Source organism: Phycisphaerales bacterium (genome assembly GCA_020852515.1).
Taxonomy (GTDB): domain Bacteria; phylum Planctomycetota; class Phycisphaerae; order Phycisphaerales; family UBA5793; genus UBA5793.
This window is the reverse complement of sequence record JADZAS010000019.1, coordinates 1-55,736: the sequence shown is the minus strand read 5'-3', so window position 1 is coordinate 55,736 and position 55,736 is coordinate 1. Positions and strand designations below refer to the sequence as shown.

Below are 55,736 nucleotides of genomic sequence, written 5' to 3'. Positions count from 1 at the left end.
GTGGTGGCGGCTACCATTCGTCGTTGGTCAAGCGGACGGCGGCGCTGGCTCTTGGAACACACGTTTCGGCGGCGCGGCCGGCCGCGGAAGGCGGCAACGGCATGAGCAGACCTGATAAACGTACCTGTCCCGTTTTCTTGCCACAGGGGACAATGGTTGCGCAGTGACTTCATATTCTCAGCCGACAGCGCGAGAGTGGCCATTTGCTGCCTGCTGCTTGGAACAGTTATTAGTGTACTTATTGCGATGTCTTGCGCAATGTATGCTCCACCCAATTGGCAGAAAGGCCGATTCTTGCCTGTAGGACGACACGAGAAAGTTTGGTGGACATCACATGTCCCGTCAGGATATGCAAGGTATCCAACAGCCGCCGCCCACTACGAGACTAGAGTTGGACTTCGCGCTATTTCTCTCACGTGGCAGCCCGAAGAGCACGGCATGGCAACGCAGACTGCGATCCGGGTCGAATCTGGATTCCCATTAAAATGCTTATCCGCACAGGTGTGGCGACGTAGCTTGCGGGATCCATTGGGTTATGACAGGACACTGCGGGGTGCTTGGCTCATTGAAAGAAGACATAATACTGGATATCACGAACAAATACTCTTGCCCATTGAGCCAATGTGGCTGGGGCTGGGTATCAACACGATTGTCTTTGGGTCAGGTATGCTACTTCTGGCGTCTATCTATCGTTGCGTGCATACAAGGCGCCGTCGTCATATGGGCCGGTGTGAGACTTGCGGGTATCCAGTGGGAAGTTGTTCCAATTGTACAGAATGCGGATCGCCATTGCGGCCCAAAACTCTAGGGACGCAGCCTTAGCCTTTCGGCCTGCTTGAATCATACTGGTCACGGCAAACGATGCTCGCAACAACGCCCTCACTAAGTGTGCCTTCGGTACCGGCTTCAGCAAGCCCTATGAGTACGAATCTCTAACACACACGTGGATTGCCGATGGCCGTGCGGTGCAAGGTCCTGGCCAAGCCACTTCTCGACGATTAACTGTGAAATTGGCCGCTCATGCCCGTCAAGCCACGGTGAAACTGGCATCCGGGGAAGAAACCGGGACAGGTACGTTTATTTTCGCTAGAGCGCTGTTCTTCGCGGGCGGCGCGGCTGGAACTTCTCTTGCCTCGCATCGCTCGACCGACCTTTGGCGGCCACGCCTGCCACGTGCTCCATCGCGGCGTCGATCGCATGGGCACCTTCGCCGGTGACGGCGGCTACCATTTCTTGTTGGTCAAGCGGATGGTGGCGGCGCTGGGTCTGAAGCACACGTTTCGGCCGCACGGCCGGCCGCGGAAGGCGGCAGCGGCATGAGCGGACTTGATAAACGTACCTGTGCCGTTTTCTTGCCCAGGCGAATGCAAGCAACTGACACAAAACGACTGCATCGCGATATTCCGACGTGGCGGATAGCAGGTCACCTACTGCGCTTCACGGCGGCCGGACTCATCATGACCATCATTAGCACGGTTGTGTGTGCCTTGTTTGTGTACATAAACCACGAAGAGAGCGCATATTGGAATGAAACGAGCACTATCGCATTTCAGTCAGGCGCATTTCGGCAAGTTGATGATGAATACGAGTTTCCAGATTATGTTCAACAGCCACCTGTTGATTCCGCCCTCCCGCCGTTCGAGGATCGCTATGCAATCCGGCGAGTTCGAGATCGACGCGGCTGGCCATGGCAGTGCATGCAGATGGAGATATGGGAGTCGAGGTGGAATAGCGTATCGGATCCTCTGGCGTATACGACGGGCGAGCAGGTAATCGATTTCGGCAGGGGCTGCTTGCTAATTGGATTGTCAGCACAAACCATTATTGACGACGCGTTCTGGACGCGACGAGCAAACGAAAGGCCATATATATTGCTTCCGAGCAAACCAGTGTGGCCTGGAGCGATCGGCGATGTTATATTTTATGCGATGCTGGCATACGTCGTGACAACTATTCGGAGAGAGTGCATTACATCGCTGCGCCGGCATCGCGGGCAGTGCCTTTCTTGTGGGTACGTATTGATCGCAACAGCTTCGGGAGCATGCAGCGAGTGCGGATCGCGATATGCCCAGCCATCTCGGGCGGATTCGTAAGAAGTGGTAGGCCAGGTGGAACCTGACATTTTGGCATGTGTCGGAGCAGTGGCGTGGCGCTTCGGTTGTGCCGGGCGCTTCTCTCGCCCCTTTGGGGCTCTGATCGTGTTTTGATGCTTTCCACGGGTTGCGCTCCGCCGCGGCGCGGCGGCGCTTCACGCGTGGCTACATTCTCTGACCCCGCCGGGGTCGAAAGTTCCGGGGGCAGCATCGAGAAGAAAGCGGGACAGGTACGTTTGTTGCAACAAACAACGGGGCAGGTACGTTTGTTGGGCAAGATATCAAGGGCATGGACGCAGTCGAACCACTCGTCGCGGCCCCGGTGAGGGTCGCGTCGATCAGGGGCTTGCGGCCCGCGCGATCGCTCGAAGGGAGCGCAGCGCTTCGGCCTGTTCCTTGATCTGCTTCTCCATGCTCACGCGGTCAGTGATGTTGCGGGCGATCTTGGACGCTCCAGTGACGCGGCCCTTCGCGTCGCGGAGGGGCGACACCGTGAGCGAGATGTTCACTTGCGTGCCATCCTTGCGCCGGCGGACCGTTTCATAGTGATCGATCGACTCTCCGCGACGGATGCGGCCGAGAATGTTGGGCTCCTCGCAGAGGCGATCTTCGGGAATCAGCATCGTGATCGGTTTCCCGACCGCCTCTTCCACGGTGAACCCGAACAGGCGCTCGGCGCCCTTGTTCCACGTCGTGATGTTGCCGTTCAGATCCTCGCTGATGATGGCGTCGTCGGAGCATTCAACGATCGCGGCCAGTTCATTCTGGCGCGCTGATGCCAGGAGCATCTGCTCATCGTGCCGCTGCACGAGCGCCATGACGCCCTGCTGGATGATGATGTCGAAGATGGCGTGGAAGGTGGCGGACTCGTCGACATTGAGCGGCCGCTTCATCTCCTGAGCGAGTTCGAGGATGACGACGCCTCTGAGAATGCGCACTTCCTCAAAGAGGTCCAGCAGGCCGTACTCCTGCACGAACCGGGCGACTCCGTGCCAGGGCGACACCTGCATGACGCCGAGCAGTTTCCGCGGCTCCGCGGACGCGAACGCATCGGCGGCGGCGGAGAGAATGGCGCCGATACTGTTCTCGAACTCCTTGAGCGTCAGTGCATCAAGGTGAGGCATCGCCGTAAGACTGACCTCGCGCCAGTGCTTAAGGATCGGGTCAATCCGCCCGCGGATCGCGCCCGCCAGCTCGGGGAACGGGTCATGGGCAAGATCGATCGCCACGCGGTTGAAGGTCGAGGCGGCGGTGCGTTCTGGGGTAGGCATGGGGCTCTCGTGGGAAGGCGAAGAGCGGTGGGCCCGAACGCTTTCACGCAATGGTATTCGCCCCACGGGAAAGTTGGTAGGTCAGGTGCAACCTGACATTTAGGCGTGTGTTGGAGACGTGGGGTCGATCGTGGATCGCGAAGTTGCTTTTTCATAACTTGGCTTCGGGCGGCAGCGGATGCCGTGGTCCAGAGGTGGGCTTGCTGGCCTGAGTCTGATCGAACTCAGGCCAGGGAGCCTCGCTTGACTACGGCACCACCGTTTATGTTCCGCGGGTTGCGCTTTGCTGTGGCTCGGCGGCGCTTCCTGCGCCGGGCTTGGTGTGCGCGAGTGGGGCGGGGGGAGTTGGCGCATCGCGTGATATGATCGGGCGATGCGCAAGCGGCTGCGGAGCATCCTGAAGTGGGGCTGCACGGCGGCGACTGTGCTGCTGCTGGTTGTGTGGGTGGGGAGTGCGTGGTGGGTTGTTACGATCGTGAGCAACCCGAATGGCATTATCTCATTGCGGTTTGGGACTTTCACCGTCGTCTGGCGCGATCCCGCCGTTCCGACGACGGCGTGGTCGATCCACGGCAGTCCGCCGCAGCGGCCCGAAATGCAATGGTCGTTTGTGTTTGATGCGACCACGACGTATAGCGGAACGCGATTTCGCGGAATTGAGATTCCTCTCTGGACGGCAGTGGCAACGGCGGGTGCGGCGGCCGGCTGGTTCTGGTACCGCGACCGTCATCGCGCTCCGGGGCTGTGCATCAAGTGCGGCTATGACCTGCGCGGAGCGGACCACGCGGTGTGCCCTGAGTGCGGCGCGGCGGCGCCACGAGAATTGAACAGGAGAACATGAAGCGGCGCGGGCGCAGCATCCTGAAGTGGGCGTGCACGGCGGCGACTGTGCTGCTGCTGGTTGTGTGGATCGGGAGTGCGTGGTGGAGGGCGAGCTTCGTGCGCTTGCCTATGGGGCTCTTTCAGGTACACGCAGGCGTGGTCTGCATCGGCTGGAATGAGCCTTGGTCAATGATCCCCGTGGACGTTTGGTCACGGCGTCCGCAGCGACATGCGATTCCTTTCTCGTGGTGGTTCGATGGGTTCAGAGACACACGGGGCGGGCTCACGCACACCTTCGTCGTTATTCCGATCTGGGCGCTGGTCGTACTAGCTGCAACGCCGACGATCTGGCTCTGGCGCGGCGATCGCTCGAAGCAAGTGGGGCTCTGTTCCAAGTGCGGCTACGACTTACGAGGAGCGAACCACGCCGTGTGCCCTGAGTGCGGCGCGGCGGCGTCGGGAGAGGCGAGCCTTCGACGGGGCTCAGGTCAGGCAGCAGAGAGTTGAGCGGAAGAAAGCGGGGCGGGCGCCCTGGGTTGACCGAGGTTCTGGGAGGGAAGGCCACGCGATAGCGCGAGGTTCAGACCACGTTGAGCGTCGTTCGCGCGAACGGCGTGGCCTTCCGGTCGCCGAGCCTCCCTGCAGACCACGGCACCCAATGCGCTCCGTGATTGCCCTCGCTCAGAGCGCCGGGTCGTCTTCGAGCATGCGGATGTCGATGCGCCAGCCGTCATCGAGCGACGGCGACTCGGTGCTGAACTCAGCGGGATCCACCTCGGCGTCGTTGATCGTCGTGTTCGCCAGGTCCACCTGCACGGTATCGCCGCCGCGCTCGGTGATCAGGGCCCGGCCGGGCAGGAGGGTCTGCGGGTCGTACCAGAGATCGACCATCTCCAGATCATCGTCGGCGTTGCGAGCGGTCAGGCGCAGGCGGTAATAGCCCTTGAGGCGGTCGGCCTCATCGGTTTCGGGTTCGAGCAGTTCGGCGGTGAATCGTTTGAGGATGGATTCGCGGCCCTGACCGATGGGAAGCGGCAGCGGGCCGTCGATGGCCATGGGGTCCATCTCCTGGCCGGGGCGGACGACCTCGCGCTTGATGAACTGCTTTTCGTCGTTGAGGCGTTCGACGAGGTAGCGGCCGTCGAAGATGTAGTCGCGGCTCTGCTCTTCGAGGCCGCGGCTGCTGATGAACTGCGTGAACGAGACGCGGAACTGCTTGAGTTTGCGGTCCGGGGAGATGTGCAGCACGGCGGTGCCCTTGCGGACCTGCTTGTCATCGAGGAGGTCCTGCACGGTCTCGTAGCGGATGGTGGTGTGCAGCGTGTCGATCTTCGCGTCGGAGGCGGCGACGGCGTCGAGCAGTTGCTCGGCGGTGGCGAAGGATGGCGTCGCGGCGGGGGGCTCGCCTGCGGTGCTGGATGCGGGCGGCTGCGCGCCGACCAGCGCGATGGCGAAGAGAATGGATGCAAACCACGCCACGATGCGGCTCCTTTGCTATCGCGATCCTGCCGGGGCGGCCGGCGCGGTGTGCGTGCGGTCGCCCAGGGCGTCGAGGATCTCTTCGGATAAGACGCTGCTGGCGCCGATGTATTTCCATTCGATTTTGGCGGCGTAGAGGCTGACGAGCAGGGCGAGCCAGGCGCTGATGGCGGCCCAGCCGCGCCAGATGGCGCCCTCGCCGGCCGAGGCGCCGGACCAGAAGTGGAGCATCATGGCAACGGAGGTGAAGACGATGGCGATAAAGCCGTAGCGGAAGGCCTTGAGTTTGTACGAGCGGGCCCGCTGGCGTGCGGTGGCGTCGCGGTAGCCGTGCTCTTCGATGGCGCTTTGCACGAACTTGCCGCTGACGATGAAGTAGGTGTAGATGATGGAGTGGACGGTGAGGGAAAAGAGCCCGGCCATGCCGACGAGCAGGTCGAACTGCCGGCTCCAGGACGAATCGCGGGCGATGAAGTGGCCCCAGACGATGACGACGGCGAGCAGGAGGAGATTGGAGACGGTGAGCTGGAGCAGGAGGCGCTTCATGTCGGCCCAAGGGTAGGGGGGGCGTCGCGATCCGTCCGCGAGGCGGCGGCGCCGCGGGATTCGAAAAAGCCGCGAAGGATGGCGGCGGCGGCGAGGGCATCGCGCCGCTGCTTTTTCTGCTTGTGCGTCAGGCCGGTGCGGGCCATGGCTTCGTCGGCGGCGAAGGAACTGAGGCGCTCGTCCTGGAGATGGATGGGCAGGAGCACCGCTTCGGCGAGGCGCTCGACCAGGGCGGCGATCTTTTTCGCCTGCGGGCCGCGCGTGCCATCCATGTTGAGCGGCAGGCCGACGACGAGTTCATCGGGCTCGTGCTCTTCAATGAGCAGCGCGAGGCGATCGAGCAGGGCGCTCTCGGCGGCGACTTCGATTATGCCCAGCGGGCTGACGATCCAGGTCTCGTCGTCGCCGAGGGCCGCGCCGGTTCGCTTGTCGCCGATGTCGAGGCAGAGGTAGCGCATGATGAGTCTCAGAGTAGGGCCGCGGACCGGCGGCCGGACATGCGGCGGGCGGCGCACAGGCCGATGGCGATCGCGTCGGCCACGTCGGGCGGGTGGGGCATCTCGCGCAGCCGACACTGCGCCTGCACGGCGATCTGCATCTGTCGTTTGCTGGCGTGCCCGTTGCCGGTGATGGACTTTTTGATCTCGGTGGCGCCGAGTTCGTCGATGTCGATGTTGCGCTGCCGGGCGGCGAGGAGGATGACGCCGCGCGCGTGGCCCATCTTGATGGCCGTCGTGGGGTGCGCGTAGTGGGCGTAGAGTTTTTCCACGGCCATGCAGTCGGGGCTGAGTTGATCGAGGATTGAGCCGAGGTCGGTGAGCAGTTCGAGCAGCCGGCTGGAGACGGGCTCCGAGGCGGTGAGGCGGATGACGCCGGCTTCGATGAGCGTGGGTTCGGCGCGGCCGGGCGTGATCTCCACGCAGCCGTAGCCCGTGAGCCTCAACCCGGGATCGATGCCGATGATCCGCATGCGCCTTTACGATACGGCCGTGGGCTCGTTGCTGCGCGTGGCCGGCTGCTGATCGCGAAGGATTCCGCTCCGGCGCAGCACTTCGTCGGACTCGAGCCGGCCATCGCGCAGGCGCACGATGCGCTCGCAGCGGCTGACTACCTTGTCGTCGTGGGTGACGAGGAAGATGGTCAGGCCGCGTTCGTGGAGATTTTGCAGGACGTCGAGAATGGTCTCGCCGGTTTTGGAATCGAGGTTGCCGGTGGGTTCGTCGGCCATGATGATGGCGGGCTCGTTGACGAGAGCGCGGGCGATGGCAGCGCGCTGCTGCTGCCCGCCGGAGAGTTCGCTGGGCCGGTGGTGGAGGCGGTCGGCCAGGCCGACGAGTTCGAGCTTGTCTTTCGATCTCCGATGGCGCTCCGCTGGAGGAATGCCCTGGTAGAAGAGCGGCACCTCGACGTTCTCGAGGATGGTCAGCGCGGGAATGAGATTGAACGCCTGGAACACGAAGCCGATCTTGCGGCCGCGGATCGTGGACAAGCCGATGTCATCAAGTTTGGCGACGTCTTCACCATCGAGGACGTAGCGGCCGGAGGTGGGGCGATCGAGGGCGCCCAGGAGGTTCATGAGCGTGGATTTGCCCGAGCCGGATGAACCCATGATGGCGACGTATTCGCCGCGCTGCACTTCGAGATCGAGGCCCTTGAGCGCTTCGACGAGTACGGAGCCGTCGGGCTTGTAGTAGGTCTTGGTCAGGCCCGAGAGGTTCGCGATGATCTCGCGGCCGTCTGGTTCGGCCCGGCCGTTTCCGTTTGATGAATGAAGCGACATTCTGCCAAGTGTACCGGCGAAGCGGGGCCGGGGTTCGGCGCGGCCTGAGAATCGGACGCTCACCTCACGACTCAGCGTCGGCCGCCAGCTGGAGGGCGGCGAGCGCGCTGGCGGTGTCTTCTTCCTGGTGGAAGAGGCGGTCGAGGTGGGTGACCTCAAGCACGGAGGCGATGCTGGAATTGATCGAGCACAGGCACAGCCGGCCGCCACGGCGGCGCGCCGCTTCGCGCACGCGAAGCAACTGGCTGATGTTTGAACTGTTCAGGAACCCCACCGCGAGAAAATTGAGCACGACGTCGCGCTGCTGAACGTGCGCTTCGAGACGCTCGGCGAGCACGAGAAGATCATCGCTCAGGAGCGGTTCGTTCTGGAGATCGACCACCAGAACCTGCTCCGACCACTCAAGAATCGCCATGCCAAACCTTGTCTGGAGTTTCGCTCGGGCGGCAAGTCAGCGTGGACTGTCAGCCTTCGTCGTCCTCACTGTCTGATTCCACAACCTTCGCCACGGCGATCAGGCGATCGCCTTCCTTGAGGTTCGTGACGCGAACGCCCTGGGTGTTGCGCCCGATGCGGCTGATCGACCTGGCCGCGATCCGCACCACCATCGCCCATTCGGTCACCAGCAGCACGCTGTCTTCTTCGCGCACGGCCAGGATAGCCACGCTCCTGCCGTTGCGCTGCGAGACCCGAATGTCGCGGCGTCCCTTGCCGCCCCGCGACTGCACACGCGTGGTGCCGTCGTCGGACTGAACCAGATATTCGGCCATCGCGGTCCGTTTTCCGTAACCAAACTCGGTCACCGTCAGCAGATCGCACGAATCGTCGGCGATAATGAGGCCGATGACGTGATCGCCCTCCTCAAGGTTGATGCCGCGCACGCCGGCGGCGGTTCGGCCCATGACGCGCACGTCCTGCTCGCTGAAGCGGATGGCCATGCCATTGGCCGTGGCCAGCAGCAGGTCATTCTCGCCCGAGGTGAGCACCATGCTCATGAGTTCATCGCCTTCGCGCAGGCCGATGGCGATGATGCCGCTTCGGTTGACGTTGCGATAGTCCTTGAGCGCGGTGCGCTTCACCGTGCCGTTGGCCGTGGCGAAGACGAGGTAGTCCTCGCGCTGCTCGAAGTCTTTGACGGGAATGAACGCGCGGACGCGCTCGCCTTCGCGCAGGTCGATGTAGTTGACGATCGGGCGGCCCTTGCTCGTGCGGCCCATCTCCGGCGCTTCGTACACCTTGATCTTGAACATGCGCCCGGTGTCGGTCAGGCAGAGCAGGTCGTCATGCGTGGAGGCGACGAAGAGATGCTCGATGAAGTCGCTGTCCTTCTTTTCGGATCCCTTGATGCCGCGCCCGCCGCGGCCCTGCTCGCGGTACGTGTCGGCCGGCAGGCGCTTGATGTAGCCTTCATGGCTGATGGTGAGGACGACGTCTTCGACGGCGATGAGATCGGCGTCGTTGATGTCCTCGGCGGACTCGACGATCTTGCTCCGACGCGCGTCGCCGTACTTTTCGCGCATCTCGATCACGTCTTCGCGGATGATGTCGAGCACGAGCCGGTGGTCGGCGAGGATCGCTTCGTAGCCTTCGATCTCGCTGACGATGGCCGTGTAATCGCCGGTGAGCTTTTCGATCTCGAGTCCGACCAGCTGGATCAGTTGCAGGCGGCCGATTGCTTCGGCCTGGACGCGGGTGAGCGCCACACCGTCGGCGGCGCGGGCCAGCAGTCGCTGCGGGATGCGCGGCGCGTACTTGTGATCGGGCGCGATGCGGAAGCTCCGATCCATGAGCCCCTCGATGGCTTCGTCTCGCGTGGCGCTGCTGCGAATGAGCCGGATCACCTCGTCGATGTCGCACACGGCGTAGATCAGGCCCTCGAGAATGTGAGCCTTCTTGCGCGCTTCCTTGAGCAGGTGCGACGTGCGGCGACGGATCACCTCTACCCGGTGATCCACGTAACAGTCAATCATCTGTCGCAGCGTGAGGGTGCGCGGCTGGTGGTTGACCAGCGCGATGTTGATGATCGAGAACGTCGATTGCAGCGGCGTGAACTGGTAGAGCTGATTTTCGACGATCGCGGGGTCGGCGCCCTTCTTGAGTTCGAGCACGACGCGCGTGCGGCTCTTGCGCCCCGACTCGTTGCGGATCGACGAGATGTCCTTGATCCGGTCGTTCTTGACCGCGTCGGTGATCTTCTCGATGAGCGAGTTCTGCACGAGGTGGTAGGGGATCTCGTCAATGACGAGCTGCTGCCGGCCGCCGGGCCGATCCTCCACGTGCACCACGCCGCGCACCACGGCCCGGCCGCGCCCGGTGGCATAGGCGGCGCGGATGCCGCTGCGGCCGCAGATCAACCCGCCGGTAGGGAAGTCCGGGCCGGGCACGATCTCCATCAACTCGTTGAGCGAGATCTCAGGATTGTTGATGACCGCCTCGATGGCGCGGCAGATCTCGCCGAGGTTGTGCGGCGGGATCGAGCACGACATGCCCACCGCGATGCCCGTCGAGCCGTTCACCAGCAGATTGGGAAACTTGCTCGGCAGGACGACCGGCTCCTGGCGCGTGTCGTCGTAGTTGGCCTTGAAAGCGACGGTGTCGAGTTTGAGGTCCTCGAGCATGTCGCCCGAGGCTTCGGTCATGCGGGCTTCGGTGTATCGCATGGCGGCCGGCGGATCGCCGTCGATCGACCCGAAGTTGCCCTGCTTGTCCACGAGCAGGTAGCGCATCACCCAGTCCTGGGCGAAGCGAACCAGCGTGGGGTAGATGACCGCCTCGCCGTGCGGGTGGTAGTTGCCGCTCACGTCGCCGCAGATCTTGGCGCACTTGCGGTGTTTGGCGCGAGCGCCAAGATTGAGGTCGTTCATTGCGACGAGGATGCGCCGCTGCGAAGGCTTGAGACCGTCACGGGCGTCGGGCAGGGCCCGGTCCATGATCGTGCTCATCGCGTAGGTGAGATACGAGTCCTGCAGTTCCCGTTCAATGTTCAGATCGACGATCTGATCCGGATTCGGCTGGTCGGGAAGCAGGGGAGCGGTGGGGGTTTCAGCCATGAATGGGGGGCCTCGATCGGTCGCTTCTGGACCTGAAAACCAGTGCCCGCGACGGGAGGCGCAGGCTCATGAATGATAGGCCCGGCGGCTCAGTTTTTCGCTGTACGTGGCTTGCGCCTTTGCCCCGGCGAACGGCTCACTCAGACGGCGCCGCGACCGGCGAGGAACGCTAGAAACTCGAGGTTGCCGCACCGGCCTTTCGACGCACCGCCACGTATGGGAGAGACGACAAGTCCGAGCACCGGCGCGACGGACGCGGCCAGGTCATCCGCCACGCGCCGGGCGATGCGCTCGGCTGCATCATCTTCGAGCACGCCGCGATCCAAGGGTTTGGCGCCGCGCTGCTGGCCGCTTGCGGACTGCTCGTAGTGGGGTTTAATGAGCGTGATGATCCGCCCCTCACTTCGTCCACCCAGCCATCGCAGCGCCGCGGGCACGATGAGCCGCTGCGGCGTCCAGCCCGCGTCGATTACCACGAGGTCAACGGCTTCGTCCGGCGGCGCGGCGTGCAGCGCGTTGGTGCGCTCCATGACCACGACTCGATCATCCCGCCGCAGGTTGTAGTCGAGCATGCCGTAGCCGGTGTCCACGGCGTAGACGCGGCGGGCGCCGTGTCGCAGGAGGCAGTCGGTGAATCCGCCGACGTTGCAGCCGAAATCCGCCGCAATCAGACCGGTGCAATCCAACTTGAACTCGCGCAGCGCGTGTTCGAGTTTGAGTCCGCCGCGCCCGACGTAAGGCCTGTCAGACACGACGCCTCACTCGATTCCCATGATGGACACGCCGAGCCGCTCGGCGGCGGCGATGACCTGCGGCTTGTCGATCAGGATCACGCGCCGCACGCCCAGCGCGATGGCCCGCCCGCCTGCGGCGTGGAAGCGCTCAATCGTCTCCACGCCGATGGTGGCTACGTCGGCCCTCATGTCGTGATCGCGGGCAGACGCCTTGAGCAGCACCCACGGCCGGCGGTCACAGATGGCGCCGGCTCGCTCAATCATCCCGTTGGTTCCTTCCGCGGCTTCCACGGCGACGACGTCGCGGCCGCGCACCGCGATCGCCTGCCCCACGCCCAGCGCCAGCACCTGTTCGAGAAGCGGCCAGCCGAAGTCGATGTCGCGCTGCAGTTCTGCAGTGGGGGAGGTGCGCGCCATCAGGCCCGCCGACGCGAGATGATCCGAAATGTAGGTCCGACTGTCGATGAGCGTGACTCCATTGCGGCCCAGTTCATCCGCCAACGCCGTGAGCACGGCCGGCGTGCGCCGGTCGTGGCGAAGGTAACGATACCACAGCATGATGGCCCGCCAATCCGGCGGGTGGCGCAGGAATTGAAGACGAGCGAACTTCCGCTTCTGCGAGACGCGGCCGACCATCACCGCTTCGCGCACCTGCCACCTGTGAAACGTCGCAATCCACCGGCCCAGGCTCGTCAGACCGACTTCGCGGAACGAATCGCAACGCTCGGGCAGAGCCGCGTCGAACTGACCGGCCAGCCCGATGGCCGCGACGCGCCCACCTGCAGCGCGAATGCCGTCGGCCACGAGCAGGGGAAGCCTGCCCTGGCCGGCGATCAGGCCGATGCTCTCGAGCGGCTCTTGCTCACTCATGTGCAATGTTAGCGACCGGCGGAGCATCAATGAAAGGGGGCCGGCGCTGGGCCGGCCCCCCGGATGATCGATAGTCGCGGCGCGAGGATTACGGAGCGTAATTGCGCGACAGGTGCAGGTAGCGGAAGCCGCTGCCCGTCATGATCGTGCGGATCAGCGTGCCGTCCAGACCGTATTCATACAGGCCCGAATTGCTCGAAACGAGCAGGTTGCCGTTGCCGGCCTGGATGATGCCGCGTCCCGATCCGGTGATGGGGAACGTCGATTCCACGGTGCCGCTGGGGGTGATGATGGTCACGCTCTGCGCGGTGAACCCGGCAACGGCCACGCGGGGGCCATTGGTCGTGTTGATCAGCGTGGCCTGCTCGGGGAAGTCGATCGTGCCGTTGGGCAGGCCGCCGATGAGTTGGCCGCTCAGGTTGTAGACGTCCACCGTGTCATCGCCGAGGTCGCTGGCGACGAGCCGGTTCTGCACGTAGAAGACGTCGAAGAAATCGCCGGGGATGTTCTGCGAAAGCACGTCGCCGTTGCGGTCCCAGGCGAAGATGCCTGAGGCGGCAGCGCCGACGACGTAGCCGTTGGGCAGCAGGTTGATGCCGCGCAGGTTGTCGATGGGGGCGCTGATGTACTGGCCGATAAGCGAGCCGTTGGCGTTCATATGCCAGATGGTGTCTCCGGACTGGTCGCTCATCAGCAGCGTGCCCCCGGGGCCGTCGATGACGGCGATTCCCAGCGAAGAAAAGCTCACGTCAAACGTGCCGAGCGGGTCGCCGGTCGTGCGGTCGAGCACCTGCACGGTGTCGGCCGTTGCGTCGTTCATGAGGATTACCTGGCCCGAGGCGACCGAGCCGGCCGCGAACGTGAACGCGGCCGCGACCAGTCCTCGTGTGATGCGGTTGAACATATCTTCCACAACTCCTTCTGTGTCTCCCCAAGTCGCGCGTGCTGCGCCTGCTCGTGCTGCCCTTCAGCACGGCCAGGCAGGCGCTTGATTGACAGGCGCTCGGCTCGGGGACTACAGAGCCAGTATACAGGAAGCGAGGGCCGCCGGCGGGCCAATTCGCCGGAACCGGGCAGAAAAGTGCATCAGCCGAGGCGCTCCACGGCCTGCTCGGGCTCGCTGACGACGTCGAGCAGGGCAACGACATCGGCTGTCATAAAGCCTTCATCCACGCCGCGCTGGAGCATCGCAATCAGAGGATCGAAGTACCCGTTGACGTTGACGACGATAAGCGGCTTGTCGTGATCGCGCAGTTTGCGAGCAACGAGCATCTCGAAGAGTTCCTCGTAGGTGCCCACGCCGCCGGGCAGCGCGATGAACGCGTCGGCGAGTTCCTCCATCCGCTGCTTGCGAATGCGCATGGTGGGCACGATCTCGAGTTCATCGCAGGTCTCGCGGGCGTATTCGAGCGCTGCCAGTTTTTCGGTGATGATGCCGTGTACGCGCCCGCCATGGCGGTGCACGCTGTCGGCGACGCATCCCATCAGGCCGAAACTTCCGCCGCCGTACACGAGCATCAGGCCCGCGTGCGCAATGGCCCGGCCGAGCCGTTCGGCCGCGTCGAAATAGACGCGATCGAGGTCCTGGCTCGAGGCGCAGTAGACGGTTACCTGGCGGATTGGCTGGGGCATCGCAGTCTGAACAGCAGGGGCGATCGTAGGCCCGCCACTGGGCGGGCTGAATCAGGGCTCGGGCTGCTCCCGCCGCGCCAGCAGCGCCCGGACCATCTCGTCGGTCGCTTCAGGCGCCGCTGCGGCGCCCTCCAGATGGTGGCGCCAGGCCGGCCGAACACACGCGGCCGCTTCGGGAGCCTTGTCGTAGTAGCCCGCGACCTCGCCATAGTCTCGGTGACTCTCGTCGAGCAGACGCCGCACCGTTTCGCCCGCCTGCACGAACATCAGCGTGTGCGGCAGGTCGCGCCATGCTGCATCCGTGCGCGGCACGCCGTTTTCGACGAGTTTGCGGCGCAGCACCTGCAGAACCGTGTCCTGCGATTGCGTGGCGAGATCAAGCACGTGAATCGACTCGTGCAGCACGACTTCATCGAGCAGCGAGCCGCTCGCATGCTCGACGCCGATGAAACACACACCGCCTCCGCCGCGCTGGCGGTGGGTGAATCCCCCGGGGGCGGGCGACTCGGCCACGAGGTAGACCGGAACGGTCAGATCACTCACATTCATCGCCAGAGAGGTGGTGATGAACTCAAAGCACTGGTCCTGCTTCTTGAGAAGATCGCGGGTGAGGCCCAGCCGTGCGCGCTCGATCTGCTCGCGATGGCGCGGCCAGACGGTTTCCAGGAATGCGGGTTCGATCGCGCTGTAGGCAGTGGCGAGCGCCACGGCGCCATCGCGCAAGCGCACCTCGCCGCCGGATGCGGGCTTGAAAGACTCGGGCAGATTGCCGCACGCCGCCACGGCATCCGCAGCTGATGTGCATTGAGCCAAAAGCGGCTCGATGAGGCCCCAGCCGCGCTCGCCGCCGAGATCTGATTGGAGTCGCTCGGCCGCGTCGACTGCGGCGTTCAGCGCGGCCAGGGCGTGGGCATCTGCGAACGCCTCGCCGCGCGAGTACGCCGGCTCGTCACCCTGGGCCCGGATGTAAAAGTGCAGGTCGATGAACGAGCTTTCGCGCAGATCGAACCGCGCCGGATCGCTGGACGGCGCCGAAGGGCCGCTGGGCTGCGCGTGCAGCGGCGACACGAACGAGGCGAGCAGCACGACGCACGCGACCCTGGAGGTGAATTTCATCGACGAACCTCAACGGGCAGACCGGACGTGCGGCGAGTATACGGCAGGGTCGAGCCTACCGGCTTTGCAGTCCGGCCCGAAAGGCAAAGCCAGCCGACGCTATGCGTCGGTCCCAGAGCCGCCTGTGTTTAACATAACATGCATTATAGGACGATATGGATGGGGGCGGAAACGGCGGGGGTGGCGGCCGCAATGCACCAGTAACATGCTGATGTTACAGTGCTTACGCTGACCCACCCCTTGGCTTCCCGCTGATCGGCCCGCCTGATTCTACTCGATCTGCGTTTCCACGACGTTGCTCACCGCGGCCCGCTGGGCTGCCTGGAACCAGACCGTCCTTGGGTTGATGTTCGGGATCGGGAGGTTCCACGTCACGCTGCCGTTGGCATCAGTCGTCTTCGGGCTGCCCGCCTGGGTCGGGTTTCGCAGGCCAATGGTCACGTTGAGTTGAGGCACATACGTGCTTCCCAGGCCCTGCAGGCTATAGCCCAGATGGGTCTGCTCGTTGGGCCAGGCGCAGGTGACCGTAAACCGGCCGCTCTGGCCGCCGACGAGGCGGCTGACGGCGAGTTGCGGCTGGCCGAGGTTGCACTCCTCGTAGATCAGCGTGACGGTTGCCGTGTTCGAGTCGCCATTCGGATGCGTCCAGCGGAACGTGAGCGAATCCGTACCCGTCGCGTTCGGGCTCGCCTCGCAGACGCGGTACGGCCCGGGCGTGGTCGAGATGATCGTGGACTGGCTCGGCGGCGTGAGGACTTCGAACCCCAGACTCGGCGAGAACTGATTGAACGTGCCGGGCAGTTCGAGCAGGAACGGCTCGCCGGCAAGAACATATTTCGTGTAGCTGTGCGCGACGGGTGCGATGACCGTGGGCGCGCCCGGATCGTCCCAGACAAATTCGTGCAGCGGCTCGGTGCGCACCTTGCGGCCGTCGGTGTAGAGCACCTCGCCCTGCACGTACACGTCGCCGGCGCCGAGCGTGGCGCCGTAGATGAGAATCGGTTCGAGAGGCTGAGTCGTGGCGCCGAGCACGCGGCCGTTGAGAATGACGCGGAACTCGGCAATCGGCGTGCCAAACCCTTCGACGGTGAAGTTGAACCGGCTGTCGTAGTTGCCCGCGGAGCGGTTGCAACTGATCGATGCATTGCGGATGTTGTTGTTGATCATGATGCTGCCCACCCACCGGCCCGTCGCGCGCACGTCTGAGTCGTCGTAGGCGAGCACGCGCAGATCGTGGTAGCCGTCCGCGTACCGGCGCGTGTCCAGTGAGAACGTCCGATTGCGCCCGACGGATTGAACGAGCACGCCGTCGAGCAGCAGGTCGAAATGATCAATGCGAGCCGTCGGATGATTTGTCGTGGCGCTGGGCGTGAGTGTGATCACGCCGGAGACCGGATCGACGGGCGCATCGACGACATCGACCTGCGGAATGTAGGTGAACGGCTGCGTGATCGGGTCGCCCAGCAGGAGCAACTGGTACGGGATGTACGCCACGCTGCGCAGCACGGACTCGCCCAGCGTGAGCCCCTGGTAGTAGTACAGTTGCATCCGCGCCTGGGGGAATTTGCCCGGATAATTGCACGGCTCTTCGACGGTGCCGGTCGTGCCGCTGGCGCCGTTGGCGATCCAGCGCGACATCTTGGTCTGCGAGCCGTTGTCGAACGTGCCGGCGTAACTCGTCAGGTGATCGCAGTAAGCGCCGGGCAGGATCGTCATGTTGGCGCCTTCGATGTCGAGTGTGGCGGCGCCGGTCAGCAGGCCCAGTACATCCTGCTCGCCCGTGGGCAGCGGATCGCAGCATCGGTTCTCCGCCTGGCCGCCGCGCGCGAGGATCTCGCTGACAATGATCGGATACAGCCCATCGCGCGGCCCGCTGCGCGCGACGTCGTTGGTCTTCATGAAATAAAACGTGCCCAGCGGATGCGTGCCGTCGGCGGCGACGCTGCGATCGATCATGTCGAGCACTTCGCTCACCGTGTTGCCGCGCGTGCCGGTGTAACCGAGCATCGCGCCGATGAAGTAGCGTTCCGCGTCTGAGCGGTCGCTGGGCTCGCCGCTGAACCAGGCGATGTTGCTGTCGAACCCGAGCGGGATGTTGGTGGCGCTGAAGTAGCGATTGGTGCGCGTGGAGAAGTTGCCCCCTGCCCGGACCGAATCGGTGATGTGGGCCATGGTGAACGCCGAACTCGTCGCAAAGCGCGTCACCGGCGAGCACGAATCGCTCACCAGTCCCGGCGCAGTGACGAAGAAGTTGCTCCCGGGCGCGACGACGATGTAGTCGATGTGGTCTTCGAGTTGGCGATTGGCCAGCGAGCCGAGCAACGCGCGCACGTTCTCATCGGCGAACTGCTGGTAGTCGGCCGTCGCCGCCGTCAGGTAGAGGACGTTGCTCGCGGGGATGTCGCGGCGGAGGCGGTAGTAATTGCCCACCAGCAGCGAGTCTTTGTCCATGGGATTGATGATGAGCAGGACATTTTCCGCGCCGCCCGACGCCAGGCAAGGCGAAAGCCCTGCCATGGCGAGCCCGGCCCCCACTGCCATCACGCTTACGACATATCGGACCCGCGTGCGACTGAACCAGCCCATGACTCCCCTCCCCTGCAGATCGTTTGGCCGTCGCCCGTGCGCCCCAGCTTCGGCGGCGGCAAGAACAAGATACACGCATTTGCCCTGTGCTGCATCAGCAAATGCCTGTTTTTCGACACGATTGTGCACTTGTGCCCGCGCTGAACCCCACCCCGCGGCGGCCAACGCGCCAGTCGTCCGAGTTCCGCCTCGGATGGTTTTTCACACAATGGTCCTCGTCAGGATTCAAAATCCGTTATGATGAGCCTTCCTGCGTCCGGCCGCGGCAATGCGGTCGCCCAGGAGGAGGATTTTCCCATGCTCCATCGTCGCCGCGTCGGTCTGAGTGCCATTCTCGTTTCGGTCCTGGCTGTGTGGACCGGCTGCGCCAGCTGGGAGGGGTCGGTCGGGTCCGCCGAACGGGAAGGAGGCCTCAAACACGACGAGCCGCTCGCGGCCGCTCGCTTCCGCTACCAGCAGCGGCTCAGCGAAGACGGCACCGTGCCGGCCAACGCACTGATGCGGGCCAAAGGCCAGCGCGATCACCTGCTCGAGAATCCCATGGATGGCGCCGGCATCTCTCCCGACGCATGGACCTGGCTTGGGCCGGGCAACATCGGCGGCCGGCTGCGCGCCATCATCATTCATCCGGTTGATCCGAACACGATGTGGGTTGGCTCCGCCAGCGGCGGGATCTGGAAGACCACCGACGGCGGCGCCGCGTGGTTCCCCCTTGATGACTTCATGCCGTCGCTCTCCATCGGCTGCATGGCCATCGATCCGACCGATCCGAGCGTGCTTTATGCCGGCACCGGCGAAGGGTTTTTTGACGCGCTCGACGGCACGTCGAACACCGCCGCCATTCGCGGGGCCGGCGTCTTCAAGACCACTGACGGCGGAACCACGTGGAACCAACTGCCCGCCACCGCCGACGAGGACTGGTCGTTCGTCAACCGCATAGCTGTCGACCCTCGAGACCGGGACACGGTGTTCGCGGCGACGGCCAGCGGGATCTACCGCAGCTCCGACGGCGGCGGAGCGTGGACGCGGACGGCCACTTTCGCAGCTCTCGACATCCGCATTGACCCGAACGATTCATCGCGGCTGGTGGCGGGTGGCGATCATCACGCTCCGGGGCCGTACTACTCAACCGATGGCGGCTCGACGTGGCAGACTGCTACGGGCATTCCCGCGCCCGATCGCGTCGAACTCTCCTACGCGCCGGCCACGCCGAACATGGTCTACGCCTCGGTCAGCGACGGCGGCACGATCCGCATCTACCGCTCGACCGATGGCGGCGCGAGCTACGCGCTGCGCGGCAGCAGCATCGGCACCTATTCCGGATACAACAACACGATCTGGGTTGATCCGTTCAATTCTGACACGCTCGTGGTCGGCGGTATCTACATCTATCGCTCGACGAACGGCGGGACGTCCTCATCGCGGGTCTGGAGCGGCATGCATCCGGACTTCCACGTCGTCGTGAACCACCCCGGCTACGACGGATCTTCGAACCGCACGCTCTTCATCGGCCACGACGGCGGCATCAGCCGCGTGCCCGACGCGTATGGCTCGTCCTACACGGATCTGAACAACAACCTGGGCGTGACGCAGTTCTACGGAGTTGCCGTCAGCGCCAACGGCAGCGTCGTCGTGGGCGGCACGCAGGACAACGGGACGCTGCGCTACGCCGGCAATCCGCAGGCCTGGCAGATGACGTTCGGCGGCGATGGCGGATTCTGTGCAGCCGACCCGGTTGACCCGAATTACCTCTACGGCGAGATCTACTACTCACAGATCTTCCGCTCGACCAACGGCGGACAGAACTGGTCCTACATCCACAGCGGGATCAGCGACACGAACCGCGCCAACAGCAACTTCATCCCCCACTTTATCCTCGATCCGAACAACTCGAACCGGATGCTCACGGGCTGCCGGCGGCTGTGGCGCACGAACAACGTCAAGTCCGGCTCGCCGTCGTGGACGGTGATCAAACAGGCGATCGGCTTCGGCCCTGAGCCCGATCCGTTCGCTACCCCCCTGCCGCAGGATCACTTTGCCGAAAACGATCCGCGCAACATCAGCACCATCACGGTCGCGCCCGGCGATTCGAATCGCATCTACGTCGGGCACAACAATGGCCAGATCTACCTGACCAGCAACGGTCAGGACGCCGTGCCCGACTGGACGCGCATCGACACGCTGGGCAACACGAATCCGCCGGCGCGATGGGTGTCGCATATCGTGGTCGATCCGACCAATCCCAATGTGGTCTACGTCTCGTTCATGGGATGGGAGGCGGACAACATCTGGCAATTCAACGTGGACCAGAGCCGGTGGACGGCGATCAGCGGCACGGGCGGCGACTGGCCGCTGCCCAGCGCTCCCGTCAGTGCGCTCGAGGCGCACCCGACGATGCCCGGCTGGATTTACGCCGGCACCGACATCGGCATCTTCACCTCGACTGATGGCGGCGCGACGTGGTCGGCTTCGACCCAGGGGCCGGGCACGGTTCCCATTGACGAACTGCTGTGGAAAGATGCGTCAACGCTCGTGGCGGCCACGCACGGCCGCGGCGCGTTTCTCGCCGACGTCAGCCTTGAAATCACCCTGCTCGACCCGGTGCCGGGAATCGCAGGCCAGATGAACCGGCTCATGACGACCAACGGCACTTCGGGCCGGCGCGTGTACTTCATCTACAGCATGCGAGGCGGCACGACCAACGTGCCCGGCTGCAACGGCGTGGTCGTGAATATGAGCCAGCCGACCATCGCCGGCGATGCGATTGTCGATGGCAACGGCGAGGCCGCGCTTGATCTCAACGTGCCTCAGGCGGCGTCCGGGCGCACCGTGCGCATCCAGTCGGTGGAGCGGGCCACGTGCCGAGTGAGCAATCTTGTGCAGTTCACGTTCCAGTAGGCGTCAGTCGAGAAAGGCCGCGGGCGTTTCCCAGCCGCCGTCGAAAACGAATTCGCGCAGCGCCTTGCGCGGCCGCTCGGCCGTGTCGCGCTCGCGGTAGTCGCCGGTGATCTGCTCGTCGGGCTTTCGATAGCCGACGGCGATGCCCGTCGCCACTTCGAATCCTTCGGGCACGTTAAAGGTCTGGCGCGCCTTGTCGAGATCGACGCCGGCCATCTGATGCACGTACAGCCCGCGTGCCGTGGCTTCGAAGGTCAGGCTTGCCGCGGCAAGGCCGAGGTCGTGCAGCGCCACGCGGTTGGGCTTGCCGTTGCGGCTGAAGGTGGTGCGGATGCATCCCAGCGCGAGCAGCCCCACGTGCCGGGCCCACTGCTGGTTTGCTTCGACGAGGCACGAGAGGATCCGATCGAACCCCGCTTCGTCGGTGCGCAAGGCAGCGATGAATCGCCAAGGCTGTTCGTTGTAAGACGACGCCGACCATCGGGCCGCCTCGAACAGCGCCAAGGCGTCTTCCTTCGAGACGGGCCGGTCGTCGAAGGCGTATGGGCTCCAGCGGCGCGTGAGCAGGTCGTGAATGGGATGGTCCGGCCGGGCGACCTTGGTCATTGGTCCGTCTCCTTCATGTTGTGCCGGCAAATAGTAGTGCCTGCCGCGGGCGAGGAGTTGACTGCAACTGGTGCTATGCGGTTCCGAATGAGAAGTGAAGGCGACAGCGCAGCCTGATACGATCTCGAGCATCTCACTTCGACGCACTCGATCACTTTCGAGAGGAGCGGCCCATGCCGTGGAGCCTGTTTCCATCGCCCGACGAAGGACGATCGATGTGGCTCGACTTTCGCCGCGGGCGATTGTCGTTCTTCGGCCGCCTCGTGCTCAGCAGTGGCGGCTTTGGCGCATCGCTCTCGCTGTGCCTGGTGGCCATCGCGATATCGGCGCCGAACCATCGCGTGCAGGAAGAGGTGGCGATGTCGATCCTCGCGTTCGGCGCGCTGCTCTGGGTGCTGCTGCTGGCGTGGCTGTGGGTCGGCCACGCGGTCATTGGGCCGCTGCTGCGCGGCCTGTTCGTGGTCGCCGCGGTGTGGTTCGTTGTCATTCTGATGGCGGTGTTCATCGCCAGCCGCTTGCCCAACGATGAACTGTGGATCAGCGCGCTGGTCGTCGCGGGCATCACCGCAACGGTCGTGTACGTTGCCGGCCTCGTCTACGCCGGGCTGCGCGGGCGGGCGATTCACACGCTGGCCGGTCAGGTCAACGTGCAGTGCGCCGACTGCGGCTACTCGCTCGTGGGCAAGACGGACTGCACCTGCCCGGAATGCGGCAGGCAGTACACCGTGGATGAACTCATCGCCCTGCAGGACTATGACGCTCTTCGACGGCGGTCTGAAGCCGATCGAGCGATGGAACCCGCCGCGAGAGCCGCCGCGGAGGCGCTGCAGCGACCCGCCCTGCCCGGCGAGCCGTCGCACTGATTGGGGTCGAAAGTCAAGAGCGGGCGAAGGGACTCGAACCCTCAACATTCAGCTTGGAAGGCTGACACTCTACCATTGAGTTACGCCCGCAGGCGGCGGAGTATAGGGCTGTTCGAAGCGCTGGATGCGGCCGAGAGGCCAAAGGAGCGACGTTGTTGCGGCACGCGCTTGACGGTTGCATCGGAGTCGCATGGCGCTCAGACGGGCGCCAACCTTTTTTGGTGGGTTTTCCGCGATAAACTGCGAGGGCATCGGGTATCATACCGGCGTGGCGTAGAAATCAGCCTGAACGAGTGTTGCTTTGCGAAAGGGAGAGACCATGATGCGATTCAGTCACCTACTGTGCCTTGCCAGCGCTGCAATGGTGGGAGCCGGCGCCGCCGCGGATCCCCTGTTTCACAGTGGGAGCATCGAGCGCGGCGAAGTCGCCGCTGCCATCAGCGCACCGGGCCCGATCGACCGAATCGCAGAACCTGCTGCGTCCGACGTGGCTCTGTGGAAAGACGATGAACAGACCCCGGCGGGCCTGATCCTCTCCGTGAGAGGCGACTGCCGCTGGAGCCTGGGCATCAACTGGCAAAACGCTACTCCGTATCGGCGCATGGGGATTGCGGTGGCTGACGGCGTAGGCAACTTCACTCTGCCAGGCGGCGTGTGTGGCGGAACCAGGCTTGGCCTGAGCAGCCGCGGACTGCAACTCCTTTACCAGGGCCGCACGGGTTCAACTGGCTCGGGCGGAATAAACCGGAACTACCATGGGGCCCTTTGCGGCACGGCCATCCAGATGATTGTGGAGGACGGCAACCCATGCTCAACCAGCAACGTCGTCGAGATCGTCAGACAGTGAGCTTGGCCGTCGTTTCTCTCTCTCCATAGCGCCCAGGCAGTGGCCAAAGCCGCTGCGGAGATGCTGCAACGAGCAAAAATGCCCGGGAAGGCAATCGCCTTCCCGGGCATTCAGCCTGGAAGGCTGACGTTCAGCCATATTGAGCCGCATCAGGGATCGAAGTTGTAGCACTTGCTCAGGTACTGGTACCCGCCCCCGGCCAGTACCGTTCGCACGAACGTTCCGTTGACCTGGTATTCGTGAATCCCCGTGGTCGTGCTCACCAGCAGGTTCCCAGAGGGCAACTGGATCACGCCGCGCGGCGAGCCGTTGACGGCGAATGATCCCTGCAGTTGACCCGTGGTGACGCGGATCTTCTGAATGCGCCCGGCGTTGAATGCAGCGACGGCATACTGATTGTTGTTGTTGATGGTCGTGATCTGCTGCGGGAAGTCGATGCCTCCCGGGGTCGTGCGGCCGAAGAAGCGCAGGTTGAGCCGATAGCCCTCGATGGCGTCGTCGTTGATCTCGCTCATGACGTAATACTTGTGGTTGCCGCCGAGCGCGAGCAGGAAGACGTCGTAGAAGTTGCCGCTGACCGTATCAGTTTGAAGCGTGCCGAAACGGTTCCAGGCGCGAAAGCCGGTCGAAGTGGCGCCGACGATGTAGTCGCCAAAGGACGTGGCGATCCCGCGCAACTGTCCAGAGGGAATCGTGCCGAACGTGCCGAACAGATCGCCGTTTTCCTGGATCTTGAAGATGGAGCCCGAGGCCCGATCCGCGAGCAGCAGCAGTCCGCCCTGCAGCGGGCTCAGATCATCGTCGATGATCTCGACGCCGTCGTCGGCAAAGCCGGTATCGAACGTGCGCAGGAAGTCGCCGGTATCCGGGTTGAGCACGTACATGCGGTCTTCGTCGGAGTTGTTGCACATGATCGTGCCGCGCGTGTAGTTGGGGATGAGCACGAAGCCCTGCGTGCGGCCGTTCTTCTGCCCGTAGCCGCAGATTTCGCCGAGGTTGTTCACGCCGGTGGCCACCTGCAGCGTCCAGCCGGAGTTGAGCGGAATGAGGTCGTTCAGATCGGTCATCTGTCCGCGGTACCACATGATGGCCCGGCTGCCTGAGCCGTTGAAGTAGCAGTCGCCGACGATGACGGCGTCGTCGTTGATGTCGTTGGCCCTGACGGAGGCGCCGCCGGGCAGAACGCCGAGATTGGTGCGCACGCCGCTGTCCCAGAGAAACGCGCGCTCGTCCGCGAAGCCGTTGAAGTTGAACGCATCGCAGGCGACCTGATTGTGTTCGTTCACCGCGTTGGCGACGGAATCGGTGAACGGCGAGAGCGTGCCGAGATCGGTGATGCCCCCGCCGCTGCTCCAGATAAACGCGTGCAGGGTGCTGCTGTTGAGGATGCGTGCGCCGCCGCATACGACATCGCTGTTGTTCACGTCGTAGCCGAAGCCCTGGTTGCCGCCGAGCGTCGGGAGATCGACAAATCCGCCGGAGGACGACCACAGGTAGGCGCGCGGCCCGTTAGCGGTGTCGCGATAGCCGGTGATGCGATCGAGGCGGTTAATTCCTTCGGCCGAACGGGTCGAGCCGCCCATGGCCGTGGCGCTCGAGTTCGAGCCGATCCATCGCGCGGGCTCGATATCGGAGACGCCCACGACGGTGCCGACGTAACTGATGTCGAAGCCTTCGGTCTCGAAGTCGCCGGGGAGCGGATCGAGCAGCGTGGACTGGCCGGTGTGCGCGCGATAGCGAAACGCGGCGCGCACGTCGAACGCCGTGGCGTGGTAGCCCGTGACTACGCCGAAGTCGTTGATCGCCAGCGCGCGGTTCGCGTCGTGGTTGCTGATGATTGGAATCTCCTGCACGCGGTAGCGCGAGGTGATCTGCGCATGGACCACGCCGGTGAGGGCCAGATTCAGCGAGGCGGCGGTTACAGCCAGCGCCGCCAGTCGGCGCTTTTGCGGGATGCACTGCATCATGTTCTCTCTCCTCTTGGGAGCAGCGCCGCCGCATCCACGCAACGCGCCGGAGCGCCCCTTGCCACGTTCCCTCCCACTGGCATTGTCCCGGCCGGAACGGACCGGGCAACCAGCGCGGCATCGACTCTGATTTTGCGGCCGCACTTGGACCGCCTCAGACAACGGTGAGGGTGGGATTCGAACCCACGGTAAGAACAAGTCCTACACCGGTTTTCAAGACCGGTCCCTTCAGCCGCTCGGGCACCTCACCAGGCTGGGCAACTCTACGCGGCGGCCGCGCCATCGTCACTTCGGCTCGGGGCGCGGCGCCCGCGCGAAGTTCGGCCGCGAGAGGCTGCCGAGGTAGAGCATGCCGTCATGCTCCTCAACGCTGGTGATCAGCGAGAAGTGCTCGCCAGACGGATCGCGCAGCATTTCGACCGGAGCGCCATCGAGATCAAGTCCGAGCACCAGGCCGCTGTGCTGCGGCTTGGGCAGCATCGAGCGCGGCAGGCGGCACATGGCCCGCTTGAGCCACGGCCGCGGATGCACAAAATCCAGCACCGGCGAGCGCGGCGAGACGATCGCCACCCAGAATCGATCCGTGCCGTTGCACGAAACGCCATCCGGAAAGCCGGGGAGATTGTCGATGAAGATCTCCGACTCGCCGGCGCGCGCTCCCGTCAGCCACACGCGATGGATGCAATAACGCGCCGTCTCGTTGACGAGGACGAATGACTCATCGGGAGACACCGCGACGCCGTTGGCGAAGTTAAGTTCGCCCAGCAGCAGTTCGGTCTGCTTCGTCGCGGGGTCGTAGCGCATGAGCCGGCCCGAGCCGCGCTGCTCGATGAAGTCGATGTCGTAGTCATTGAGCCCGCGCCGGCTCGAGGCGTCGGTGAAGTAGATCATCCCGCTGGGCGCCACATCTACGTCGTCAGTAAACATGAAGGGCACGCCGTCGTGCTCGACAGCCAGGACGGTGATGGCGCCGCTGGGGTCAATACAAAGCAGCCCCTTGTATGCGTCGGCGACGATCAGATGACCCTCGGGGTCGAAATCGAGGCCGAGCGGTCGGCCGCCCGTGTCGCCGAGAATCTCTGCGTTCTGGCCGTCGCGATCGAAGCGCACGATGCGGCCGTCGAGCATGCCGGCGTAGAGCCGCCCCAGTTCGTCGATGGCCACGTCCTCGGGCCCGTCGCTGGCGTCCTGCCCGAGCAGTTCGACGGCGGAGAGATCGAATTCACTCGACTGCGCACCGGCAAGCGGCGGGCCGGTCGGCGGCTGCCACGCGAGCGGGTCCACGTCGATGGGCCAGAGCAGCAGATAGCCGAGCGCCACCCCGAGCGCCGCAAGCACGATCGCGATCCATCTCCGGCGGCGCGGGCGAGTCCTGGAGGGCTCACTCATGCGGCGATGGTAGTCGACTGTGGGAGATTCGGGCAGCGATGGGAGCGCCTGCTCAATCGCGCCGGCCGCTGGCCAGCGAGACGAAGTAGAGCAGTTGCAGCACGGCGGTGAGCGTGGCCGCAACGTAGGTCATGGCCGCGGCGTTGAGCACCTTGCCCACCTGTGCGTCTTCGGCGTGCGAAACGATGCCGGTTCGAAGCAGTTCCACGCGGGCCCGCTTACTCGCGTCGAACTCCACGGGCAGGTTGACGAGTTGGAAGACCACGACCGAAGAGAAGAGCGCGATGCCCGCCCAGATGAGGCCGGTGACGGCCATGAACATGCCGGCGATGATGAGAATCCACGACAGGCCGCTGCCGATGCTGGCGACGGGAACGATGGCGTTGCGGATGGCCATTGGCCCGTAGTTGGCCGCGTGCTGCAGCGCGTGGCCGGCCTCATGGCACGCCACCCCCACCGACGCGATCGACCGGCCGGAGTACACCTGCGGACTGAGGCGCAGCACCTTGTGCCGGGGATCGTAATGGTCGCTGAGCATGCCCTGGGTCATCTCGATGCCGACGTCAAAGCAGCCGGCGTCGCGCAGCACGCGCTGGGCCGCCTGGGCGCCCGTCAGCCCGCTGCTCACCGGCACGCGGCTCATTTTCGCGTAGGCGCTGCTCACCTTGGCCTGCGCCCACAGTGCGAGAATCATGGCCGGCGCCAGAAACACGAAGTACATGGGATCGAAGATCATGGATGAGTGAACCTCTGGAAAGCACCATCGGCCCTTGAGGCGCTGGTCCCTCCATTATTGGGAAGCGCCGCGGGCGGCTGCATGAGTGATACTCTGGAGCCGCCGAGATTGTTCGCTCAACCCGTACGGCTTACCCAGTCTTGCTGCTGCCCCGAAGCGCGGCCGCTTAGCGTAGAAACTCCAGCCGCACCGCGTTGGTGATTGCCTTGCCTTGCGGTTGAGAGGGGTCGTTGCAGATGGCCTGGAGGTAGAACGAATACGGCCCACGGCCGCCGGTGATTTCCGGACGGAAGTAGCGGCCGTTCTCATCCGTCGTCACGCGCTTGACGATGCTTGGCGGGGTCGGCACGACCATCCCGCCCGCGTAGTTCCGTGGGTGGAAGTGTCGCGAGCCCAGCACGACCACTTCGGCGTTCGCCGGCGCGTCATAGATCATCAGGTCCGCCAGCCCGCCGGGCCCGAGCGCATCGCCCGCGACGGTGAGCCTGGCGCTGCCCGGCCCGCCGTAGCCGATGTCTTCCTGCACGACCGTCGTGGCCACGACATCATCGACGCGGCGGATCACTTCACGCAGCGTGACCTCCGCGGCCAGCCGCGCCGTCTCCCAGGAGATCAAGCCGCCCACGTGCACATGACCGGCGGCGATGCACCAATCCGGGTCGGCGGGCGAGTTGTGAATCGCCTGGTACCACACGCCGTGATACGCCTCGAACTCGGAGAGAAAACCGCCGCCATCGTGCGCATAACAAACGAACGCGTTCAGGCCGAGGTTGGCGTTGCGCACGGCCGTGGCAATCTCTTCGACGGGCAGTTTCGATGTCCGCAAGTGATTCGCCGGGACCGAGCCATCCGGAGGTGCGGGCGTCGGCTGATACGGCGGCGTGTAGTCGTTGATCCACACGAGGCGGTTGTACTGGTTGAACTCGACCTCCCAACTCAGGTCGATCTGCCCGCGGCTGAAGGTGATGATCGCGATGGGCTTGAGCGAATCGGCGATGCGCCAGAAGTCTTCGGAGGTGTCCTGGTAATCGACTTCGAGATCGCCCATGCCCCGACCGCAGTTGTTGCAGTTCGGCGGGACAAACTCGGGAAAGTAGGACATCACGTCGTAGCCGCTGTTCTCCCAGTTCGATCCGACCCAGCCGTCGGGATTCTGATCCGGATTGGTGCTGAAGCGGCGCAGCGCCTCGTTCGACGGCGGCCAGTAGCCCGTGAGCATGATGATCGGACGCTGCCCCTGCGGCGCGAAGCGAGGCGGCAGCGGGCTGCCCGCCGGCACGCGCGGCCGGCTGAGTTCCGGCCAGACAGGCGCCACGCCGTCGCTCCGGTGAGGTGTGTGCGATCCAGGTTGAGCCAGAGCGGGAGAAACGGAACTCGTGAATCCGAGCAGAAGGGTGATCGTACGAAGACAGCGATTGTTCATGACGGCTCCGTGCGATGAGGTTGCGGAGATCGGGCCTTGCGGCCGCCTCAGTATACACGCTCTTACTGCGGTGCCAGCCCCAAATCCTGCGCTTCGGCGCTGCACAGGCACGTCCGATCACTCGTTCTCGCCTACGGCCGCGAGTCTATCGGCAGCGAGGAGAGATCCCAGATGACGAGGTCATGAGCGTATTGCAGTCCCGGCGCCGTTTCGGCGGCATTCGGGTCACGCTGAGCTGTCGCTCCCAACCAGCGGCCATCGGGTGAAACGCACAGTCTGATCCCGTACAGATTCGACGGAATGTTCAGCCGGGCGACCCAGCGACCGGTGCTCGTATCGCGCACCCAGACGGAGTCGTTCGCGACGAAGAGATACCGCCCGCCGGGCGAGAGAATCACGCACCATGTGTGCGAAGGGGCCCAGCCCGGCAGTCGCAACACGCCGAGCGACTCGCCGGTCGTCAGGTCGACGCCGCGCACGCCGTTACCGAATGTGGTAGGAAAGAAGGCGCGAGTTCCATCGGCGGTTACGGCCGGATAAGCGCCGTAATCGATTGATTCGCCAAGATCGATCGAGCGCACCTCCTTCCCGTCCTCGTCAAGCAGGTAGAGAATGGCCTGTTTGCGGTTGTACGATTCCATGAACGTCGGGGCCGAGAGCCATGCAGCCGGACCGCCAGGCGCGAGGCGCTGCAGGGTGCGCTCAACTGGTTCACCGGGCCGGTATTCGTAGGCTGTATGCCCGAAGACGCGCGTGATTCGCCCCGTGGACGTGTTCCAGCGCAACAGTACGTTCTCATTGCCAGTGAGGCCGAAGCAGTACACCGCTCCGGTCTCCGGCTCCTGATGCACGACGAGAGGAGCACCGAGGTCGCTGCTGACGGCAAGGGAGGAATCGGGGCAGTCGACGACGCGCCCGTCGCGTGTGGAGATGCTTACAGGCCCATCCCATCCGGCGAGATACACGACGGAGAAATCTGAACTGGCAATGAGTGGGCCGTATGTGGCGGCATCTGAGCCGTAGAGCATTTGCGTCTGCGTTCCGGTGGCAAGGTCGAATCGCATCAGCACATCACCCTGCCGCTTGAACTGCGTGAGCCATGCCCATTTTGGCTTTTGTGAACGCTCGGTCAGCGCGGCGGACGGCCAGCTGAACCAGTCAGCGGCTGCAGCTCGCAATGGCTGCCGCAGTGCATAGAACGTCCCTGATCCTGCTGCAAGCAGCAGCAGAAACCCCACCGGAACCAGCAGGCGTCTTGCAAGAGTCTGCCCGAGTCGGATCCCCCGCCTGTCGCATAATGAACCGCACTCTGGACACCGCGCGGGTGAACTCGACAAAGATGGACCATGGGACTCAAACTGCTCGGAGACATCGTAATTGCACTTGCGGCAGTACCTGCGACCGACCTGTTGCGGATGTCGGTATCGACGCCAGATCACGATGAGCACGAGCAGCGAGCCAAGGCCGCCCACGATACCCGCGGCGTGTCCATTGAAGTGCAGCAGCACGTCCCACAGGTCAATCGACGGACCGTGGAGATGCAGGATGGCGCTGCCGCCACCTGGGTCGAACGCAAATCCCTGAATCTCCGGCGGTTCGCCGAAGCTCACCTGATGCAGCGGATCGATGATCGTGATTCCATCGCGGGTCTGGGACTGCTGCATGAGCGTCATTACCACTTGAATTCCAGCATCACTCGTTCGTTCGTGTCGATGAACAGGCCGTGCAGCGGGCTGGCCTGGGGGGTTTCGTGATTCGGGCTGCCGGTGGCTTCGGTTTGACCGTTGGACCGCTCGGCAGAGTAGAAATCTTCCGTGCCGCCGGCGTCGAGGAACACTGACCAGCTGTAGCAGCCGGTCTCGGCGAAGTGATAGTCGTTGCCGCCCGACTGGCCGCGCGTGGCGCCGGCGGGCGCGACATAGCGATCAACCCCATCGAGATCGACCAGCCACGCGATGGCCTGCTGCGATGCTCCGCCCTGGGCCAGTCCGTCGGCCTGGTAGGAATCGTTGCCGGCCCGGTCGATCAGCAGCGTGGCGCTGATGTCCCACGAACCGCTCTGGCTCGCGGCCGTCATTGACCAGTAGGTGTCGTCGCCCGCATCATCGGCGAGGATGCCCAGCGCCTGGTGGGCCGCCCACGCCTGACCGTATCGATTGCCGTAGTAAAGGTCGTTGCCGCCGGCGTCGTGGAGGATGCCCAGGGCCCAGTAGTAGCCGCCTCCCTGACAGAACTCGCCGCCTTCGTAGCGGTCATCGCCGCCGAGATCGGAGATCACGCCGATGCCGCCCGAGTCGTAGAGCCGAACGCCGACGCCCACACCCTGGCTGAAACCGACAAACACGGCGGGCGTGCCGTACGCCGATGGCGCCGGCCCGTTCACGCGATAGAGGTCGCGGCCGTTCTGATCGATGATGGCGCCAAAGCCGCGCGGCCCGCCGACACCCTGGCTCATCAACTCGGCGATGTAGGTGTCGCTCTCGTTGCCGCCGTCGATGATGGCGCCGAGGCCGTAGAAGGCGGCGCCGATCGACCAGCGCGTGCCGCGATACGTATCCGCGCCGGCCTTATCGACAATCAGGCCGACGCCCATGACGCCTACGCCGCATGAGCGCTCAGCGCCTTCGTAAAGGTCGTTGCCCACCTGGTCCACGATGAGACTCACGCCAAGCAGCGCGCTGGCCGGGCCGCGAGCCGGGCTCGCGTATGAATCATCGCCGGCGAAGTCCACGATCAGTTGTGCATCGGGCCGCGCTTCCTGCGGCCATCGATACGAGTCGTTGCCGCCCAGGTCGATCACGGCGGCGATGCGCGTCATGTCGTACGAATTGGCGTTCGGGCCGCCGTAAATGATCCATTCTTCGCCTACCTGTCGCGCGCCGAGAATCTCTCCCTGCACGGCGCCGGCGAGGGCATCAGGCACGGGCACTCTCGCCGCATCCGCAGGTGCGGTGTTGCCGGGCTGCATGAAGCCGGCCAAGTTCGACGCCGCCGCCAGCAACGCGTGGTAATCGATGCTGAGACTGGCGCGCAGGCCGCCGATGAGCCGCTTGGCCTCGGGATGGCCGTGGATGTAGAGGTCGTGCGCGACCGTGTCGGTGATGTCGATCATCGTCACTGGCAGCGATTCGCGCAGGGTGTAATCAATGCCGCCGAAGGCGGTTTCGAGGTGGAGGTTCGCCTGTTCGATGGCCCCTGCGGCGAGATCGAGCGTCTGCTGCACATCGCCGCAATCAACCGGCAGCGGCGGGCGCGGCGGCGGACAATCGAGATTCGCAGCCGCCTGATCGAGAATCAGCGCGGGATCATTGGGCAGCGCGCTGAGCGGGGCGGTGATGGTCCGCTGCAGTTCGGCGAGCCGGCCCGGCCGGTGAAAGCCGTAACGCACGCGCGAGAGCATGTTGGCCCCGGCGTTCTTCTCAACGGTCGTGCGGAAATAATCGAGCAGTTGGTCGATCGGCTCGGTCAGGTCGTGCTCCAGTACCCGCGCGCGAATGTAGTTCTCGAGAATGCCGCTCTGCGCCGTCTCCGGCACGACCTTGTCGGGTTCGAAAGGCGGCGCTTCAGGCTGCACGTGCGCAACCGGCCCCGACCATTCCGCGCGCGATGCGAGCGTGATCTCGTAGTCCGCCTCTTCGCCACCCGCGCCGGCGGCAGGCACGGCTGTTTCTGGATTGCCCGCCGTGCGCCGCACGTGCAGCTCCACGCGATCGCCCGGCCTCGCGTCGAGCATGAACTGCTCGAATGCACCGCGATCCATCTTCTGACCGTTGACGGCCAGGATGAGATCGCCGCGGTTGACGACGTCGGAAGTGAAACCATGACCATTGAGCGGGCCGGGCAGGATCCAGCCGACGAGCAGCCCCGCCGGATCATCGCGCACGAGCAGGCCGTGAAAAGGCTGCTCCGCGAGGGGCCGCAAGTCTGTTTGTGCCATCAGGCAGGGCGCGGCGACGACCAGCCAGAGCGCGAATGCGAGGCGCCGGACATTTTGACGCGAATTCACTTCGATTCTCCTTCCGCGGCGAGCGAGTTGGCGCCAGCCGCACTGACCTGCACCGTGGGCGCTGGCGCATCGAGACAGGCAGCGAACCTGCGGCGCATGATCTCGATGGCTGCGGGGTTGGAGTCGACCAGCGTGCAGCGCCGGCCGTGGCGCCGCGCCGCCTCGCCCAGCGTTCCGCTGCCGGCAAAGAAGTCCAGCAACCGATCGCCTGGGCGCGAGTGCACGCGCACGACGCGTTCGAGCAGGCCCACGGGCTTTTGCGTTGGATAGCCGGTGCGCTCGCGGCTGTTGGTGGGGACGATGGTGTGCCACCAGACGTCGGTGGGCGTCTTGCCGCGCGCGGCCTTCTCGGGGCCCACGAGATCGGGCGCCATGTACGGGACGCGATCGATCGCATCGTATTCAAACGTGTAGTTCGCCTCGTCGCGGGCGTACCACAGGATCGAATCGTGCTTGGCCGGCCAGCGCCGCTTCGACCGGCCGCCGTAGTCGTAGGCCCAGATGATTTCGTTCATGAACGATTCGCGGCCAAAGATGCCGTCGAGCAGCACCTTGACGTAGTGCACCTCGCGCGCGTCGAGATGCACAAAGAGCGACCCGTCCGCGGCCAGCACCCGCCGCGCCTCGATCAATCGCGGCTCGAGGAACCCGAGGTAATCGTCGAACGCGTCTTCATACGACGTCCGCGCGCTGGTCTGCGTGCGGTATCGGCGTCCGCCAAAGCCGATCCGGTCGCCGGACTGCTCATCGCGCACGGTTCGAATCCGCGCGTGCGAGCGGCTGGCGCCGGTGTTGAACGGCGGGTCGATGTAGATGAGATTGAACGATCCGTCGGCGCAGCCCTGGAGGAAGCGGAGGTTGTCGTCGTGGACGATGTCGATCATCTTCGCAGGACAGTATCGCGGCCAGCGCGGCCGGGCACAGCGCCGCAAGCCAAGGGAACTGTTCAAATCACCGCCAGGACGCTATGCTGCCCTGCCATGGCGCTGCAGCCCTATATCCGTCCTGAACTGACCTTCATCTTTGACGACGTTGAGTCGCGCGACGACCTGTTTCGGCGCCTGGCCGGGGCGGTCGATTCGATGATTCCGGCGTTGCGCGGCGAAGCGCTGGTGCAGCGGCTCATCGCGCGGGAGAAGCAGATGCCGACTTCGACTCCCGAAGGCGTCGCCTTTCCGCACGCGCTGGCGGCCGAGATCGACAAGACCATGGTGACCGTGGCGCTGCTCAAGCCGGGCGTGAGTTTCGGCGTGGCGCATCACCCGGTCTCGGATCTCATCTTCTGCATGTTCGGCCCGACGAGCGACCCCTGGGACCACGTGCGCCTGCTTGCGCGGCTGGCGCGGATCGTCCGTGCCGAGCCCGCCCGCAACCGCCTTCGATCGTCGGAAGATGCAAACCAACTCTACGAGAGCCTGCTCGCAGAGGATCGCTCGCATGGATGAAGACGGCAAGTCCAAAGTGCGACTGCTCATCCTCATTGCGCGCACCGAGGCGGCGCTCGACGAACTCGTCACCGGCATGCTCGACGTGGGCATCACCGGCGCAACGGTGGTCGAGTCCAAGGGGCTGGGCGCGATTCTGCGGCAGGACATGCCGATGTTCGCCGGCCTCGCCGCCCTGCTACCGCAGCACACGGGCAGCCGCGTGGTCATTTCGCTGACCAATCTCGACGAAATTGCGGAACTGCGCCGCTACGTGGATGACATGGAGCCGGACCAGCAGCCGATCGCGATCTCGCTGCCGGTGGATGAGTCGTGGGGTCCGATTCGAACCTGAGCAGGTGATCTGGACATGCACGCATCCATGCCCATCGACCAACAGCAGTGGTGTGCGGCGCTCTGCCTCGCCGCGGAAGCAGGCGCGGACAGCGGCGCGCTGCGCATCTTCGCGGCCATGCTCGTGCTGTCGATGCTCGCCCTGGCGGCGACGAGCAAGTCCTTCTACCGCTTTCAGCGCCACCGCCTCACCGCGCGCTACCTCAGCGGGGGCTGGCTCGCCGTGCTCATCGGCTTTCTGCTCGGCCGGTGGGGCGCCAACGTGGTCACCGAAGACATGCTCCTCGAAGTGCGGCCGGCGCTGACTTTCGGCCTGGGCTGGATCGGCGCGATCATCGGCCTGCAGGCGCGCGGAGCGCTCATGCGAGCCGTCCCTGCCAACGTGCGCCGCTGGGTGCTGTTCGATTCGCTCGTCGCGATCATCCTCATCGGCGGCCTGAGCGCACTCGTGCTGGCCTTCTTCCTCGTCCACACGGCGCCGGCATGGTGGGTGGCGCCCATCGGCCTGCTCATCACCGCCGGCATCGGCTGGGCCGCGGAGACGCGCTCGCTGGGCGAAGAGCGCAAGGCTTCGGGCATGCATCTGGCGGTGCTCGTGCAGGCGGGCGCGGGTCTGGCGGCCATGACCGCTGTGGCGCTGCACGGCCTGCTCATTCTCATTCCCACGCGAAACAACATCGGCGAACTGGGATTCTCTCTGTCCACCAGCGCGCTGCGGCTGCTGGCGACGGTCCTGCTTGCCAGCACGATGGGCATCATCGGCCGCTTCCTGCTCCAGCAGGCGGGGCGCGAGCGGCGCGAGATGTTCGTCGTCTACATCGCGATGATCGCTCTGATGAGCGGCATCGCGTCGGAACTGGGCGTGTCCCCCCTGTTTGCAGCGATGATCTGCGGCGTCGTGATCACCAATCTTGGCGGACCCAAACTGCGCGAGTTCGACCGCTTCGTGCTCCGCGCCGAGCAGACGGTGGCGATTCTCTTTGCGCTGCTGGCGGGCGTGTTCGTCGATCCGCGCATCGGCGTGTGGGGCTGGCTGCTTGTGGCGGCGCTGGTGCTCAGCCGACTGGCCGTCAAGTCGCCGCTCATGCGCTGGAGCCTGCGCGGGCAGCGGACGGCGCTGCCCGCGGCCAGTCCGCTGTATCTGGCGCCGATGCGTCAGTCGCTGGTGGCGGTGGCGCTGGGCGTAGCCGTGGTGGTGGATGAACCTTCGCCATTCAACCAGGAACTGCTCACCGTCGTGCTGCTCGTTGGCGCGCTGAGCGAGCTGCTGCCTTTCGCCTTTTCATGGTGGCGCGGAGAGTCCTCGACGGCGCCGTCGCCGCGCCCCGAGGCTGCAGGAGCGCCGTCTTGAAGACCCTCGCACGCCTGCTCGCGGTTCTGCTCATGCTGCTGCTGGCCATCGGCGTGCTGCGCCACTTCACGCCCGGCTACGCGTCGGCGCGCTACCTCGACGCGATGAACCGGCCCTTTTCCGCGCCCGAGTACGACCTCGTGGCCACGACGACCACGCTTGCGTTCATCCTCATCGGCGCGTGGCTGACGGGCAAGGTCTTCAAACTCCTCCACTTGCCGCGCATCACCGGCTATCTCGCGTTCGGCCTGCTCATTGGCCCGTCGTTCATTACGCTCTTCACCGCCGACATCCGGCCGATCCTCCCCAAACCGCAGATGGAACACCTGCGCGTCTTCAGTTCGCTGGCGATCGTCCTGATCGGCCTGACTGCGGGCGGCGAGATCAAGATCGAACTGCTCCGCCGCGGTCTGGGCAGGGTGCTGGGGATGCTCACCATCGTCATCGTCGCCGTGCTTTCCATGGTTTTCATCGGGCTGTTTCTGGGCCGGGGCCTGCTGGGCTTTCTGGGCGAACTGCCGCGTGCTGAACTCATCGTCGTCTGCCTCATGGCTGCGGTGCTCGCGACGTCCAACTCGCCTGCGGTGCTGGTCGCCATGCTCAGCGAACTGAGCAGCAGCGGCCCGATGTCTGAAACAAGCCTCGCCGTCACGGTTGTCAAAGACCTCGTCGTGGTCGTGCTCTTCACCATCGCCAGCGGCATCGGCGTGAGCATCCTGCTCGGCGGCGAGGCGGCGTCGCAAGGCACGATCATCAAAGATCTCGCGTGGCACCTGCTGGGCTCGATCGGCGGCGGAGCGCTGCTGGGCGCGCTCATGTCCACCGTCCTGCATCGCCTCAGCCGGCACATGCTCCTGTTCGTGCTCGCCATGTCGCTGGGCATCGTGCTCGTGAGCGAGTCGGCTCACTTCGAGCCGCTGCTCGTCGCCCTCTCGGCCGGGTTCATCCTTTCGAACCTCTGGCCCGAGCAGAGCGAAGAACTCTTCCACTCCGTCGATGAAGTCTCCCTGCCGGTGTACTGCATCTTCTTCGCCATGGCCGGGGCGAAAATCGATCTTGCGGCCCTGGGCGAACTCTGGCCGCTCGCGCTGGCGCTGGTCGCGCTGCGGTCGGCGGCCGTGTGGGGCGGGATCACCCTGGGCAGCCGCGTGTTTCGCATGCCCAGCCCCGCGCGGAATTGGATCTGGACTGCGTTCATCCCGCAGGCCGGCGTCTCGCTGGCTCTGGCGACCACGATCGAGAGCCTCTTTCGCGACTTCACCTGGAGCGCCAGCCTGTCGAGCCTGCTGCTGGCAACGATCGCCATCTTCGAATGCTTCGGCCCCATTCTCCTGCGCCTGGGCCTGATCAAGGCCGGCGAAACCAGCGGCTGAGAGGCCGTGCTCAGGCTGCGACCGGCAACCGGAGGTCGTTGCCCTCCGGGCCCATCCACGCGCCCACGCCATCGCTCCAACACACGCCCAACAGTCAGGTTGCACCTGACGTACTCACTGACCTACTCACTTAAGTCCCGGACGCGAGTTCCTCGGCCAGGGCGACGATGATGCCCGCGGGGCCGCGCATGTAGCAGAGCCGGTAGAGGTTCTGGTACTGGACGACTTCGCCGATGAGTTCGCCGCCTTTGGCGCGGAGTCGGGCGACGGCGTCATCCACGTTCTCGACCGCGAACATAATGCTTCGCAGACCCGCTGCGTTGGGCGGGGCGGCGGCCGGCTCGATCGCGACGAGCGGCGGATGGTGGAACCTGGTAAGCTCCAGCCGGCCGTGGCCGTCGGGGGTTCGCATCATCACGATGTGCACTTTGATGCCTTTGATCCCATTGATGCGGTCCACCCAGGGGCCTTCGATCGGCGCCTCGCCTTCGATCTCCATGCCCAGCGCGGTGAAGAAGTCGATCGCGGCCGGGAGGTCTTCCACAACGACGCTGATGTGATCGAGTCGTTTGATGGTCATGTTCCGAGTCTAGTCGCGGCGTTGCGTGATGGGTGAGGCCGGGGCCTGAGGGGGTGAAGGGGTGAGTGGTTGTCACGCGCGGATGCTCTCCTGCTCGGCTGTTTGACGTGGCTCACGAATGGCGGCCAGCGCGGCTGGCGCCAAGTGAATCAGGCGCGAACACGGCTTCACGGGTCACCCCTTCACCCCTTCATCACGGCGACACCCCCTCACGGCTCGCGGTCCCTGCCGCGGGGTCTACGATCTCGGCGCATCCAACATCGCGCGGAAACAAGGAGATCGCATGCGCGCCGTGCTCGTCGAGCGTCAGGGAACACCGGTCCATCGCAATGTCCGTTTCGCGGACGACTGGCCCGAGCCGCGCGCTGCGGCCGGGGAGGCGGTCATCGCCACCGAGGCGTCGGCGCTGAACCATCTCGATCTCTGGGTCGGCCGCGGCCTGCCTGGCGTCGAGACATTTCCACGCATCGGCGGCTCAGACGGCTGCGGCATGGTCGAATCCATCGGGCCGGGAGTGGATGAGGCGTGGCTCGGGCGGCGGGTCATCATGAACGCCGCCACCCCCCTGCCCGCGGCGGCTCACCCCGATGCGCGGCCGGCGCTGGCCGATATCAGCATGATCGGCGAGCACACCAACGGCGCCAACGCTGAGCGCTTCGTCGCACCGGTCAATCAACTGCTCGACGTCGGGAACGACGGTGATCCAACCGAAGCGGCGGCATTTGGCCTGACGTTTCTCACGGCCTGGCGCTGCCTCATCACTCGGGCCGAGCTTCAGGCCGGGCAGACCGTGCTCATCACCGGCATCGGCGGTGGCGTGGCCCTGGCGGGCCTTGCGATCGCTCGGCACTTTGGCTGTCCGGTCATCGTCACGAGCCGGCACCAGTGGAAACTGGACAAGGCAACCGAACTCGGTGCGGCTCACGGCGTTCTCGACACCGGTGAGGACTGGTCGCGCGCCGTGCGCGGCCTGACGGGCAAGCGCGGCGTGGATGTCGTGCTCGACTCCGTCGGCAAGGCCGTGCACCTGTCATGCATCAAGTCGATGGCGCGCGGCGGCGCACTCGTCACGCCCGGCTGCACCTCCGGCCCCGCCGCGACCACGGACCTGACGCGCATCTTCTGGAACCAGTTGCGCCTCCTCGGTTCGACCATGGGTGACATGGACGAGTTCGCCCAGGTGACCGCGCTCTTCAGAGCGGGAGCCTTGCGGCCGGTCATCGATCAGGTCTTCGACGCCGCCGACGCCCCGGCAGCCTACGAACGGCTCGAGGCGGGCGAGCAGTTCGGTAAGATCGTGCTGCGCTGGTCCTGACCCCACCTGCGACGGGTGAAGTCCCGATTCGGCGCTGCGGAACGCAGGCGGTCGGTGGTGCACGCCCCCGGCTGCTATCATCCTCGTCTTCCCCCAAAACGCACTTCCATCGAGCCACGCGGCTCAAGGAGAGAGACATGGCCGAAGTCAATCCCAATCCCCAGCAGCAGCAGGCCGGCCCCGGGCAGGTGATGGTTCACGTCGACGAAACGCACGCGCACACGACCTACGCCAACGCGTGGCAGATGAACGCCGGGCAGGATGAAATCATCTGCGATCTTGGCGTGCAGGTGCCGCGCATGATGGGCAACCAGCAGGCGATCAGTTTCCAGGTCGGGGCGCGGATCGTGTTCTCGCCCAACAGCGCCATGCGCTTTGCCGCCGCACTGCAGCAGGTCATCGCCCAGCGCGAGCAGCGCCTCGCCGAAGCGTCAAAGCGCTGAGTCGAGCCGGCCATGGCACACGCACCCGCACGCTCTGCACCTGCGCCCACCGACCGCCTCGCGGCCGAGGGTGGCGTTCCCGTCTGCCGCGACCTGATCCCGGTGGTCTCGGCGCGGCTTGGCGAGGATGAGATCAACGCCGCCGTGGAAGTCCTGCGGTCGGGGCAGTTGCGGCAGGGAAAAAAGTGCATCGAATTCGAAGCGGCGTTCGCTGCTGCCACCGGCGCTCGCTTTGCACTGACCACCTGCAACGGAACGACGGCGCTACAACTGGCGTACGAGCCGATCATCGGCCCGGGCGACGACGTGCTCTGCCCGGCGTACGGCTTCATCGCCACGGCTTCGATGATCATCGCGCGCGGCGCGCGCCCGGTATTCTGCGATGTCGATCCGCGCACGTTCAACCTCGACGCCGCCGACGCCGAGCAGCGACTCACGCCGCGCACGACCGCCATCGTCGCCACGCACCTGTATGGCAACCCGGCTGACATCGACGCGGTCGAAGACCTCGCCGACCGCCATGGCCTGAGCGTGATCTACGACGCGGCGCAGTCGCACCTGGCCACGTGGCGCGGCGAGGGCATCGGCGCTTTCGGCCACGCCACGACTTATTCGTTCTACCCGACGAAGAACATGACGACCGGCGAAGGCGGGATGATCACGACCAACGATGAGGAGTTGGCCCGGCGCATCGCCCTGCTGCGCGACCACGGCATGGAGCCGGGCAAGCGCTATCACCACGTCGCGCTGGGCTACAACTATCGCCTCACCGACGTCGCCGCGGCGATTGGACTAGCTCAACTGGCCAGACTCTCAGAGCGCACGGCGCGGCGGCAGGCCAATGGCGCGCGGCTGACGAACCTGCTCAAGGATGTGCCCGCGGTGCTCACGCCTGTCGCCACCGAAGGCGCCGGCCACGTGTACCACCAGTACACGATCCGCGTTCAGGTGGATCAGTTGCGCTGCGACCGCGATGAATTCGCCCGGCTGCTCACAGCTGAAGGCGTCGGATCAGCCACGCACTACCCGCGCGCGATCTCGGATCAGCCGATCATCGCCGAACTCGTGCCCGAGCGCGAGCCGATGCCCATCAGCGAGATGCTGGCCCGCGAGGCGCTTTGCCTGCCGGTGCATCACGATCTGACTTTGACGCAACTGGATCAGATCGCCCAGGCGGTGACGAAAGTCGCGAGCGCGATGTCCCGCTGATTGTTCACGCCGGCAGCGCCGTCAACTCCGATTCGACCTCGTGCATCAGGCCGGACATGCGGTCAGGGCCGAAGTCGAACGCCAGCCCGGCGGTGGACCACAGTTCCGGCAGCGGGCGCGAGCCGCCCAGCGCCAGGCCCTGCTGGTACTTCTGCACCGCCTGCTTCGCGTCGCGCCGGTAGTTCACCCACATCTGCAGCGCGCCGATCTGGGCGATGCCGTACTCGATGTAGTAGAACGGCACGCCGAAGAGATGCAGTTGCCGCTGCCAGCCGCGATCGAGATAGGCGTCGAGGCCCGACCAATTGATCTCGTGCCCGAAGCGCCGGTCCAGGTCGCGCCACATCTGCGTGCGCTGCTGGCGGGTGTGCGTGGGGTTCGTGTAGAGCCACTGCTGGAAGGCGTCGATCGTGGCGATCCAAGGCAGAATCCCGATGATGCCTTCGAGGTGCTGCCTGCGAGCGCGGTTCGCCTCGTGCTGGTCGTAGAACTCTTCGAGGAACGGGTGCGCGAGCAGTTCCATGCTCATCGACGCGACCTCGGCGAACTCCATCGGGTAGTGCCGGTAGTGCAGCAGCGAATCATCCGCACAGAGCATGGAGTGGAACGCGTGGCCGCCTTCGTGCAGCAGCGTGATGAGGTCGCGGTGCAGACCCGCGGCGTTCATGAAGATGAATGGCTGGCGGATGCGGTCGCGGTTGTACTGATAGCCACCGGGCGCTTTGCCTTTGCGCGAATCGAGATCGAGGCAGTCAGGCTTGCGCAGGCGGGCGAACATGGCGCCCAGGTCGCGGTCCATCTTCTGGAAGATGCGCTCGGTGCCTTGCACGAATTGATCCACGCCTTCAAACGGCCGCAGCGGATCGCGGCCTTTGACATCCACCGCCAGATCCCACGGCCGCAGCCGATCCAGGCCGAGTCCCTCGCGCCGCTGGCGGTCGAGCGCCCGCATCAGCGGCACGACGAGCTTTTCGACGGATTCGTGGAATGCGAAGCAGTCCTGCGGCGTGTAGTCGAAGCGCCGCATGCGGTCGTGCTGGTAGTCGCGGAAGTTGTCGTAGCCGGCGTTGCGCGCCATCTGGTGCCGGTGCGCGATCATCTTGTCAAAGATGTCATCGATCCGCTCGGCGTCCTGCAGCCGGCGATCGCCGATGGCCCGCCACGCCGCCTCGCGCTGCGAGCGATCCGTCTCCTCGAGATAGCGCGCCATCTGCGGCAAGGTGCGCGTCTGCCCGTCGAACTCGCAGGTCATCGCGCCGCAGATTTCCTGATACTGCTGATCGAGCTTGGCCAGTTCCACCTCGATGGGCACATTGGCCTCGCGGAACATCTCCACATCGCGCCTTGCATCGCGCACGAGCACTTCGTAGCGCTGCGCATCCAGCTGGCCCACCGCGGGCGAGGCGATGAGCCGCTTGTCGAGTTCGAAGGCGATCGGCTTGTACTTCGGCTCGATCTCCTCGACGAACTGGAGGAAGGCCTTGCGCTTGCTTTCACTCTCGGTGTCGCAGGTCATGGCGATGTAGCGGTTGGCCTGGGCTTCGCTGATGGCCGATTCGAGTTCGCTGCGGTCGAGCAGCCAGCGCTCGAGTTGTTCGGCCGTATCAAGCGGCCGCTCGAGCAGGTCGCGCGTCAAAGGCTCGATCTGCGACCAGTCGCCGCAGTCAATGTGAGCGGGAACGAACGAGGTGTCGATAGCGGACGTGGGCACGGCAATCTCCGGGACGAGGGTGTTTTTCAACCGTAGGCGCGGTTGGGGTGCTGCATGTCCCACCAGGGATTGAATAGGGACAAGCCGCGGCCGCTTTTCGTGCCACAATAGAGGCGGACCGGTTTCTCGTGAAACCGCGGCGTCCGGCGCCCCAACAATCTGGCAGGCGGGCATGATCCACCGGCCGCGAAGGAGACACAGCCATGGTTGATCCCGACCTTCAGGCGATACTCGAGTTCCTCAGCAGGAACGAGCATGTCGTGGTGATGTCGTTTCTCATCGGCGGCGGCGTCATCTGGGTTGCCTTCGCGTCGGTCGTCGAACTCTTCAAGTCCGTCTCGCGCGAGCGCACGCGGCGGGAGATAGCCGCCTACATCGCCGAAGGCTCGATGACCCCCGAGCAGGGCGAGCGATTGCTGCGAGCCGGCGAGAAGAAGAGTTCCTGCTGATTCACATCAGAACGTCGACGAGCCGACCCGCCGGCGAGACATAGGCTCGCACCACGCCCGGCACATGCACGACCTGCACCCCTCCCGACTGGCTCGCCGCAGGCGGCTGCCAGTGATACGCATAGCCCACCGGCTCCTGCCACGCCGGGCCAGCGGTTGATCCTGCCGGGCTCTCCACTCTACCGCGACACTTCTCAAGCCTCGCCTCGGCTACCTCAAGATCCCGCTGAGTCTGCGCGAGCAGCCGCTCGAGGCGGATGCAGCCTGCCGGCGGGGCATCGCAGGAGGCGTGGATGTCGTACACGCGCGGGCGCGGGTTGTCGGTCGTCGGCGTGAAACAGTCGCGGGCGCTTCGATCAAGCAGCACGCGGCCGACAATGCGTTCACGCCGCAGCGCAAGCAGATCGGGGCCGATGCGGATCGCGACATTGCGCGGCAGGCGGAGCAGCAGGCGGATCGGTCGCGGCCGCACGGCGCGATACGGCGGCGGTGGCGGCGGCAAAGCCCGGCGCCAGACCCGGCGAATCGGGCCCAGGCGGAAGAGATGATGGACAGCCGGCGAGTCAACCCGCATGGCTCGCAAGGAAGCACGCGCCAAGCCGCCGATGCCTTTGAGGCCCGCGGGCGATAATGTCGGTCCTGCAGCGCTGCTGAGGCCCCCTATCCTTCGTCTTCGCCGGCGGGCTTCAGTCGGTCTGCGCCTGATGTTGCCCCGATGCGACGCCCCTGTGACCGGCTTCCACATGCTCCGCACCGATCTTCTCGATTACGACCTGCCGCCCGACCTGATCGCCACCGAGCCCGCGGCCAGGCGCGATGCGGCGCGGATGATGGTGCTCGATCGCCGCGGCAAAATTGTCGCCCATGAGACGGTCGCGAGCCTGCCTGACTACCTGCAGCCGGGCGATGCGATGGTCATGAACAACTCACGGGTGATTCCGGCCCGCTACGTCGCACGCCGGCTCGACACGGGCGGGCATGTCGAAGGACTTTTCCTTCACTCCGCGGGAGGAGCGGATGTCGCTGCCACGATGCTGCGCCCCGGCCATCGCGTACGACCGGGTCAGCAGTATGCCGTCGAGGCGACAGGCGGTGACGTGCAGGGGGTCGTGCTCACGATCCTCGACCGCGTGGACGATCACTGGCTGGTGCGGCTGGACGGGCCGCTCTCGTGGCGCAAGATGCTCGATCGGGCCGGACACGCCCCGCTGCCGCCCTACATCCTCCGCCAGCGCCGGCTGGGTGGAGACACTGCTCTCGATCGGCCCGAGGATCGCGAGCAGTACCAGACGGTATACGCCGGCCCGGATGGAGCCGTGGCCGCCCCCACGGCCGGGCTGCACCTGACGGCTGAACTGATTGCAGCGTGCCGGAGCCGCGGGATCGAGACCGGGTTCGTGACGCTGCACGTCGGGGCGGGCACGTTCAAGCCGGTCGAGTGCGAATTCGTCGAGCAGCACCCGATCCACGAGGAGTGGTTTTCCGTGCCGCAGGCCACGATTGAATTGCTGCAGCGTGGGCGGCCAGGTTCGGGCCGGCTCGTGGCCATCGGCACCACCACGGTGCGGGCTCTTGAGAGCGTCGGTTCGTCGTTGCCGGCCGCGGGCGAGAGCGTCGCAACACGCCTGCTCATCACCCCAAGCTATCAGTTTGGCAGAGTGGACGGGCTGCTGACGAACTTCCACCTGCCCCGATCGTCGCTCATGGCGCTGGTGGCCGCGATGATCGGCGTCGAGGCACTGCTGCGCGCCTACCGCGAGGCGATCGATCGCGGCTACCGGTTCTACTCCTACGGCGACTGCATGCTGATCCTGCCGGCGCGTCCGGAGGCGTGATCGGCAAAAGCCTCAACGATGTGCCGATTTGGCGAAACCGGCGGCAATCCGGTTGCCGGCTCTGTCCGATACGTCTATCTTGTGAGTGCGCGACGGTGTCCCTTTTCGCGGCCCAAGAGCCGAGGGCGCGCCTCGCGATAACGGAGATCCAGCCATGAGGGACGCCCTTCCCTTGGCGCTACAACGCTGCGTGACCTCGGCTCCGGCTGTATGACATCTCCACCTGTCGCTTTTCTGTTCTGCCTCGTGCAGTTGTTCTCGATCCGCCGCCGCCGGAACGGTCGATCGACGTGAACGCATCCGGATCGAAGGAGTACGTCCCATCGCACATCGACGTTTCATGAACCCTCGCGACCAGCAGTTTCGCAGGGAGCGCATCAATGACATGATCCGATTCTCGCCGCTGCGGGTGATCGGTCCTGACAATGAACAGCTCGGGGTTATCCCGCTCGAGGAGGCCAAGCGCCTCGCGCAGGAAGCAGGGCTTGATCTCGTTGAGATCTCTGCCGACTCGCGGCCGCCCGTGTGCAAGATCATGGACTTCGGCCGCTATAAGTACGAGCAGTCCAAGAAGGAAAAGCGCTCGGCGGGCGGTTCAAAGAAGAGCGAACTCAAGGAAGTCCGGCTGGGTCGATCGCTGAAGATCGATCCGCACGACGTGGAGATCCGCGTCGAGCAGGCTCGGGGCTTCATCCTCGACGGGCACAAGGTGCAGTTCGTCCAGCCGATGCGCGGCCGCGAGTTTCAATATCGCGACCAGGGGATCGCGCGTCTCAAGGAAATCGAGCAGCGTTTTGCGGACATCGGCAAGGTGGAGATGCCGGCCAAGTTTACGGGTCGGGCGGTGATCATGATCATCGCCGGAGACCGCTCCAAGATCCTGGCCTACAAAAAGGCGCACCCCGGCAAGCAGCCGGAGAACGCCCCGGCCGCCGCGGAAACCAGCGAAGACGAATCAAACTGAGGGATTCGGCCGGATCGTGCAAGATGCCCGCGTCGTTTTCGTTTTACACAGGAGCGTGGCTGCAAACAACCGATATGGAACCCGTACAAGAGGGCGTCAGGACTACCAGCGTGGGGACCGTTCCGCTTGGCGCGATTCGCATTTATCTCGGACGTACACGGGAATCTCCAGGCCCTCGAGGCCGTGCTGCGGTCAATTGACGAAAGGGGCGTGGACGCCACGCTTTGCCTCGGGGACGTGGTGGGCTACGGCCCGAATCCCGCCGAGTGCCTCGACCTCATCGCCCAGCGCGACATCTTTTCGGTTCAGGGCAATCACGATCTGAGCATCATCAATGACGTCGAGGCCCACCGGTTCAACCCTACCGCGCGCCTGTCGCTTGAATTCACGCGCGAACAGTTGAGCGAATCGCACCGCGAACTCATCGCCGCGATGCCGCGCATCGCCGATCTCGATGATGTGACCATGTGCCACGCTTCGCCCGTGAGCGATGGCTGCAGCGACTACATTCACGACCAGCAGATTGCCGCGCTCGCCTACGGCGGGTTCACGAATCACTGCCTGTTCGTCGGGCACACGCACATCCCCATTGCGTTTGGCACGCCCGAAATCGGTTATGCCGCGGTCGAGCCGAAGAACGTGCGCGTCGCGTTCCTTCCGCCGAACCTGCCCCTGCGGCTGGACTGCCGCTACCGCTACATCATGAATCCGGGCAGCGTGGGCCAGCCGCGCGATGGCAACCCGGATGCGAGCTTCGGCATCCTGGACGTCAGCCAGCGGACCTTCACGGTCCACCGGGTGGCGTACCCGGTCGAGCAGACCCAGGCGGCGATTATCGAGGCGGGTCTGCCCAACTTCCTGGCCCACCGCCTGCGGCTTGGCGCCTAGGGCAGGCGACCGGCGGACCTTCTCAGCAGCCTCGACTCTCCCCCGGCCTGTGGGGGCGGCACGACGCTACCCATGCCGTATCCGGGCCAGATGGCGCTGAGGCCCGACAAATGGGGGCCGATATTCCCCTTTTTTTCAAAATTGGGGTTCCAATCGCAATCAAGATCGGTTATTCTGATGGGGAACGTCGGCAATGGTGATTCCGAGGGGGTCGGGATCGGATTGACGGTGCCTTCGAACTCCCCCAGGAATCTCAGTGCGCGGACTACGTTCGGTCGTCGGGCGCGAATGTCGCGCGCCGGCAGAATGTGTGTTTCTGCGGGCGCCTGCGGGCCGGGGTTGGCCGGCAGGTTCCGAACTGAAAGGAAGATCTCAGTTTTTCAGAAGGAGCGGATTCGATGAAACGCAGCATTTTCTGTCTCGGACTGACCACGGCAGTCGGCCTGACGGGCCTGGCCACCTCGGCGATGGCCCAGGACTGGTCCGACAACTTCGAGAGCTACACCAACGGGCAGGTGCTCTATCACGTCGGAGGCTGGAGTGGCTGGGATGACAGCCAGGCCGTCGCTGGTAGCTGCACGACGGCTCGTGCCCACGGCGGCACGAAGAGCATGCTCTGCGAGGGCTCCGATGATGCCATCCAGACGTTCGAGGGTCTCACCAGCGGTTCGGGCACGATGAGCGCCTGGGTGTACATCCCGATCTCGCAGTTCGTGGCCGACACGTTCTACATCGTGCAGAACGAGTACAACCACGGCGGCCCCTACCAGTGGTGCATCGAACTCTGCTTCGACTTCGAGGGCGACTCGGGCGGTGGCCCCGGCACCGTTGCCGATGACTTCCGCACCGAAACGAACTTCCCGCCGATCCAGTTTGATACCTGGGTCGAAGTGCGCTGCGAAGTGGACATCGACGCAGACACGATCAGCTGCTACTACGGCAATACGCTCGTCTCCACCGGCCAGCTCTTCATTCGCGGCGGCGCCGCGGAGATCAAGAACCTCGACCTGTACACCACCGGTACTTCCACGTACTGGGATGATTGCGCGGTGACGGGTCTTGGCGGCGGCGGCGGCGGCTACACCTGCACGATCACCGGCACCTGCCCCGGCCAGGTCAACCTCGCCTGGGACGGCGCTCCGCCCAGCACCCAGCAGGGCATCGTGTTCGCCCGCAACACCGGCTCATTCGTGGTTCCCAACGGCCCGTGCATGGGCACCCAGCTGGGCCTCGGCACCAACCAGCTTCAGCTGTACAACACCATCGGCACCGGCCCCAACGGCTCGGGCAACGTGAACGCAAACGCCAATCAGGGCGCGTGCGGCGGCTTCGTGCAGCTCGTCGCAATCGGCAATCCCTGCCAGACCAGCACCGTCGCCCAGGTTCCGTAATCATCGGCCGGTCAGCCTGCTGATGTGATTCGACTTCTCGACCTCACCCTCCTTCGAGGGTGAGGTCTTTTTTTGTGCGCAGCTTCCGTCGGAATGCGTTTTGATAAACGGAGCGCACCCGAGTCGGGTCGCGCCGCCGCGATCAGGGCAGCTCCGCCCCATCGAGCAGCGGCCTGATCTCAGGCGATCGCAGGGCCGCGTCGAGTTCGGCGATGCGTTCCTCGATTTCATTGATCGCCGCCGAGTAGTAGTGCTCGGTGTGGAAAAAGAGCCGGGCGACATCAGCGTCGAGGATGTTCGTCTGCCCTTCCTTGGTCTCGGGCATCATGAGCACCTTGCCGACGCTGAAGTTCGCCAGCGTGGACTGGCTCTGTCCGCCGTTGGCGGCGATCACCTTCTTGAGCATGATCGCGCGGCGGAGCCGCACGAGATCGGACTCATCGTTGAGAACGACGCTGAACCGCTTGCGGCCATCCGGCAGCGCCTGGTTCAACTCCCACAGCAGCTTCCCCCATGCCTTGCGATCCGGGCAGTCGTAAACGGCCAACTCCGGAATGGGCTCGGTGCCCAGGTGCAGTGGATCATCCGACTCCCGGTCGTAGTGGTAGGTCAGCACCAGCGCCTTGTCCGGATTCTGCTTGAAGAACGAGGCGTAGTCCGTGCCCTTGCCCAACCTGGACATGGCGTTCTCAAGGAACTGAACCGAGTAGCCGCCGAACTGTTCGGATTCGAGATAGATCAGCCGCTCGATCTGGATCTGCTTGCTCAGGTCGTGCTCGGTGCCGCGCACGTCCAGCCGCTTGATGAGTTCGTAGATCATGCGATGGACAAGGATGTCTTCGCCGGGGATGCGGCCGTGGATGAACTCGCTGAACGGCTCGACGTTGGCCAGGCGCGCATCTTGGCGGACCGCCCGGGCCGCGAGGCTGCTGTACGTCACCATGCGCCGATTCTCGGGCAGGAAGCGCAGATCAAACACGTCTTCGGCGCGCAGGCGATACGAGTCGCGGAACAGCTTGTTGCCGAAACTGTCGAAAAGGTCTTCATCCTTGGGCATCGGCCCGGCTACGTAGATGTCCTCGGGCAGCACGTAGGGTGTGAGCACGATGATCACTTCGCGCTTGAGCCGCTGCGTCCGCTGAGCCTGAAAGAGCAGGCCGACAAGCGGCAGATCGCCCAGGAGCGGCACTTTGTCCTTGGTGATGGTGAGATCGCGGCTGACCAGCCCGCCGATGATGAACGGCGTGTTGTTGTCGATGCGGGCGTAGGTCTGCACCCGCCGCGTCGAGATCGTCGGAGCCGTCGCCAGCAGGTCCCCATCCGTGGAGCGAATCTCCAGATCGCGGCCGGGCACCACCGCCGAGACGACCGTGTCGATGAGCATGCTGATCTCGTCGGCGCGCTCGGTGATGCGCGGCCGGACGTTGAGCAGGATCCCCGTCGGGATGTACTGGAAACTGAACGAGAGTTTGTTCGAGCCGGTGGCCGTGCCTTCCTGGCTCGTGGCGATGGGAATGTCCTCGCCGACGCGAATCGTCGCCTGGCGGTTGTCGATCGTCAGCACGCTGGGACGCGAGAGGATCTCCGCCTTGCCCTCGCGCACCAGGGCGCGGATGCGCGCTGACCAGTCGCGCGGCACATCGCGCGAATCGACGCGCGAGAAGTCCAGCGTGTCTTCAAGACCGCCGGCGACGAGTTTGCCCAGGACAAGGTCGATCGGGCCCTCGCGGAACTGCCACTCGATGCCGAGATCGTCCAGCCCGTCCTGGCTGATCTCCAGCACCATGCCCTCGACAAAGATCTGCCGCGCCGGCCGGTCGATGTAGTCCGTCAGCAGATTGCGCACCCGGGCCAGCTGCTGCGGGTTCGCGGGGTGATAGAGCACCAGCAGCCGCGAAGAAGGCGAAGAAACGAGATCGGGCGAGAGCGGCGCGGCGGTGTTGGGCAGCACGGTGACGCCGAAGTTGCCCTGCACCGTTCCCGAACTGCCAACCAAGCCCGTCTGCTCCGGAGTCGGCGAAGGCAACTGCACCACGAGCGGGAGCTTGGCGTACTCGATCTGCTGGGGCACCTGCGCGGCATTGGCGACTACGTTGACGCCCAGCCCCTGCAGCGCCGTCAGCGCACCGGTCGCGTCGATGTAACTGAGTTGGATGACGTTTCGGCTGAGATTCTCCGGGGTGAGGTTCGTCCGCATGGCGTCGAGGCCGGCGACGAGCGCTTCCGTGCGTGTCTGCACCTGAGCCAGATCCGGGTTCACCGCCCAGGGCGCCTCGGCCGCCGTCCGCTGCAGCCCGACAGCCCAGACCTGCGGCGGCTGGGAGAGGGACGTGCGATACCCCAGCGCCAGAACGCTCTGCGTGCCGTCGGCCGCATGTCTGCCGAGCACCGTGAGATAATTGATCTCCTCTGGCAGAGGCGGTAGTCCTTCGATCGAATCGGCGGTCACTTCGCTGTAGCCCTGTTCGGTTTCGAAGGCCAGGGCCAGGCTTCGGATCATCTCGCCGAGTTCGGTGCTGCTCAGGCGCGGCACGGTGATCAGCTTGCCGGCATCGGGCGGCAGCGCCGGGGCCGCCGATTCGGGCTGAGCCAGCGCGGCTTCGACCTGCCGCTCGGCCAGTGACACGCGCTCTGGCTCGCCCCCTGCAATCGACTGCGCGAAAGCGATGTCTTCGCGCGTGGGTGAGAGCCGCCCGCCCGGGTCCACAAGCCGCAACGGCCCCTGCTCGCTCTCGCTGCTTTCGATCGCGTCGCGAAGGCGCAGCGCATCCGCTTCGGCTGGATCGGCGACGAGCAGTCCGCCGCTGGCGCGAGCCGATTCGATGCCGTATGTCCGAGTCGAGGTGCTCTCCGAAACGCACCCGGGGTTCAACAGACCGAGCAGCGCCCAGCCGACGATGAGGATGGATGTGATGGTGGTTCGAGGAACCTGGAGGTGCGGCTTTGATTCCACGGTGGCTCTCTGTTGGACGGGTTTCTCGGAACTGACGGGCGACGCCTCCTCTTTCTCCTCCGTCGGCATATCGGTCTTCGCTCCATCGCGAACCGTGGTGATGAGCCGGTCCGGAACGGGCGAGCGCAGCGGCGTGTCTCCCGCGCCGCGCAACGGGGTCTCTCGCAGATCGAGCAGCGCCGATTCGCCCGGCGGGCCGTCAAAGGCCACTCTTCCGTCGCGGATGACCACGACGCGGTCCGCCAGTTCGAGCAGTTCGGGCTTGTGCGTGATCATGACCACCGTTCGAGTGCGAAACCGGGAGAGGATCGATTGGATGATGGTGACGGATGATCGATTGTCGATCGACGCCGTCGCCTCGTCGAGCACGAGCAGGAGAGGCTGCTTGAGCAGGGCGCGGGCCAGGTTGATGCGCTGCCGCTCGCCGCGCGACAAGTCGCTGCCGTTGGGGCCGATGCGGCTGTCATAGCCGTCGGGCCTCTTCTCGATGAAACGATCCGCGCCGGTCAGGCGGCAGACGTCGGCCAACTCTTCTTCCGTCGCATCCGGCCGCGCATAGCGCAGATTCTCCGAAATGGACGCGTCAAAGAGGAAGACCTCCTGGAAAGCGATGCCGATGGCGCTGCGCAGTTTGTTGATGGGAACGGAGCGGACATCGTGCCCATCCACCAGCACCTGGCCCGAGGTCGGATCGATGAATCGCGGCAGCAGGTTGAGCAGCGTGCTCTTGCCCGAACCGCTGGGGCCGGTGATGGCCACGCGCTCGCCGGGCCGGATGGTCAGGCTGATGTTCTTGAGGATGGTGCGGCCATGGCCGAAGGCGAAGGAGACATTGCGGAACTCGATCGCCCCGAGCAGCGGGGCCGCCGCGACCTGCCCGGACGCCGCCGGCACGCTGTCGGATTCGGCATCGGGCTGGTGGAGCATCTCGAACACGCGATCGACGCAGGCGGTGGTCTTGGAGAGGTGGCTCGTGCCGCTGATGACTTCCTGCATGGCGGGATACAACATGCCGACGTAGCCGAAAAACATGATGAACGTGCCGCCGGTCATGTGGCCCTTCATCACCTGCCAGGCGCCGAAGCCGAACAGGAACACCGTGCCCACGCCGACGAACAGGTCCCCCACCACCTTCTGCATGAACTCGTAGCGCTGCGTGCCGATCTGGCTGTGGCGGCTGGCGTCGATGGCGCGGTGGAATTGGGCCTTCTCGCGCCCTTCACCCGTAAAGCCCTTGACCACTTCCACGCCGAGGTATTTTTCGATCACGTTGCCGTACGCCGCGGCGATGTTCTCCTGCGCCTCGGTGTGCCGCCGCTTGATGGGCCGCTTGAAGAACCAGTACGTGCCGAAGTGCAGCGGCAGCACGATCGAACTCGCCAGCGCCAGTCGCCAGTTGACCGCATAAAGAATGATCAGCAGCACCTGCGCCATCAGGACATTGAGCAGGAGCGTCGGCAGTTTGTCCTGGATGAAGAACTGGATCTTGAACGTGTCATCGAGCAGGCGCGAGCCGACCTTGCCCGGCTGCTGCGCCTTGTAGAAGCGCAGGCTCAGCTGCTGGAGGTACTCGAACAGCCGCTTGCGCATCGAGAAGCACACGTCCTCGCTCACGCGAACCGAGAGCATGCGGCTGGGATAGAACAGCGCATTGCGAATGACGTAGATCAGGCCCAGCAGCGGCAGAATGGCCCACAGCAGCGTCCAGTTGCCGCCCGTGCCGTCTTCGTGCGGGAACACGTCGTCGATGAGCAGCTTGACCGCGTATGGCAGCGCAAGATTCGTCGCCACCAGCAGCGAGAGCAGCACGACGACCAGCGCCAGGCGCCTGGCATGCGGACGGAGCAGATCGGTCAGGCGACCGCCTCCCAGGTCCGTCGGCTTCTCTGTCTCGCGGTTCATCCTGTCTGGACATTCCTGCGAACGACTCGCTCAGTTCATGCGCTCCGTCAACCACGACCGCGGCCGACCCGGAGGCCCGCCGTGGTCCGCAACGATCGCCAACAGCCCGGGCCCCCCACGCAGCGAGCCGGAATCCGCCTCGCACCGGCAGCGAAGAGTTACGCTGTCTATCGGCGTTGTCCCACCACCTCCCATAGTAGATGGTTCGCATCGGCGACGCAGGGATCGCGGCGGTTTTCCAAGGTCCGAGTACACGGCCGCGGCGTTCGCCCAGCGGCGCATCGCTGCCGGCGCCGGCCGTTCATGGCGCGCCGCGACCACTCAGCCGCGCGCCATGACTCACGCGGCACGCTTTGCCGCTTCACCCGAGCGTGTATTCGCCGCCGCCGCGCTCCACCCCTCGACGCGCGCCTCGCACCGGTCCGACCACGGGCCGACCTCGCCGGTCGCATCCGCCCAGCGGCCCCAGTACACAATCATCCGCGGCCCATCGGGAAGCGGAAACTCCACCCGCATGGGGCTGCTCGTGAACGACCGCAGATACCACGGCCGCTCACCGGGCAGGCGCGGAATCGGCCGGCCCGGTTCGATCATCTCGATGAACAACTCCAGCCGCGCCGCTCCGCGCGGCTTGGCCCGGCTGCGCGCGCCGAACTGCTCGCGGAACTCGATCACGTGCGCTCCGCCTTCCGATCGGACGTAGCGCAGATACGGCCCCTGCTGCGGGCACGGTCGCCGACGCGCCCGGCGCGGCTGCTCGCGCATCTCCACCGACATCTTCGCCGTCGAATCGATCTCGGTGTTCGCTCGAATCAACGCCCCGTACTTGCGCACGATGCGCTCCGCCCGCGCCCTGGCCGCATCCTTCTCTCGGATCGCCTGCGTCGTGCGCGTGCGCGGCCAGGTCGCCAGCGCCAGCCGATGACGAAACTCCGTCACCGCGCGGCTGATGATCTCCGCATCGCCTTGCGACAGAAAGTAACGCTCAGGCGATCTGCTGACGCCGTCCGAGAAGTTCCGCGCCATCTGCGCAAAGCCGCGGTCCGAATCGCGAATGAACTTTCGTGCCATGTCCGGCCCTCTTCATGTCGATGTGAAAAACAGGCCGCGCCTGCGGCCGACGAGGCTCGCGCTTCTGGAGGCGGTTCTGAGCGCACGCATGCAACAGCAGCAGCCAAATCTTCGGTCGGCGGCCACTCCATCGCTGAGCGCCGCAGCCCCATTCGCGTTGTCGGCCAATAACGCGCTGCGCTTCAGCTCAAGTTCGAGAATCGCCGGCCCGCGCCGCAAGTCATCTCGTCTTCGCCAGGCGTGGCGCCACGAGCATCGGCAGTGCCCCAGCCCACACGGGGCGTCAGAGATGCCGCTGCAGTCGCCGCGCTGCGCCCCCGCCGCGTGATCCAGCCCAATCCGAGAGCCGAACCGTCCCGCCCGGGAGTCCCCGCGCCACACCCGGGAGTGAACGGGGGATTTGGCAAAAGGAACGGTTGCAAGAGCAATCTCAGGCAGCGCAGACGCCTGATGCCCGGGTGATATTGCGCGGCGAGTCAGCGTCTTTGCGAAAGGAACCGCCGCCTTCGCCCGTTCAGCGAGTGATCCGGCAACGACCTCCGTTGCGGTGCGCTTCTCCCCGGCTCATTCCGCGAGAAAATAGACGGAAAGGACAAAGCCGGCGCCTCTCTAAGCGTCCGCAACGGCCCCGATCGCTCTCGCACCGGATCAATTCGTCTCCGCAATGGCTCAATAGGTCGCTGCAATCCCTCGCGCCGCCGCGTCGCCGCGTGGCGCGGTCACCACATTCGGCCATTGCTCTCGTTGATCATCCCAAATAAACGTACCAGTCCCATTTTCTTCCCTGTTCAAAGTGAACCACGGCTCGAGAGACGCTCAAAGCTCCAGACTTCGTCGAATCGTGCTACAATGCCTGATTGTTCTCCGGTACCACATCGCCCCGAACACAAGGCACCATAGCAATGAATAGAATAGAACGTCGTAAATCAGTCCGGGCCAGATAGGGTGATATGGCAGAGTAATCGGAGCGATGTTCGGCTCCGAATCGCTCGTCCATCCCGGTTCCCATAGCACGATACCGCCGGCGCTCTTCATTCGCGCACTTTCGTAATTCGCGCCGACGTACAGTTCATGAAAGGCCGACAAACATTGAAACGGCCAACCGGTCGTTTCGATGAACAGCCCAGCCGGTTGCTTTCCGGGCTGAATAATACTTATCTTTCCAGCGAGCCAACGTGGCACTAGTTGTGCTGGCGGTCGCTCCTGCATGCCAGGCGCCTTCGCATACTTGACCACGCAGCTTACCATAATACCTCGGTGTGCAACATTCCGGAATTCATCTATTGTCCATTCCGCCCGCTGGTAATACGTGAAGGTGGAGATGGTCGAACGTGTGTGGATCGGGTCGACCATTACGGCCATCATCCAGGAGACGGATATCGCTGTGACAGCGCCCAGCGTCACAATTGCGCACAAATAGCCTACGAGGCAGGGCAGGAAAACGGGGCAGGTACGTTTGTTGGCCATGGCCTTCTCTCCGGTGCATGCGGTGTGCTCCTCATGGAAACCACGCACCGCCAACTGACTCGCCCTGCGGGCAAGAAAACGGGACAGGAACGTTTATCAGGTCTGCTCATGCCGCTACCGCCTTCCGCGGCCGGCCGCGCGGCCGAAACGTGTGCTCCAAGAGCCAGCGCCGCCGCCGTCCGCCTCACCAACGACGAATGGTAGCCGCCGTCATTATCGAAGATGGCCATGCGATAGACGCCGCGATGTCGCCATAACTCGATCTGCCATAACAACATCTCATTCCAACACAAAGCCCGGGAACGCTACAAGGAAACGTTGTCGGGCCTTCTCGTCTGTCTG

Annotated in this window: 45 protein-coding genes and 2 tRNA genes; 17 read left to right on the top strand and 30 right to left on the bottom strand. The window is 64.8% G+C overall.

What is annotated here, in order from left to right:
• The first annotated feature begins 1,128 nt into the window (after positions 1 to 1,128).
• Positions 1,129 to 1,320 (top strand): hypothetical protein, encoded by a 192-nt coding sequence (locus IT430_14125; protein ID MCC6909076.1) that lies wholly within the window; start codon positions 1,129 to 1,131, stop codon positions 1,318 to 1,320.
• A 219-nt stretch (positions 1,321 to 1,539) separates the two neighbouring features.
• Here IT430_14125 and IT430_14120 read toward each other — a convergent pair whose 3' ends face one another.
• On the bottom strand, positions 1,540 to 1,689 hold the full coding sequence (locus IT430_14120) for a hypothetical protein (protein MCC6909075.1): 150 nt from the start codon (positions 1,687 to 1,689) through the stop codon (positions 1,540 to 1,542).
• A gap of 742 nt (positions 1,690 to 2,431) precedes the next feature.
• Positions 2,432 to 3,364 carry a PAS domain S-box protein gene (locus IT430_14115; GenBank protein MCC6909074.1) on the bottom strand — a complete coding sequence of 311 codons (933 nt, stop codon included), beginning with the start codon at positions 3,362 to 3,364 and terminating at the stop codon, positions 2,432 to 2,434.
• A gap of 373 nt (positions 3,365 to 3,737) precedes the next feature.
• Between IT430_14115 and IT430_14110 the strand changes: the two genes are divergently transcribed.
• Positions 3,738 to 4,205: a hypothetical protein gene (locus IT430_14110; protein MCC6909073.1), complete on the top strand. Its 468-nt coding sequence runs from the start codon at positions 3,738 to 3,740 to the stop codon at positions 4,203 to 4,205.
• Positions 4,206 to 4,867: 662 nt separating this feature from the next.
• Here the strand turns inward: IT430_14110 and IT430_14105 are convergent.
• From IT430_14105 to IT430_14045, 13 genes are all read right to left on the bottom strand, one after another.
• Entirely contained in the window at positions 4,868 to 5,665 is a 798-nt protein-coding gene (locus tag IT430_14105; protein MCC6909072.1) for an outer membrane lipoprotein carrier protein LolA, read from the bottom strand.
• A 15-nt stretch (positions 5,666 to 5,680) separates the two neighbouring features.
• Positions 5,681 to 6,211, bottom strand: a complete 531-nt coding sequence (locus IT430_14100) for a hypothetical protein (protein ID MCC6909071.1) — start codon at positions 6,209 to 6,211, stop codon at positions 5,681 to 5,683.
• Positions 6,208 to 6,669 (bottom strand): Holliday junction resolvase RuvX, encoded by a 462-nt coding sequence (gene ruvX, locus IT430_14095; GenBank protein MCC6909070.1) that lies wholly within the window; start codon positions 6,667 to 6,669, stop codon positions 6,208 to 6,210. The genes IT430_14100 and ruvX overlap by 4 nt, the downstream gene beginning before the upstream one ends.
• An 8-nt stretch (positions 6,670 to 6,677) precedes the next feature.
• Positions 6,678 to 7,181: a crossover junction endodeoxyribonuclease RuvC gene (locus tag IT430_14090; protein MCC6909069.1), complete on the bottom strand. Its 504-nt coding sequence runs from the start codon at positions 7,179 to 7,181 to the stop codon at positions 6,678 to 6,680.
• Between the two features lie 6 nt (positions 7,182 to 7,187).
• Positions 7,188 to 7,991: an ABC transporter ATP-binding protein gene (locus IT430_14085; protein MCC6909068.1), complete on the bottom strand. Its 804-nt coding sequence runs from the start codon at positions 7,989 to 7,991 to the stop codon at positions 7,188 to 7,190.
• A 64-nt stretch (positions 7,992 to 8,055) separates the two neighbouring features.
• Positions 8,056 to 8,406, bottom strand: coding sequence for an STAS domain-containing protein (locus tag IT430_14080; GenBank protein ID MCC6909067.1), 351 nt, complete (start codon positions 8,404 to 8,406; stop codon positions 8,056 to 8,058).
• A gap of 49 nt (positions 8,407 to 8,455) precedes the next feature.
• Entirely contained in the window at positions 8,456 to 11,041 is a 2,586-nt protein-coding gene (gene gyrA, locus IT430_14075) for a DNA gyrase subunit A (GenBank protein ID MCC6909066.1), read from the bottom strand.
• A gap of 140 nt (positions 11,042 to 11,181) precedes the next feature.
• Positions 11,182 to 11,793, bottom strand: coding sequence for a hypothetical protein (locus tag IT430_14070; protein MCC6909065.1), 612 nt, complete (start codon positions 11,791 to 11,793; stop codon positions 11,182 to 11,184).
• A gap of 6 nt (positions 11,794 to 11,799) precedes the next feature.
• Positions 11,800 to 12,645, bottom strand: a complete 846-nt coding sequence (lpxI, locus tag IT430_14065) for a UDP-2,3-diacylglucosamine diphosphatase LpxI (protein ID MCC6909064.1) — start codon at positions 12,643 to 12,645, stop codon at positions 11,800 to 11,802.
• A gap of 88 nt (positions 12,646 to 12,733) precedes the next feature.
• Positions 12,734 to 13,549 (bottom strand): hypothetical protein, encoded by an 816-nt coding sequence (locus tag IT430_14060; protein ID MCC6909063.1) that lies wholly within the window; start codon positions 13,547 to 13,549, stop codon positions 12,734 to 12,736.
• A 182-nt stretch (positions 13,550 to 13,731) separates the two neighbouring features.
• Positions 13,732 to 14,277 (bottom strand): TIGR00730 family Rossman fold protein, encoded by a 546-nt coding sequence (locus tag IT430_14055; GenBank protein MCC6909062.1) that lies wholly within the window; start codon positions 14,275 to 14,277, stop codon positions 13,732 to 13,734.
• A 51-nt stretch (positions 14,278 to 14,328) separates the two neighbouring features.
• Positions 14,329 to 15,393, bottom strand: coding sequence for a hypothetical protein (locus IT430_14050; GenBank protein ID MCC6909061.1), 1,065 nt, complete (start codon positions 15,391 to 15,393; stop codon positions 14,329 to 14,331).
• Between the two features lie 270 nt (positions 15,394 to 15,663).
• Complete coding sequence (locus tag IT430_14045; GenBank protein ID MCC6909060.1) at positions 15,664 to 17,979, bottom strand: hypothetical protein; 2,316 nt, start codon at positions 17,977 to 17,979, stop codon at positions 15,664 to 15,666.
• A 297-nt stretch (positions 17,980 to 18,276) separates the two neighbouring features.
• Between IT430_14045 and IT430_14040 the strand changes: the two genes are divergently transcribed.
• Positions 18,277 to 20,877, top strand: a complete 2,601-nt coding sequence (locus IT430_14040) for a hypothetical protein (protein ID MCC6909059.1) — start codon at positions 18,277 to 18,279, stop codon at positions 20,875 to 20,877.
• 3 nt (positions 20,878 to 20,880) lie between these two features.
• On the opposite strand, the gene IT430_14035 is transcribed toward IT430_14040, so the two are convergent.
• Positions 20,881 to 21,483, bottom strand: coding sequence for a nitroreductase family protein (locus tag IT430_14035; protein ID MCC6909058.1), 603 nt, complete (start codon positions 21,481 to 21,483; stop codon positions 20,881 to 20,883).
• Positions 21,484 to 21,656: 173 nt separating this feature from the next.
• On the opposite strand from IT430_14035, the gene IT430_14030 reads away from it, so the two are divergent.
• Entirely contained in the window at positions 21,657 to 22,346 is a 690-nt protein-coding gene (locus tag IT430_14030; GenBank protein MCC6909057.1) for a hypothetical protein, read from the top strand.
• Between the two features lie 18 nt (positions 22,347 to 22,364).
• Here the strand turns inward: IT430_14030 and IT430_14025 are convergent.
• Positions 22,365 to 22,436: transfer RNA gene (locus tag IT430_14025), tRNA-Gly, on the bottom strand.
• 229 nt (positions 22,437 to 22,665) lie between these two features.
• On the opposite strand from IT430_14025, the gene IT430_14020 reads away from it, so the two are divergent.
• Positions 22,666 to 23,193 carry a hypothetical protein gene (locus IT430_14020; GenBank protein MCC6909056.1) on the top strand — a complete coding sequence of 176 codons (528 nt, stop codon included), beginning with the start codon at positions 22,666 to 22,668 and terminating at the stop codon, positions 23,191 to 23,193.
• A 149-nt stretch (positions 23,194 to 23,342) separates the two neighbouring features.
• On the opposite strand, the gene IT430_14015 is transcribed toward IT430_14020, so the two are convergent.
• The 8 genes from IT430_14015 to IT430_13980 all read right to left on the bottom strand — a co-directional run bounded on the left by IT430_14015 (position 23,343) and on the right by IT430_13980 (position 33,598).
• The gene (locus tag IT430_14015) at positions 23,343 to 25,160 is read right to left on the bottom strand and encodes a hypothetical protein (GenBank protein ID MCC6909055.1); all 1,818 of its coding nucleotides are present in this window, start codon (positions 25,158 to 25,160) and stop codon (positions 23,343 to 23,345) included.
• 162 nt (positions 25,161 to 25,322) lie between these two features.
• A tRNA-Ser gene (locus IT430_14010) sits at positions 25,323 to 25,410 on the bottom strand.
• Positions 25,411 to 25,445: 35 nt separating this feature from the next.
• Positions 25,446 to 26,498, bottom strand: a complete 1,053-nt coding sequence (locus IT430_14005) for an SMP-30/gluconolactonase/LRE family protein (GenBank protein ID MCC6909054.1) — start codon at positions 26,496 to 26,498, stop codon at positions 25,446 to 25,448.
• Between the two features lie 103 nt (positions 26,499 to 26,601).
• Positions 26,602 to 27,270, bottom strand: a complete 669-nt coding sequence (locus IT430_14000; protein ID MCC6909053.1) for a zinc metallopeptidase — start codon at positions 27,268 to 27,270, stop codon at positions 26,602 to 26,604.
• A 181-nt stretch (positions 27,271 to 27,451) separates the two neighbouring features.
• Positions 27,452 to 28,600: a hypothetical protein gene (locus IT430_13995; protein MCC6909052.1), complete on the bottom strand. Its 1,149-nt coding sequence runs from the start codon at positions 28,598 to 28,600 to the stop codon at positions 27,452 to 27,454.
• Positions 28,601 to 28,839: 239 nt separating this feature from the next.
• On the bottom strand, positions 28,840 to 30,381 hold the full coding sequence (locus tag IT430_13990) for a hypothetical protein (protein MCC6909051.1): 1,542 nt from the start codon (positions 30,379 to 30,381) through the stop codon (positions 28,840 to 28,842).
• The gene (locus IT430_13985; GenBank protein MCC6909050.1) at positions 30,381 to 32,714 is read right to left on the bottom strand and encodes a hypothetical protein; all 2,334 of its coding nucleotides are present in this window, start codon (positions 32,712 to 32,714) and stop codon (positions 30,381 to 30,383) included. The genes IT430_13990 and IT430_13985 overlap by 1 nt, the downstream gene beginning before the upstream one ends.
• On the bottom strand, positions 32,711 to 33,598 hold the full coding sequence (locus IT430_13980; protein MCC6909049.1) for a site-specific DNA-methyltransferase: 888 nt from the start codon (positions 33,596 to 33,598) through the stop codon (positions 32,711 to 32,713). The genes IT430_13985 and IT430_13980 overlap by 4 nt, the downstream gene beginning before the upstream one ends.
• 96 nt (positions 33,599 to 33,694) lie before the next feature.
• Between IT430_13980 and IT430_13975 the strand changes: the two genes are divergently transcribed.
• The 4 genes from IT430_13975 to IT430_13960 are packed head-to-tail and all read left to right on the top strand — an operon-like array spanning position 33,695 to position 37,216.
• Entirely contained in the window at positions 33,695 to 34,159 is a 465-nt protein-coding gene (locus IT430_13975) for a PTS sugar transporter subunit IIA (GenBank protein MCC6909048.1), read from the top strand.
• Complete coding sequence (locus tag IT430_13970; protein ID MCC6909047.1) at positions 34,152 to 34,493, top strand: hypothetical protein; 342 nt, start codon at positions 34,152 to 34,154, stop codon at positions 34,491 to 34,493. Before IT430_13975 ends, IT430_13970 begins: the two co-directional genes overlap by 8 nt.
• A gap of 15 nt (positions 34,494 to 34,508) precedes the next feature.
• Positions 34,509 to 35,843, top strand: coding sequence for a hypothetical protein (locus IT430_13965; protein ID MCC6909046.1), 1,335 nt, complete (start codon positions 34,509 to 34,511; stop codon positions 35,841 to 35,843).
• Positions 35,840 to 37,216, top strand: a complete 1,377-nt coding sequence (locus IT430_13960) for a cation:proton antiporter (protein MCC6909045.1) — start codon at positions 35,840 to 35,842, stop codon at positions 37,214 to 37,216. Before IT430_13965 ends, IT430_13960 begins: the two co-directional genes overlap by 4 nt.
• A 130-nt stretch (positions 37,217 to 37,346) precedes the next feature.
• Here IT430_13960 and IT430_13955 read toward each other — a convergent pair whose 3' ends face one another.
• Positions 37,347 to 37,796, bottom strand: coding sequence for a VOC family protein (locus tag IT430_13955; protein ID MCC6909044.1), 450 nt, complete (start codon positions 37,794 to 37,796; stop codon positions 37,347 to 37,349).
• A 283-nt stretch (positions 37,797 to 38,079) separates the two neighbouring features.
• On the opposite strand from IT430_13955, the gene IT430_13950 reads away from it, so the two are divergent.
• The 3 genes from IT430_13950 (at position 38,080) to IT430_13940 (ending at position 40,763) form a co-directional block, all read left to right on the top strand.
• The gene (locus tag IT430_13950; protein ID MCC6909043.1) at positions 38,080 to 39,111 is read left to right on the top strand and encodes a zinc-binding dehydrogenase; all 1,032 of its coding nucleotides are present in this window, start codon (positions 38,080 to 38,082) and stop codon (positions 39,109 to 39,111) included.
• 137 nt (positions 39,112 to 39,248) lie between these two features.
• Positions 39,249 to 39,554: a DUF3467 domain-containing protein gene (locus IT430_13945; GenBank protein MCC6909042.1), complete on the top strand. Its 306-nt coding sequence runs from the start codon at positions 39,249 to 39,251 to the stop codon at positions 39,552 to 39,554.
• Positions 39,555 to 39,566: 12 nt separating this feature from the next.
• On the top strand, positions 39,567 to 40,763 hold the full coding sequence (locus tag IT430_13940) for a DegT/DnrJ/EryC1/StrS family aminotransferase (GenBank protein MCC6909041.1): 1,197 nt from the start codon (positions 39,567 to 39,569) through the stop codon (positions 40,761 to 40,763).
• Positions 40,764 to 40,767: 4 nt separating this feature from the next.
• Here IT430_13940 and IT430_13935 read toward each other — a convergent pair whose 3' ends face one another.
• Positions 40,768 to 42,474, bottom strand: coding sequence for a M3 family oligoendopeptidase (locus IT430_13935; protein MCC6909040.1), 1,707 nt, complete (start codon positions 42,472 to 42,474; stop codon positions 40,768 to 40,770).
• 203 nt (positions 42,475 to 42,677) lie between these two features.
• Here IT430_13935 and IT430_13930 point away from each other — a divergent pair, with 203 nt between their 5' ends.
• The gene (locus IT430_13930) at positions 42,678 to 42,923 is read left to right on the top strand and encodes a hypothetical protein (protein MCC6909039.1); all 246 of its coding nucleotides are present in this window, start codon (positions 42,678 to 42,680) and stop codon (positions 42,921 to 42,923) included.
• A gap of 1 nt (position 42,924) precedes the next feature.
• Here the strand turns inward: IT430_13930 and IT430_13925 are convergent, their stop codons facing one another.
• On the bottom strand, positions 42,925 to 43,425 hold the full coding sequence (locus IT430_13925) for a hypothetical protein (GenBank protein ID MCC6909038.1): 501 nt from the start codon (positions 43,423 to 43,425) through the stop codon (positions 42,925 to 42,927).
• Between the two features lie 241 nt (positions 43,426 to 43,666).
• On the opposite strand from IT430_13925, the gene queA reads away from it, so the two are divergent.
• The 4 genes from queA to IT430_13905 all read left to right on the top strand — a co-directional run bounded on the left by queA (position 43,667) and on the right by IT430_13905 (position 48,001).
• A complete protein-coding gene (queA, locus tag IT430_13920; GenBank protein ID MCC6909037.1) occupies positions 43,667 to 44,758 on the top strand; it encodes a tRNA preQ1(34) S-adenosylmethionine ribosyltransferase-isomerase QueA in 1,092 nt (363 codons plus the stop codon).
• Positions 44,759 to 45,098: 340 nt separating this feature from the next.
• Complete coding sequence (locus IT430_13915; GenBank protein MCC6909036.1) at positions 45,099 to 45,722, top strand: translation initiation factor IF-3; 624 nt, start codon at positions 45,099 to 45,101, stop codon at positions 45,720 to 45,722.
• Between the two features lie 126 nt (positions 45,723 to 45,848).
• Positions 45,849 to 46,610 carry a metallophosphoesterase family protein gene (locus IT430_13910; GenBank protein MCC6909035.1) on the top strand — a complete coding sequence of 254 codons (762 nt, stop codon included), beginning with the start codon at positions 45,849 to 45,851 and terminating at the stop codon, positions 46,608 to 46,610.
• 398 nt (positions 46,611 to 47,008) lie between these two features.
• On the top strand, positions 47,009 to 48,001 hold the full coding sequence (locus IT430_13905) for a hypothetical protein (protein MCC6909034.1): 993 nt from the start codon (positions 47,009 to 47,011) through the stop codon (positions 47,999 to 48,001).
• 142 nt (positions 48,002 to 48,143) lie between these two features.
• Here the strand turns inward: IT430_13905 and IT430_13900 are convergent, their stop codons facing one another.
• Both IT430_13900 and IT430_13895 read right to left on the bottom strand, forming a co-directional pair.
• The gene (locus tag IT430_13900) at positions 48,144 to 52,856 is read right to left on the bottom strand and encodes an ATP-binding cassette domain-containing protein (protein MCC6909033.1); all 4,713 of its coding nucleotides are present in this window, start codon (positions 52,854 to 52,856) and stop codon (positions 48,144 to 48,146) included.
• 339 nt (positions 52,857 to 53,195) lie between these two features.
• Complete coding sequence (locus IT430_13895) at positions 53,196 to 53,927, bottom strand: hypothetical protein (protein ID MCC6909032.1); 732 nt, start codon at positions 53,925 to 53,927, stop codon at positions 53,196 to 53,198.
• Positions 53,928 to 55,736 lie beyond the last annotated feature (1,809 nt).

Coding starts and splice junctions, on each gene's coding strand:
- IT430_14120 (MCC6909075.1), bottom strand. CDS start 1,689: ATGGCCAGCCGCGTCGATCTCGAACTCGCCGGATTGCATAGCGATCCT.
- IT430_14115 (MCC6909074.1), bottom strand. CDS start 3,364: ATGCCTACCCCAGAACGCACCGCCGCCTCGACCTTCAACCGCGTGGCG.
- IT430_14110 (MCC6909073.1), top strand. CDS start 3,738: ATGCGCAAGCGGCTGCGGAGCATCCTGAAGTGGGGCTGCACGGCGGCG.
- IT430_14100 (MCC6909071.1), bottom strand. CDS start 6,211: ATGAAGCGCCTCCTGCTCCAGCTCACCGTCTCCAATCTCCTCCTGCTC.
- ruvX (MCC6909070.1), bottom strand. CDS start 6,669: ATGCGCTACCTCTGCCTCGACATCGGCGACAAGCGAACCGGCGCGGCC.
- IT430_14090 (MCC6909069.1), bottom strand. CDS start 7,181: ATGCGGATCATCGGCATCGATCCCGGGTTGAGGCTCACGGGCTACGGC.
- IT430_14085 (MCC6909068.1), bottom strand. CDS start 7,991: ATGTCGCTTCATTCATCAAACGGAAACGGCCGGGCCGAACCAGACGGC.
- IT430_14080 (MCC6909067.1), bottom strand. CDS start 8,406: ATGGCGATTCTTGAGTGGTCGGAGCAGGTTCTGGTGGTCGATCTCCAG.
- gyrA (MCC6909066.1), bottom strand. CDS start 11,041: ATGGCTGAAACCCCCACCGCTCCCCTGCTTCCCGACCAGCCGAATCCG.
- lpxI (MCC6909064.1), bottom strand. CDS start 12,645: ATGAGTGAGCAAGAGCCGCTCGAGAGCATCGGCCTGATCGCCGGCCAG.
- IT430_14060 (MCC6909063.1), bottom strand. CDS start 13,549: ATGTTCAACCGCATCACACGAGGACTGGTCGCGGCCGCGTTCACGTTC.
- IT430_14055 (MCC6909062.1), bottom strand. CDS start 14,277: ATGCCCCAGCCAATCCGCCAGGTAACCGTCTACTGCGCCTCGAGCCAG.
- IT430_14050 (MCC6909061.1), bottom strand. CDS start 15,393: ATGAAATTCACCTCCAGGGTCGCGTGCGTCGTGCTGCTCGCCTCGTTC.
- IT430_14045 (MCC6909060.1), bottom strand. CDS start 17,979: ATGGGCTGGTTCAGTCGCACGCGGGTCCGATATGTCGTAAGCGTGATG.
- IT430_14040 (MCC6909059.1), top strand. CDS start 18,277: ATGCTCCATCGTCGCCGCGTCGGTCTGAGTGCCATTCTCGTTTCGGTC.
- IT430_14035 (MCC6909058.1), bottom strand. CDS start 21,483: ATGACCAAGGTCGCCCGGCCGGACCATCCCATTCACGACCTGCTCACG.
- IT430_14030 (MCC6909057.1), top strand. CDS start 21,657: ATGCCGTGGAGCCTGTTTCCATCGCCCGACGAAGGACGATCGATGTGG.
- IT430_14020 (MCC6909056.1), top strand. CDS start 22,666: ATGATGCGATTCAGTCACCTACTGTGCCTTGCCAGCGCTGCAATGGTG.
- IT430_14015 (MCC6909055.1), bottom strand. CDS start 25,160: ATGATGCAGTGCATCCCGCAAAAGCGCCGACTGGCGGCGCTGGCTGTA.
- IT430_14000 (MCC6909053.1), bottom strand. CDS start 27,270: ATGTACTTCGTGTTTCTGGCGCCGGCCATGATTCTCGCACTGTGGGCG.
- IT430_13990 (MCC6909051.1), bottom strand. CDS start 30,381: ATGACGCTCATGCAGCAGTCCCAGACCCGCGATGGAATCACGATCATC.
- IT430_13980 (MCC6909049.1), bottom strand. CDS start 33,598: ATGATCGACATCGTCCACGACGACAACCTCCGCTTCCTCCAGGGCTGC.
- IT430_13975 (MCC6909048.1), top strand. CDS start 33,695: ATGGCGCTGCAGCCCTATATCCGTCCTGAACTGACCTTCATCTTTGAC.
- IT430_13970 (MCC6909047.1), top strand. CDS start 34,152: ATGGATGAAGACGGCAAGTCCAAAGTGCGACTGCTCATCCTCATTGCG.
- IT430_13965 (MCC6909046.1), top strand. CDS start 34,509: ATGCACGCATCCATGCCCATCGACCAACAGCAGTGGTGTGCGGCGCTC.
- IT430_13955 (MCC6909044.1), bottom strand. CDS start 37,796: ATGACCATCAAACGACTCGATCACATCAGCGTCGTTGTGGAAGACCTC.
- IT430_13950 (MCC6909043.1), top strand. CDS start 38,080: ATGCGCGCCGTGCTCGTCGAGCGTCAGGGAACACCGGTCCATCGCAAT.
- IT430_13945 (MCC6909042.1), top strand. CDS start 39,249: ATGGCCGAAGTCAATCCCAATCCCCAGCAGCAGCAGGCCGGCCCCGGG.
- IT430_13940 (MCC6909041.1), top strand. CDS start 39,567: ATGGCACACGCACCCGCACGCTCTGCACCTGCGCCCACCGACCGCCTC.
- IT430_13930 (MCC6909039.1), top strand. CDS start 42,678: ATGGTTGATCCCGACCTTCAGGCGATACTCGAGTTCCTCAGCAGGAAC.
- queA (MCC6909037.1), top strand. CDS start 43,667: ATGCTCCGCACCGATCTTCTCGATTACGACCTGCCGCCCGACCTGATC.
- IT430_13915 (MCC6909036.1), top strand. CDS start 45,099: ATGAACCCTCGCGACCAGCAGTTTCGCAGGGAGCGCATCAATGACATG.
- IT430_13905 (MCC6909034.1), top strand. CDS start 47,009: ATGAAACGCAGCATTTTCTGTCTCGGACTGACCACGGCAGTCGGCCTG.
- IT430_13900 (MCC6909033.1), bottom strand. CDS start 52,856: ATGAACCGCGAGACAGAGAAGCCGACGGACCTGGGAGGCGGTCGCCTG.
- IT430_13895 (MCC6909032.1), bottom strand. CDS start 53,927: ATGGCACGAAAGTTCATTCGCGATTCGGACCGCGGCTTTGCGCAGATG.